This is a genomic window from Streptomyces sp. NPDC090083 (assembly GCF_044747445.1).
Classification (GTDB): Bacteria; Actinomycetota; Actinomycetes; order Streptomycetales; family Streptomycetaceae; genus Streptomyces.
Genome location: NZ_JBIVED010000017.1, coordinates 56829 through 114271 on the forward strand (window position 1 = coordinate 56829; position 57443 = coordinate 114271).

The window sequence follows — 57443 nt, forward strand, 5'->3', positions numbered from 1 at the left end:
AAGGTCCTCACCGAGGCCAAGGAAGCCGCAGCCAAGGCCCTCGCGAGCGCCGAGTCGGCCAACGAGCAGCGCACCCGGACCGCCAAGGAGCAGGTCGCCCGGCTGGTGACGGAGGCCACCAAGGAGGCCGAGTCCACCAAGTCGGACGCCGAGCAGGTCGTCGCCGAGGCCCAGGCCAAGGCCGAGAAGATCGTCGCGGAGGCGGAGGAGAACGCGCGCAGCCTCACCGCCGAGGAGACCGCCTCCCAGCTCGCCAAGGCCGCCCGTACCGCCGAGGAAGTCCTCGACAAGGCGTCCGAGGACGCCAAGAACACCACGAAGGCCGCCACCGAGGAGGCCGAGCGGATCCGCTCCGAGGCGGAGGCCGAGGCCGACCGGCTGCGCGCCCAGGCGCACGACATCGCCGAGGGCCTCAAGGGCGCGGCGAAGGACGACACCAAGGAGTACCGCGCCAAGACCGTCGAGCTGCAGGAGGAGGCGCGCCGGCTGCGCGGCGAGGCCGAGCAGCTGCGCGCCGACGCGGTCGGCGAGGGCGAGCGGATCCGCGCCGAGGCCCGCCGTGAGGCCGTCCAGCAGATCGAGGAGGCGGCCAGGACCGCCGAGGAACTGCTGTCCAAGGCCCGCGCCGACGCCGACGAGCTGCGCCAGACCGCGACCACGGACAGTGAGAAGGTCCGCACTGAGGCCATCGAGCGGGCCACCACCCTGCGCCGGCAGGCCGAGGAGACCCTCGACCGCACCCGCAAGGAGGCCGAGCGGCACCGCGCGGAGGTCGTCGAGCAGTCCGAGGGCATCAAGGCGGACGCCGAGCAGGCCGCGCTGGAGCTGCGCGAGGAGACCGAGCGGGCGATAGAGGCGCGCCGCGAGGAGGCCGCCGAGGGCCTGCGCCGGCTGCACACGGAGACCGAGGAACGGCTCACCGCCGCCGAACAGGCGCTCACCGACGCCCGTGAGGAGGCCGAGCGGATCCGCCGCGAGGCCGCCGAGGAGGCGGAGCGCCTGCGCGGCGAGGCCGCCGAGCGCATCCGCTCCCTCCAGGCACAGGCCGAGGCGGAGGCCGAGCGGCTGCGCAACGAGGCGGCGGGCGACGCGTCCGCCTCCCGCGCCGAGGGCGAGGCCATCGCCGTACGCCTGCGGTCGGAGGCCGCGGCCGAGGCCGAGCGGCTGAAGACCGAGGCGCAGGACACCGCCGACCGGGTCCGCGCGGAGGCCCAGGCCGCCGCCGAGCGCCTGGCCACGGAGGCCTCCGAGACGCTGGCCGCCGCCCAGGAGGAGGCCGTACGGCGTCGTCGGGAGGCCGAGGAACTTCTCGGGTCGGCCCGTGAGGAGGCCGGGCAGGAGCGCGAGCGGGCCCGGGAGCAGAGCGAGGAGCTGCTGGCCTCGGCGCGCAAGCGCGTCGAGGAGGCGCAGTCCGAGGCGCTGCGGCTGGTGGAGGAGGCCGACCGGCGCGCCACCGAGATGGTGTCGGGCGCCGAGCAGCACGCCCAGCAGGTACGGGAGTCGGTCGCCGGGCTGCACGAGCAGGCGCAGGAGGAGATCACCGGGATCCGCTCGGCCGCCGAGCATGTCGCGGACCGTACCCGGCGCGAAGCGCAGGAGGAGGCGGACCGGGTCCGCGCCGACGCGTACAGCGAGCGGGAGCGGGCCACCGAGGACGCGAACCGGGTCCGGCGCCGGGCGGCCGAGGAGACGGAGGCGGCCAAGGCCCTCGCCGAGCGCACCGTCTCGGACGCCATCACGGAGGCGGAGCAGCTGCGGGCGGAGTCCGCCGAGCACGCCCAGCGGGTGCGCACGGAGGCGTCGGACGCGATCGCGCAGGCCGACCAGGACGCGGCGCGGGCCAGGGCGGACGCCCGTGAGGACGCCAACCGGATCCGTTCGGACGCGGCGACGCAGGCCGACACCCTCATCACCGAGGTGACGGCGGAGGCGGAGCGGCTCCAGACGGAGACGATCAACGAGGCCGAGCGGGTGCGGTCCGAGGCCATGGCCAAGGCCGAGAAACTCATCTCGGACGCGACCGGGGACGCGGAGCGGCTGCGGGCCGAGGCCGCCGACACGGTCGGGTCCGCGCAGCAGCACTCGGAGCGGATCCGCGGCGAGGCCGCGCGGCTCAAGGCGGACGCGGAGGCGGAGGCCGAGCGGGTCACCTCGGCGGCGCGCGAGGAGTCCGAGCGGACGCTGGACGAGGCCCGCAAGGAGGCCAACAAACGGCGGTCCGAGGCGGCCGAGCAGGTCGACACCCTCATCACGGAGACCGCGGCCGAGGCGGACAAACTCCTCAACGAGGCCCAGCAGCAGGCGCAGAAGACGACGGCGGAGGCCGAGGCGCAGGCCGACTCGATGGTGGGCGCGGCCCGTACGGAGGCCGAGCGGCTGGTGTCCGAGGGCACGGTCGAGGGCAACACCCGGGTGGAGCAGGCCCGTACGGACGCGGACGAGCTGCTCGTCGGCGCGCGCCGGGACGCGACCGCCATAAGGGAGCGGTCCGAGGAGCTGCGCGACCGCATCACCGCGGAGATCGAGAACCTGCACGAGCGGGCCCGCCGTGAGTCGGCCGAGACGATGAAGTCGGCGGGCGACCGCTGCGACGCGCTCATCAAGGCCGCGGAGGAGCAGCTCGGCAAGGCGCAGGCGAAGGCCAAGGAGCTGGTGTCGGAGGCCAACTCCGAGGCGGGCAAGGTCCGTATCGCCGCGGTGAAGAAGGCCGAGGGTCTCCTGAAGGAGGCCGAGCAGAAGAAGTCCACGCTGATCCGTGAGGCGGAGGAGCTGAAGGCGGAGGCGATCCGCGAGGCCCGCCGCACGGTCGAGGAGGGCAAGCGCGATCTCGAAGTGCTCGTCCGCCGCCGCGAGGACATCAACGCCGAGATCTCCCGTGTCCAGGACGTCCTGGAGGCGTTGGAGTCCTTCGAGGCCCCGGGAGGGGCCAAGGACGGCGGGGTCAAGGCGGCGGCCACGGCGGGCGCAACTCGTTCGGGTGGCAAGTCCGTCGAAGGCTAGGGTCTGTCCGGCGGAGCGGGCCGGGCGGACCGGAGGGACCGGGGACCCGAGGGGACCGGTGGAAAACGACGGTGTCCGGCAGGCACCGCTCCCCGCGTCCGCGACATGATTCGCCGCACAGGTTATGAGAAGACCCTGTGAAGTTCGGGGCGTTCTGGGGCCTTTGACCGGTTCCCTGGCAAGCGGTCCGACGGTTAGCCACTCAAAAGAGGTGTCATTCTCCAGATCAAACACGTATCCGCTCGATGACACACCGCTTCGGCCCCTAGGATTCCACCTATCACCTCACCGGTCTCATTCGACAGGAACCCCATGAGCGACACTTCCCCCTACGGCTTCGAGCTTGTGCGGCGTGGGTACGACCGCGCTCAGGTGGACGAACGCATCTCGAAGCTCGTCTCCGACCGTGACAGCGCTCTGGCCCGTATCACCGCTCTCGAAAAGCGCATCGAGGAGCTCCACCTCGAAACGCAGAACGCCCAGGCCCAGGTCAGCGACGCCGAGCCGTCGTACGCCGGTCTCGGCGCGCGGGTCGAGAAGATCCTCCGCCTCGCCGAGGAGGAGGCCAAGGACCTGCGCGAGGAGGCGCGGCGCGCGGCCGAGCAGCACCGCGAACTCGCGGAGTCCGCCGCTCAGCAGGTCCGTAACGACGCAGAATCGTTCGCTGCGGAGCGCAAGTCCAAGGCGGAGGACGAAGGCGTCCGGATCGTCGAGAAGGCCAAGAGCGACGCCTCCCAGCTGCGTGGCGAGGCCCAGAAGGACGCCCAGTCGAAGCGCGAGGAGGCCGACGCCCTCTTCGAGGAGACCCGCGCCAAGGCCGCGCAGGCCGCCGCCGACTTCGAGACGAACCTCGCCAAGCGCCGCGAGCAGTCCGAGCGCGATCTGGCGTCGCGTCAGCAGAAGGCGGAGAAGCGCCTCGCGGAGATCGAGCACCGCGCGGAGCAGCTCCGGCTGGAGGCCGAGAAGCTGCGTACGGACGCGGAGCGCCGCGCGCGTCAGACGGTGGAGACGGCTCAGCGCCAGGCCGAGGACATCGTGGCCGACGCCAACGCCAAGGCCGACCGCATCCGTTCGGAGTCCGAGCGCGAGCTGGCCGCCCTGACGAACCGTCGCGACAGCATCAACGCCCAGCTGACGAACGTGCGCGAGATGCTCGCCACCCTCACCGGAGCAGCGGTGGCCGCCGCCAGCTCGCCGGTCGAGGACGAGCCCATCTCCCGCGGGGTTCCGGCTCAGCAGTCCCGCTGAGCAAGCGTTTGCCGCACGGCTGAGGCCCGCGTTCCCTTCGGGGGTGCGGGCCTCAGCCGTGGGCGCGCAGCAACGGCAGGTAGACGTCGTCGACGATCCCGACGAGGGCGGAGTCGGCGACCGGGTCGAGGGAGAGGATCATCTCGTAGCGCAGTAGTTCGGCGGGGACGGTGACGACTCGGCGGGGCAGGTCGGCGGTGGGGATCTCGCCCCGCTCGACGGCCCGCCGGAGCACCGTCAGCAGGACGTCGTGCATGATCCCGAAGACCTTCGGGTCCAGTTCGTGCGCCTCGGCGAGCAGCCCGCGGATGACGTCGGGTCCGATCTCCCGCTGCCGCTCGACCATGAGCCGCAGGACCGCCAGCACGTCGGCGCGCAGTTCCCCGGTGTCGGGCAGCTGGTCGGCGAGGAAGCCGGTGCGGTGCGGCATGGCCGCCTTGACGAGGTCGGCGCGGTTGGCCCAGCGCCGGTAGAGGACCTGCTTGCCGGTGCGGGCGCGGGCGGCGACGCCCTCCATGGTGAGCCGGGCGTAGCCGACCTCGGCCAGTTCCTCCCAGACGGCGTCCAGGATGTCGGCCTCCAGCGCGGCCCCGCGCCGCCGCGTCTGTTCTCCGGCCATCGCCAGCACCTCCCACTAGGAGACCTTGCGTCTCTTATCCCGTGCAGTCTATCGTCGACCTTTAGAGACGCAGCGTCTCTAAAGGGGGTATCACCATGTCCGACACCACCGTCCGCCCCGCCGACCGCCTCGACCCGGCCGTCCGCAGACTCGCCGGCATCCTCGTGCTCGGCGCCCTCGCCCCACTGCTCGACAGCACGATCGTCTCCATCGCCCTGCACACCCTCGGCCACGACCTCGGCGCCTCGACGACGAGCCTGCAATGGGTGAGCACCGCCTATCTGCTCGCCCTCGCCACGGTCGTCCCCGTCTCCGGCTGGGCCGTCGAACGCTTCGACTCCCGCCGCGTCTGGCTCGGCGCGCTGTGCCTCTTCCTCGCCGGATCGCTCCTGTGCGGGCTCGCCTGGAACATCGGCTCGCTGATCGCCTTCCGGGTGATCCAGGGCATCGGCGGCGGACTGCTGCTGCCCGTGCTCCAGACCCTGGTCATGCGCGCCGCCGGCGGCCGCAGCCTCGGCCGGCTGATGGCAGTGATCACCCTGCCCGCCATGGTCGTACCGATCCTCGGCCCGGTCGTCGGCGGCCTGATCGTCGGCCACCTCAGCTGGCGCTGGATCTTCTACGTCAACGTGCCCGTCTGCCTGCTGGCCCTCGCCCTGGCCTGGCGCGGCGTCCCGAAGGACACCCCGCGCCCCGGCCACCACCTGGACCTGACCGGCCTCCTGCTCCTCTCCCCCGGCCTCGCCACCCTGGTCTACGGCCTGTCCGAGACCGGCGCCGCCCGCGCCACCGCGATCCCGGTGGGCGCCGTGCTGATCGCCCTGTTCGCCCGGCACGCCCTGCGCGTCCGCGAACCCCTGGTGGATCTGCGGCTGTTCGGGGACCGCGCGTTCGCCGTCTCCTCGATCCTCACGTTCCTGAACGGGCTCGCCCTGTTCGGCGGGATGTTCCTGCTCCCCCTCTACTACCAGCAGGCGCGCGGCGAAGGCGTGATCGCGGCCGGACTGCTGCTGGCACCGCAGGGTCTCGGCAGCCTGCTGGCCCGGGTCACCGGCCCGCTCACCGACCGGCTCGGGCCGCGCCCGGTCACCGTGGCGGGCATGCTGCTGTGCGCGCTCGGCACCCTCCCCTTCCTTCTCCCGCATCCCGGCGCGGGACTGCTCCTGGTGGCCCTGGCCGTGCGCGGGCTCGGGGTGAGCGCGGCGAACATGGCGGTCATGGTCGGCGCGTACCAGGGCCTCGACCGCGCCCGCATCCCGCACGCGAGCACCACCGTGCGGATCGTGCAGCAGCTCGGCGGGTCCGTCGGCACGGCCGTCCTGGCGACGGTCCTCGCGCACGGGCACGGCGGCTCGGCCTTCCCGCACGCGTTCGCCTGGGCCACGGCGTTCACGGTTGTTGCCTGCATCGTCGGACTCTGTTTGCCCGTTCGGGTGGCATCCGCCGAACGGCGGTCTTAGCGTGGCCGCATGATCGAGCTCGAGGGGCTGACCAAGCGGTACGGCGACAAGGTGGCGGTGAACAACCTCACCTTCACCGTCAGACCCGGCATCGTCACGGGCTTCCTCGGCCCGAACGGCGCCGGCAAGTCGACGACCATGCGCATGATGCTCGGTCTCGACCGCCCGACCGCCGGCGACGTACGCATCGACGGCCAGCGCTACGACCGGCTCAAGGACCCGCTGAAGTACATCGGCGCCCTGCTCGACGCCAAGGCCATGCACGGCGGCCGCAGCGCCTTCAACCACCTGCTGTGTCTCGCGCAGAGCAACGGCATCCCGACGGCCCGGGTCCACGAGGTCCTGGACACCGTCGGGCTCACCGCGGTGGCGAAGAAGAAGGCCAAGGGCTTCTCGCTCGGCATGGGCCAGCGGCTCGGCATCGCGGGCGCGCTGCTCGGCGACCCGGAGATCCTGATGTTCGACGAGCCGGTCAACGGGCTCGACCCCGAGGGCATCCACTGGATCCGCAACCTGATGAAGTCCCTTGCCGCGCAGGGCCGTACGGTCTTCGTCTCCTCGCACCTGATGAGCGAGATGGCGCTGACGGCCGATCACCTCGTCGTCATCGGCCAGGGCCGCCTCCTCGCGGACACCTCGATGGCGGACTTCATCCACCAGAACTCGCGCTCCTACGTCCGGATCCGCACCCCGCAGCGCGAGCGGCTGCTCGACGTGCTGCACCAGGCCGGGATCACCGTGGTCGAGTCCGGCAGCGGGGCCCTGGAGGTGGACGGCGGCAAGTCCGAGCAGATCGGTGAGCTGGCCGCGTCGCACCAGTTGGTGCTGCACGAGCTGAGTCCCCAACAGGCCTCCCTGGAAGAGGCGTTCATGCAGTTGACCGCGGAGTCGGTGGAGTACCACGCGCATTCCGACGCACCACCCACCGCGGCCCCGGCCGCGGCACCTGCTCCGCAGCAGGGCTGGGGCGACGGCTGGAAGAAGGGCTGACATGGCGGCGACCCAGGTCATCCGCTCGGAGTGGACCAAGATCCGTTCCGTCGCGTCGACGGTGTGGACGCTCTCGCTGGCCGTGGTGGTGACGATCGGGCTCGGCATGCTGATCTCGGCCCTGTCGAAGAGCCAGTTCGACGACATGAGCGCCAAGGACAAGCTGTCCTTCGACCCGACGTTCATCAGCTTCGCCGGGATGAGTCTCGGGCAGCTCGCGATGATCGTGTTCGGGGTGCTCGTCGTGGCGAACGAGTACAGCACCGGCATGATCCGCACCTCGCTCGCGGCCGTGCCGCAGCGCGGCACCTTCCTGTTCGGCAAGATCGCGGTGGCCACCGGGCTCTGCCTCGTCGTCGGCCTGGTGACCAGCTTCGTCACGTTCTTCCTCGGACAGGCGATGCTCGGCTCGCACAGGGCGGAGATCGGCGACCCGGGCGTGCTGCGCGCGGTGATCGGCGGCGGGCTCTACATGACCCTGATCGCGATGTTCTCCATGGGCATCGCCTCGATGCTCCGCTCGCCGATGCTGTCGCTGGGCATCCTGATGCCGTTCTTCTTCCTGATCTCCAACATCCTCGGCAACGTCTCCGCGACGAAGAAGATCGGCCAGTACCTGCCCGACCAGGCCGGCAGCAAGATCATGCAGGTGGTCACGCCGGTCGACGACTCCGCGCCGTACGGCCCGTGGGGCGGCTTCGCGATCATGGCCCTCTGGGTGCTGGCCTCGCTCGTCGGCGCCTACGTCCTCCTCAAGCGCCGGGACGCGTAGGCCTCCGCCGGCCGAGAGGATTGCTTTACTTTCTCTTGGGCGGAACCGTCAGCGCACCGATATCCTCCTAACCCTTACGGGGGCGTGTGCCCTGCTGTCCTGATCCTTTCGATGGGTGCGGAGCATGATCGAGGCTGTCGGCCTGACCAAGCGCTACGGCGACAAGACCGCCGTGTACAACCTTTCCTTCCAGGTGCGGCCCGGTGCCGTCACCGGCTTCCTCGGGCCCAACGGCTCGGGCAAGTCGACGACGATGCGCATGATCCTCGGCTTGGACAACCCCACGTCAGGACAGGTGACGATCGGCGGCTTCCCGTACCGCAAGCTGCCGAACGCGCCCAGACAGGTGGGCGCCCTCCTCGACGCCAAGGCCGTGCACGGCGGACGCAGCGCCCGCAGCCATCTGCTGAGCCTGGCCCAGCTCTCGGGCATCCCGGCCCGGCGCGTGGACGAGGTGCTCGGGGTCGTGGGCCTCCAGGACGTGGCGAGAAAGCGCTCCAAGGGCTTCTCCCTCGGCATGGGCCAGCGGCTCGGCATCGCCGCCGCGCTGCTGGGCGACCCGCAGGTACTGCTCTTCGACGAGCCGGTCAACGGCCTCGACCCCGAGGGCATCCTCTGGGTGCGCAACCTGATGAAGGCGCTCGCGGCGGAGGGCCGTACGGTCTTCGTCTCCTCGCACCTGATGAGCGAGATGGCGCTGACCGCCGACCAGCTCATCGTGATCGGGCGCGGGCAGCTCCTCTCCGACATGAGCGTGCGGGACTTCATCTCGGCGAACTCCGCCGACTTCGCGCGCGTCCGCACCCCCGACACCGAGCCCCAGCTGCGCGAGAAGCTGACCTCCGCGCTGACCGAGGCCGGCGGGCACGTGCTGCCCGAGCAGGACGGCGGGCTGCGCGTCACGGGGCTGCCGCTGCCGCGGATCAGCGACATCGCGCACGCCACGGACGTACGCCTGTGGGAGCTGTCCCCGCATCAGGCCTCGCTGGAGGAGGCGTACATGCGGATGACGCAGGGGGCCGTCGACTACCGCTCGACGATCGACCAGAAGGCCGGTCTGATGCAGCAGCCGCCGCCGGGCGCGCAGCCGCCGATGCCGGTACCGGGCCAGGGTCAGCCGGGCTGGTACGCGCCGCCGTCACCGCAGCACGGCGGCCAGCCGTTCGCGATGGGCCGGCCCCCGGCGAATCCTTACAGCGCCCCGAACCCGTACGGCGCCCCTGCGGCGCCCGGCACGGCGGCACCGGGACCGTACGGGCCCCCGGCGCCCCTGGCCCCGCAGGCGCCGACACAGCCGCCCCAGGCCCCGGCCCAGGGCGCCCCGGCGGTTCAGGCCCCGGCGCCCGCTCCGGCCGCGGACGCGACCCCGGCCCCGGCCCCTCCCGCCGCCGCCCCCTCCCCCGCCGCCGACCTGACCAAGCCCGAGGACGCCCGATGAGTACGCCCCAGCACCCGATGCCGCAGGCAGCCGCGCCGTACGCCGGGTACACCTCGCCGATCCCGGTGGTGCGCACGCATCTCGGACACGCGCTCGCCTCCGAGTGGACGAAGATCAAGTCGGTGCGCTCGACGCTCTGGACGCTCGGGGTGTTCGTGGTCCTGGTCGTCGGCATCGGCCTGCTCGCCGCCGCCGTCGTCAGCAACTCCTCCTCGGAGCTGCACGGCGAGAACCCGCTCTCCTTCGGCTTCTTCGGCCTGCTGCTGGGCTGCATGTGCATCATCACGCTCGGCGTGCTGACCACGGCCTCGGAGTACGGCACCGGCATGATCCGCACCACGATGACCGCCTGCCCCAGCCGCGGCCGGGTCCTCGCGGCGAAGTCGATCGTGTTCTTCACGATCGCCTTCGTGGTCACGCTGGCGTCCTCGGCGTTCGTCGCCTTCGTGGACGTCGCGCTGCTGGAGGGCAACGGCGCGAAGGACCCGTCCGCGGCCGAGTGGTTCAAGGGGACCGTCGGCGTCTCGCTCTACATCGCGCTGCTCGGGCTGCTCTCGCTGATCATCGGCTCGGTCATCCGGCACTCGGCGGGCGCGATCACCGTCATGATCGGCGCGGTGCTCGCCCCGCTGGTCATCGCGCTGTTCATGTTCTCGCAGTCCCTGGAGGACGTACGCCAGAAGCTGTTCGAGTACTCGATCCCGAACCAGCTGAGCGTCTTCTACTCCAACTCCCTGACGGACTCCGGCCCTTCGGGCTGGGACCCGCTGTGGATCATCATCGGGGTGACCGCCGTGGCGTTCGCGGGCGCCGTCGCCCTGCTGGAGAAGCGGGACGTGTGAGCCGCGGGCCGGGCCGGACCCGGCCTAGAACCTCGGCGCGTTCCTGGACCGCTGCACCCGTGTGGTGCGGCGGTCCTTCGCGTTCCAGCAGGCCTTGTGCCAGTGGCGGCGGTCGTCGACGCCCGAGTGCTCGGGCCAGGCCACGACGTGCGGGACGGCGGACGGGATCTGCTGGTCGCAGCCGGGGCAGCGGTACGTCTTTCCCTCCGCGCTCGCCCCGGCGACATGGCGCACGCTCCACTCCTCGCCCTGCCACTGCTCCGTGGACTGCCAGCCGCCGTAGCGGCCCGAGCGGTCGTCGTCGGCACTCTGGCCGGAGGAACCGGACTCCTTGGGTCGGTTGCGACGCGGGGACACAGAACACCTCACGGGGCTATACAGGAGGCAAGGGCTGTGTCCAGCGTACGTGGCGTGGACAGGGGTACGCGAAGGGCATCAACCCGCACAAGTCCCCCTCAGGGCCGGGCATTCTGCAGACAATCCGCAAATCTCTCCGCCAGGCCGTGTCCTCGGCACGTGTCGGACGGTTATGCCCGGTGGGGGAGCTCCGTGTCGGAGCCAAGGAAGCAGGAAGAGCCATGCGCGTCGGAAGTTTTGTGTTGGCGGCCCAGTTCCCGGGGCAGGGCCAGGGGGAGGCGCTGCACCGCGCGGTGCGCTCCGTCGAGATCGCCGAGGAAGCAGGCCTCGACACGGCCTGGCTGGCCGAGCACCACTTCGTGCCCTACGGCACCTGCCCCTCCGCGGTCACCCTGGCGGCGCTGCTGCTGGGCCGCACCCGGCGCATCCGCGTCGGCACCGCCGTCAGCGTGCTGCCCACCGTCCACCCGGTCGCCCTCGGCGAGCAGGCCGCGCTGCTGCACGTGACGAGCGGCGGGCGCTTCTCGCTGGGCGTGGGCCGCGGCGGGCCGTGGGTCGACCTGGAGGTCTTCGGCACCGGCCTCTCCGCGTACGAACAGGGGTTCCCGGAATCACTCGATCTGCTGATGCGCTGGCTGCGCGAGCCGTCGGTCGCGGGCACCGGTGACCGCTTCACGTTCCGTGAAGTGCCCGTCGTACCAAGGCCGTCGGAGGCGCTGTCGGACGCGCCGGGCCCCGAGGTCGTCGTCGCCTGCACCTCCCCCGCGAGTGTGCGGCTGGCGGCCGAGCGCGGTCTGCCGATGCTCCTCGGCATGCATGTCGGGGACGAGGAGAAGGCCGAGATGGTCGCCCTGTGGCGGCAGCTGGCCCGGGCGGCCGGACGGCCCGGAGACGAGATCCACGGCGTGGCCCATGTGTCGGCCGGCGTCTGCCAGATCGCGGACCGGCGCGCCGACGCCGTCGAGGCGCTGGTGAAGGCGATGCCGGGCTGGCTGCGGCAGGGACTCGGCGCCCATGTGACCGTGGACGACCGCGAGCGCCGGATGCGCGACCCCCTCGCGTACACCGAACTGCTCTGCGGACTGCACCCGGTGGGCACCCCGCGGCTGTGCGTCGACCGGCTCGCGGCGACCTCCGAGCGGACCGGCATCTCCCGCTTCGCCCTGCTCGTCGAGGGCTCCGGGGACCTCGCGGCGACCGAGGAGAACGTACGGCGGCTCGGTGCCGAGGTGCTCCCCCAGCTCGGCTGAGCGGACCGCGGGGAGCTTGCCGCCCCGTACAGAACACCTCCCGCGTACGGAGCGGCAAGCAGTGTGCCGTCCGCAGCGTCAGCAGTCCCTGAACTCCGGGGACTGGTTCAGCAGTTGACTGCGCACAGAGGTGAAGCGGGCCAGCGTCTCGTCCACCGAGCCGTCCAACGGGAACACCGCCACCCGGTGGCAGTTCTGGAAGGCCAGGCGTACACCGAAGTGCCGCTGCAGCGCGCCGCGTATCGCGTCACTCGCGAGCGCACGCAGCAACTGACCGCGTGCCTGCTCGTCCGGCGGCGGCGTCTGGTTGTCGGCGAACGCACCGCCGTCGACCTTCAGCTGAGCCACCAGGGAGCTGATCATCTCCCATGCGTAAGGCAGGGAGGTCCGGACGCAGTCGACGAATTCAGCTTCGTCGACCTCGCCTCGCTCGGCCTTTTCGAGTAGGGCCGGTGAGACGTCGAGCGACATGGGTTCTCCTCTCGCACCCCCAACGCGCGGGGGTTGCCGGACAGATGAGGGAGGCCACGATTACGAACACGCTGCGTACACATCTCGCGACCTCCCGTTTATACGGTAGGCAACGGAGGATGGCGGCACCAGGAGAATGCGCACATAGGGAACTCCCAATGGGCCCACAATCGGCCACTAATGAACAAGGGGCGTCACGGGTCTTCCAGGACAACAGGGGCGGCGCCCGGAGACGGCGGGTGGGCGAATCGCGTGGACCCTCGCCCGTCGAGTAGCGTTGCCGACCATGCGTCTCGTCATTGCCCGCTGCTCCGTGGACTACGCGGGCCGGCTCACCGCCCACCTCCCCTCCGCCCCCCGTCTCATCCTGGTGAAGGCGGACGGCAGCGTCTCCATCCACGCGGACGACCGGGCCTACAAGCCCCTCAACTGGATGTCGCCGCCCTGCACGCTGAAGGAGGGTTCCGGGGGTCCGGACGATCCGGCCGACGTCTGGACCGTCATCAACAAGGCGGGCGAGAAGCTCATCATCACGATGGAGGAGGTCCTCCACGACTCCTCGCACGAACTCGGCGTGGACCCCGGCCTGATCAAGGACGGTGTGGAAGCGCACCTCCAGGAGCTGCTCGCCGACCGCATCGACACCCTCGGCGAGGGCTACACGCTGATCCGCCGCGAGTACATGACGGCCATCGGCCCGGTCGACATCCTGTGCCGGGACGGCGAGGGCCGGACCGTCGCCGTCGAGATCAAGCGGCGCGGCGAGATCGACGGCGTGGAGCAACTCACGCGCTATCTGGAGCTGTTGAACCGCGATCCCCATCTCGCCCCGGTCCGCGGCATCTTCGCCGCGCAGGAGATCAAGCCCCAGGCCCGGGTCCTCGCCACCGACCGCGGCATCGGCTGCGCGGTCCTCGACTACGACGCCCTGCGCGGCATCGAGGACGACAAACTGCGGCTGTTCTGAACAGGCGTCGGCGGACACCGACTTCACGACGGCGAAAAGGGCCGGTTCCGATCATCGGAGCCGGCCCTTTCGTGTCGTACGGAGGGTCAGATGACGTCCGCCGAGGGGGTGCCCGAACCCGGGGTGTGCACCGTGCTGCTCTCGGGCGCGGCCGAACTGGCCGTCTCCACGGGGGCACTTGAGGCGATACCGCTTGCCGAGGTGTCGGTGGACGGGGCCGTAGTACCGCCGCTGGGCGTCGCGGACGAAGAGGCGCCCCCGCTGGGCGTCGCGGACGAGGACGAGCCGCCGCTCGGTGTGCCGGGCGACGAGGAGCCGCTCGACGGGGTGGACGGCGAGGAGGGCGGCTTGGTGGTCGGCGACGTGGACCTGGTCGGCGACGAACTCGTCGGTCTGCCTCCCGACCCGCTCGGCGTGTCCGAGGGCCGGCCGCTGCTGCCCGGCGGTGTCGGGTCGTCCGACGTGCCGTACGTGCCGTCGGGGCCCGGATCGGTGGGCCGGCTGGTGGCCGTGCCCGTGTCGCTGCCGTCGTCGTTCTTCGCCGGGTCGGCGCCGAGGCTGCCGTCGTCGTCGCCCTGGCTGGCCGACGGGTTGACGCCGACCTTGTCGGACGGGTTGTCGGCGTTGTTGTTGGACGTGGCGCCGAGGGTGACGACCGTGCCGAGGACGGCGGCGAGCAGGACGCCCGCGCCGGCCGCGACGAGGTTGCGCCGGGCGTAGCCGCGCAGGCCGCCCCGGGGCTTGTTGTGGGCCGAGGCCGGGGCCACCTGGGGCGAGACGAGGGTGTACGTGTCGGCGGGCAGCTGGAGCGGCGGGAAGGGCGTCGGGGGGCCGCCGGAGGGCGACGCCGACTCCTCGTGGCGGGCGTCCGGCAGTTCCTCGGCGGCCTCGGCGCCGAGGCCGAGCGCGACGCCCGAGCGGTCGGCGACCAGGGCGAGGGCACGGCGGCCCGCGACGGTGCCGCGCTTGTCGGCGACGGCGGCGCGCAGGCCGATGGACGACTCCAGCTCGGCGCGAGCGCCGTCGAGATCGCCCTCGCAGAGCGCGAGAACGCCCAACTCGTGCTGGAAGTAGGCCTGTTCACCTGCATCGGCGGCGAGCTGCGCGGCCTCGGCACCGGACCGCAGCACGCGCTCCCACGCGCTCCAGTGCAGCCCGGCGGCGAACGCGGGGGCCGCCGTGCGGGCGAGGTGGACGGTAGTGCTCTCCTCGCCGTCGCCGGGCGGGGTCGTCGACGGCACGAGTGCGTCGAGGGCGGCGAGCAGGGCGTCCGCCTCGGCGCAGACCCGTGCGGGCGTGACCGAGGGGTGCCCGGCCCACCAGGAGTAGTGCAGCGCCGCGATGAGGGCGCCGGACGCGGCCTCGTCGGCGTATCCGGCGGTCTCCAGCTGGGTCTGGACACCGGCGGCGAGCCGGTAGCGGGAGCCGACCGGGGAGACCAGGCCGCAGCCCGCGAGTTCGCCGAGGGCGGCGTCCGCGTGGGTGTCGCCGACGAGCGCGGGCAGATGCGCCTGGTGCGGCACCTCCCCGTCGAGCGCGACGGCGAAGCGCAGGGTGGCCCGCGCCGAGGCGCTGAGCCGTGCGGCGAGCAGCGGCGCGGGCGCGGCGGCCTCGCCGAGGGACGGCAGGGGTATGGCGTCGGCCTCGTCGAGGTCGGGCGGCGGGGCGTCGAAGGGCACGTCGGCCGGGGGCGCGTCCTGGAAGACGCCGAACTCCTCGACGGCGCTGGTGCCGACGCGCAGTTCGTCGCGCTGCCGGAGCAGGGCACCGGCCTGGACGAAGCGCAGGGGCAGGCCCTCGGACTCGAAGTAGAGGTCGCCCGCCCAGTTCGCCTCCTCCTCGGTCAGGACGCGGCCCACGGCACGCTCCAGGACCTCCACGGCGCCGGGTCTGCCGAGGCCGCCGAGGAAGATCTCCTCGACGGCGGAGCCCGCGGACGGTGCCGGGACCTCCGGGGTCGCGGCGATGAGGAAGGCGCACTCGGGTGTCGCGTCGAGGAGTTCGTCGAGCGCGGCGGCGCCGAACTCGATGTCGTCGAGGACGACGACCGCGCCGATCTCCCGGGTCAGGGCGAGCAGTTCGTCCCGGTCGGGCCGGTGCAGGGGGGCGTCGTAGACGACGTGGAAGAGGTCGTGCAGGAGGTCGCCGGCGGTGCGGTGGAAGCCGCTGAGGCGGATCACGCCGTCGGGGGCGAGGTCCGAGCAGTCCTCGGCGACCAGGTCGAGCAGGCTGGTGCGCCCGGAGCCGGAGGGCCCGGTGAGGCGTACGGAACGGCCGCGGGCGAGCAGTCGTACGAGACGCTCGCGTTCCTCCTGGCGTTCCAGGAGGGGCTGCGCGGGGCGGTTCAGGCCCGGCGGGACGGGTGGTGTGGCGGCGCGGTCCGTCTCGGCGCGGTCGGCGGCGGTGCGCTTCGCGGGCCGGCCGGGGCGGCTGCCGGGCGGGCAGACCTCGATCTCGCTGCCGTCGACGGGGTTGACGGTGAGCAGGTAGTCGCCGGTGACCAGTTGCACGGTGCGGGCGAGCGCGGGCGTGTGCTGGCCGAAGTCGGGTGTCAGGGGTTCCCGGGGCGGGCGCTGACGTGACGAGGTGTCGTCGCCGTCCTGGCCGTACTCCTCGGGTCCCCGGTCGATCGGGTCCATAGGTCCTAGCCCCCAAAAGCGTCGTGTACGGGTCGACAGGACCCAGGGCCCCTCCCGGCCTTGTGCACACCGCGCTGTCGCTTCTGGTCCGGGCCCGCTCGAAGGGTTGTGTGGCAGCGGGCGACCGAACCCTAAACCTTCGCACAGTATCTACGACAGGCCGGGGTACCGGGCCGCCCGAGACGTCACAGTCTCGTGAGGATTGTGCGCGGTGCACCGGTCCGGGGCGGCTGACGAGGGCTCTTCGGGAGAACGTGACGCTTTCGGGGGAAGTGTCACACCCTGGGCAGCGACTCCACGCCGATCCCGCCCTCGATGGCGAGGATGCGGTGCAGCCGGGTGGCCACGAGCAGGCGCTGCATCTGCGGCGGTACGTCGCGCAGCACCAGGCGGCGGCCGCAGCGGCCGGCCCGTCGATGGGCTCCCATGATCACGCCGAGGCCGGTGGCGTCCCAGGAGTCGAGCTCGGACAGGTCCAGCACCAGATCGCCGACTCCGTCGTCGACGGCCGAGTGCAGGACCGTACGGGCGTCCGCCGCGCTGCGGACGTCGAGGCGGCCCCCGACGACCAGCTCGACGTGGTCGCCCCTGATGTACATATGCGCTCCCCGTGAGTGCGGTGGCGTACTCCGTGATGTAGGTGATGCAACCTCTGACTGTGTGAGGTGCCGGGAGGTTGCCGTCTGTGAGCGAACCGATACCGAATTCACCCCTGCGTGTGACAGGTCAGGGGGCTGTACGGATTCAGTGCGTGTAGAAGCCCTGCCCGCTCTTGCGTCCGATGTCACCGGCGTCCACCATTCGGCGCATCAGCTCCGGCGGGGCGAACTTCTCGTCCTGCGACTCGGTGTAGATGTTGCTCGTCGCGTGCAGCAGGATGTCGACGCCGGTGAGGTCCGCGGTGGCCAGCGGGCCCATCGCGTGACCGAAGCCCAGCTTGCAGGCGAGGTCGATGTCCTCGGCGGTGGCGACGCCCGACTCGTAGAGCTTCGCCGCCTCGACGACGAGCGCCGAGATGAGACGGGTCGTCACGAACCCGGCGACGTCACGGTTGACGACGATGCAGGTCTTGCCGACCGACTCGGCGAACTCCCGTGCGGTGGCGAGGGTTTCGTCGCTCGTCTTGTAGCCGCGCACCAGCTCGCACAGCTGCATCATCGGGACGGGCGAGAAGAAGTGGGTGCCCACGACGCGCTCCGGACGCTCCGTCACGGCCGCGATCTTCGTGATCGGGATGGCGGAGGTGTTGGAGGCGAGGACGGCGTCCTCGCGCACGATCTTGTCCAGCGCGCGGAAGATCTCGTGCTTGACTTCCAGCTTCTCGAAGACGGCCTCGACGACGATGTCCGCGTCGCCGACGGCGTCCAGGTCGGTGGTCGCCGTGATCCGCCCGAGGGCCGCGTCGGCGTCGTGCGCCTCCAGCCGGCCCTTGCTCACGAACTTGTCGTACGAGGCCTTGATGCCGTCCGTACCGCGCTTGAGCGCCTCGTCGGTGACATCGCGCAGGACGACGTCCCAGCCCGCCTGCGCGGAGACCTGGGCAATACCGGAACCCATGAGTCCGGCGCCGATGACGGCAAGCTTCCGTGCCACTGTGCGACTCCCCTTTGAAACGCTTACAGCGTGTATCCGTATGCCTCTCGGCGGACCTTAGCGAAGCTGCGGCGCTGTGTGACCGGTTAGTAACGCGCGTCACGTCTCATCTGACGGACATCACACCGGCACGGGCCATTCGACCGCCCGTACGGCCTAGTTGGCCCCCTTCGCCGGGGCCCGGCGGCCTGACTACGCTGGCCGTATGGTCAATCTGACGCGCATCTACACCAGGACCGGCGACCAGGGCACCACCGCCCTCGGCGACATGAGCCGGGTCGCCAAGACCGACGTCCGGATCTCGGCGTACGCCGACACCAACGAGGCGAACGCGGCGATCGGCACGGCCATCGCCCTCGGCGCCCTCCCCGAGGACATCGTCAAGGTCCTCACCCGCGTGCAGAACGACCTCTTCGACGTCGGCGCGGACCTGTGCACCCCGGTGGTGGAGAACCCCGAGTTCCCGCCGCTGCGGGTCGAGCAGTTCTACATCGACAGACTGGAGTCGGACTGCGACGACTTCAACGAGCGGCTGGAGAAGCTCCGCTCCTTCATCCTCCCCGGCGGCACCCCGGGCGCGGCCCTCCTGCACCAGGCCTGCACGGTCGTGCGCCGTGCGGAGCGCTCGACCTGGTCGGCCCTGGAAGTCCACGGCGAGGTGATGAACCCCCTGACGGCGACGTACTTGAACCGTCTGTCGGACCTCCTGTTCATCCTGGCCCGCACCGCCAACCAGGAGACCGGGGACGTGCTGTGGGTGCCGGGCGGGGAGCGCTAGCCGGGCCGCCGGAGCCAACTGGCGGAATTCGCTGGGAAGTCGGGGGTTTAACGCACTCTCGCGGAAGTGGTCCAGACCTATTGACCCGTGGTCCAGACCTTTCTATTCTCGCGGCACCGTGGGTGCGAAGGCTCAGTCGCGCCCCGATCCTCGAGACACCCCCGACACCCCGAGGAGGCGCTCCATGCGCTTCAGACATCGAGCAGTTGCCGGGTTCGCGACCCTGCTGCTTCCGCTCGCCGCGCTCGTCGGACTGGCGGGTCCCGCCCAGGCCGCCTCGACCGCGACCGCCACCTTCACCAAGTCCAGCGACTGGGGCACCGGCTTCGGCGGCCAGTGGACCGTGAAGAACACCGGTACCAGCGCGATCAGTTCATGGACGGTCGAGTGGGACTTCCCCTCCGGCACGTCCGTCACATCGGCCTGGGACGCGGACGTCACCAGCTCCGGCACCCACTGGACCGCGAAGAACAAGTCCTACAACGGCACCATCGCCGCGGGCGCCTCCGTCTCCTTCGGCTTCAACGGCGCCGGCAGCGGATCGCCCTCCAACTGCCGCCTGAACGGCGGAAGCTGCGACGGCGGCACCACGGTCCCCGGTGACGCGGCCCCCTCCGCCCCCGGCACCCCCACCGCCTCCGGCATCACCGACACCTCGGTGAACCTCTCCTGGTCGGCCGCCACCGACGACAAGGGCATCAAGAACTACGACGTCCTGCGCGACGGCACCAAGGTCGCCACCGTGACGACCACGTCGTACACGAACACCGGCCTGACCGCCGGCACCGACTACTCGTACACCGTGCAGGCCCGCGACACCGCCGACCAGACCGGACCGGTCAGCGGCGCCGTCGCCGTGCACACCACGGGCGGCACCACCACTCCCCCGACCAGCGGCAGCAAGATCAAGCTCGGGTACCTCACCGAGTGGGGCACCTACGACCGCAACTACCAGGTCAAGAACCTGGTGACCTCCGGCTCCGCCGCGAAGATCACGCACATCAACTACGCCTTCGGCAACGTGACGAACGGCCAGTGCGCGATCGGTGACGCCTACGCCGACTACCAGAAGACGTTCACCGCCGACCAGTCCGTCAGCGGCGTCGCCGACACCTGGGACCAGCCGATCGCGGGCAACTTCAACCAGCTCCGCGAGCTGAAGGCCAAGTACCCGAACATCAAGATCCTCTGGTCCTTCGGCGGCTGGACCTGGTCCGGCGGCTTCGCCCAGGCCGCGGCCAACCCGACCGCGTTCGCCAACTCCTGCTACAACCTGGTCGAGGACCCGCGCTGGGCCGACATCTTCGACGGCATCGACATCGACTGGGAGTACCCGAACGCCTGCGGCCTGTCCTGCGACAGCAGCGGCGCGGCGGCCTACAAGAACCTGATGCAGGCCCTGCGCGCCAAGTTCGGCAGCAACAACCTCGTCACCGCCGCCACCACGGCCGACGGCACCTCCGGCGGCAAGATCGACGCCGCCGACTACGCGGGCGCGGCCCAGTACGTCAACTGGTACAACGTGATGACGTACGACTTCTTCGGCGCCTTCAACGCGACCGGCCCGACCGCCCCGCACTCCCCGCTCACCACCTACAGCGGCATCCCGACGCCGGGCTTCACCACGGCCGACGCGATCGCCAAGTTCAAGTCCAAGGGCGTCCCCGCGGACAAGCTGCTCATCGGCATCGGCTTCTACGGCCGCGGCTGGACCGGCGTGACCCAGGCCGCACCCGGCGGCACGGCCACCGGCCCCGCGGCGGGCACCTACGAACAGGGCATCGAGGACTACAAGGTGCTCAAGACCAAGTGCCCCGCCACCGGCACGATCGCCGGCACCGCGTACGCCTACTGCGGCAACAACTGGTGGTCGTACGACACCCCGGCGACCATCGGCACGAAGATGGCGTGGGCCAAGACCCAGGGTCTGGGCGGCGCGTTCTTCTGGGACTTCAGCGGCGACACGAGCAACGGTGAGCTGGTGACCGCTATCAACAGCGGGCTGAGCTGATCCCCACACTCCTCGGCCCCCTGACCGCCGCGGGCGGACCTCTCCGGTCCGCCCGCGGCGCGCTGCTCACCTCACACGCCCCCGGCGCGCGCCCGTGAGGGTCTTTCGGCCCCGTACCGGGGGCCGATTGGCGCCGGGGGCGGACTGCTGCCCCGGGGCATCGTTCCCTCACAGCAGCAAGCGAAATGTCGCACCACGGGGGAAACCATGAAGCGCAGGTCCACCACGTCCCACAGCACCAGGAAGTCCGTCCGGGCCTGGGCCGCACCGGCCGGTGCCCTCGCCACCGCGGCCGTCGCCGCGGTCATGTCGGTCTGCCCGGTGGACGTCACCGTGACCGTCGGGGCCCCGCCCCGCACGGCCGTCGTCAGTCAGGCCGAGGTGCCCGACCCGGTGTGCCCGGTCACGCCACGTTGACCCGCTGGCCGGGCGGGGCCGCCTCCAGCCAGGCCAGGAAACCCGTCAACGCGTCGTCGCTCATGGCGAGTTCGAGCCGAGTGCCCCGGTGCAGACAGGTGAGGATCACCGCGTCGGAGAGCAGGGCGAGTTCCTCCTCGCCCTCGGGGAGACGGCGGCCCGCGACCTCGATCGCCGAGCGTTCCAGCGTGCGGCGCGGACGGTAGGCGTAGGAGAAGACGCGGTACCACTCGATGCGGTCGCCGTTGTAGCGGGCGACGCCGTAGCTCCAGCCCTTGCCGTTGGTGTCGGGTTTCTCGGGGACGTCCCAGCGGAGCGAACAGTCGAAGGTGCCGCCGGAACGCTGGATGAGTCTGCGGCGCAGGCCGAAGACGAACAGCCCCACCACAACCAGGGCCACCACGATTCCGCACACAGTCAGAGCGAGGACCATCGACACCGACCTCCTCGTCTCCTAGGTAAAACAGGTAACGGAACGGAAAAAACACCCACATTCGCCTCAGCCGCGGCTGGGGCCGGATTCCTCCGGTCCCAGCCGCGGCTGAGTCACATCATCGCGTCGTCGCTGGGTTCAGCGCGTCTCCACCGCACGCAGTCGGACGTCCGCACGGCGCTCGGCGGAGGCATCGCCCTCCGCCTTCGCACGCTCCAGCTCCCGCTCCACGCGCTGGACGTCGATCTCGTCCGACAGCTCGGCGATCTCGGCGAGCAGCGACAGCTTGTTGTCCGCGAACGAGATGAAACCGCCGTGCACCGCGGCGACGACCGTCCCTCCGTCGCTCGTACGGATGGTCACCGGGCCCGACTCCAGCACACCGAGCAGCGGCTGGTGACCGGGCATGACGCCGATGTCGCCGGACGTGGTGCGCGCGACGACCAGGGTGGCCTCGCCGGACCAGACCTGGCGGTCCGCGGCGACGAGCTCGACATGCAGCTCAGCAGCCAAGGTGGGCTCCTCGGGTCACCACCCGGCGGTCGTGCCGGGTGTTGGGTTCAATTCTAGGGGGCGTGAAAGAGGGGGTGGGACACGCCCCACCCCCTCAGGTGAAGCACGGGGTCAGGAGACGCCGAGCTCCTTCGCGTTCGCCTTCAGGTCCTCGATACCACCGCAGAGGAAGAACGCCTGCTCCGGGAAGTGGTCGTACTCGCCGTCGATGATCGCGTTGAACGCGGTGATCGACTCGTCGAGCGGCACGTCCGACCCGTCGACGCCGGTGAACTGCTTGGCGACGTGGGTGTTCTGGGACAGGAAGCGCTCCACGCGACGGGCACGGTGGACGGTGAGCTTGTCCTCCTCGCCCAGCTCGTCGATACCGAGGATCGCGATGATGTCCTGAAGGTCCTTGTACTTCTGGAGGACCGTCTTGACGCGCATCGCGGTGTTGTAGTGGTCCGCCGCGATGTAGCGCGGGTCCAGGATGCGGGACGTGGAGTCCAGCGGGTCCACGGCCGGGTAGATGCCCTTCTCGGAGATCGGACGGGACAGAACCGTCGTCGCGTCGAGGTGGGCGAAGGTGGTGGCCGGGGCCGGGTCGGTCAGGTCGTCCGCGGGGACGTAGATCGCCTGCATCGAGGTGATCGAGTGACCTCGGGTCGAGGTGATGCGCTCCTGGAGGAGACCCATCTCGTCGGCCAGGTTCGGCTGGTAGCCCACCGCGGAGGGCATACGGCCGAGCAGGGTCGAGACCTCGGAACCGGCCTGCGTGAAGCGGAAGATGTTGTCGATGAAGAACAGCACGTCCTGCTTCTGCACATCGCGGAAGTACTCCGCCATGGTCAGACCCGCGAGGGCCACGCGCAGACGGGTGCCCGGCGGCTCGTCCATCTGGCCGAAGACCAGCGCGGTCTTGTCGATGACGCCCGAGTCGGCCATCTCCTCGATGAGGTCGTTGCCCTCACGGGTGCGCTCGCCGACACCGGCGAACACGGAGACACCGTCGTGGTTGTTGGCGACGCGGTAGATCATCTCCTGGATGAGCACCGTCTTGCCGACGCCGGCACCGCCGAACAGGCCGATCTTGCCGCCCTTGACGTACGGGGTGAGCAGGTCGATGACCTTGACGCCGGTCTCGAACATCTCGGTCTTCGACTCGAGCTCGTCGAAGTTCGGGGCCTTGCGGTGGATGGACCAGCGGTCGCCCGAGTACTGCTCGTCGACGTTCAGCACCTCGCCGAGGGTGTTGAACACCTTGCCCTTGGTGAAGTCGCCGACCGGGACGGTGATGCCGTCGCCGGTGTCGGTCACCGGGGCCTGGCGGACCAGACCGTCGGTGGGCTGCATCGAGATCGTGCGGACCAGGCCGTCACCCAGGTGCTGGGCGACCTCCAGGGTCAGCGTCTTCTTCGCACCGTCCTGGGCCGGGTCGGCCACCTCGACGTGCAGAGCGTTGTAGATCTCCGGCATCGCGTCGACGGGGAACTCCACGTCGACGACCGGGCCGATGACCCGGGCGACGCGGCCCGTGGCAACGGCCGTCTCAACTGTCGTCGTCATTACTTGTCACTCCCCGCGGTCGCGTCGGCCAGGGCTGCGGAGCCACCGACGATCTCGCTGATTTCCTGGGTGATTTCGGCCTGGCGGGCCGCGTTGGCAAGACGGGAGAGCGTGGTGATCAGGTCTCCCGCGTTGTCGGTCGCCGACTTCATCGCGCGGCGCGTGGCGGCGTGCTTGGAGGCGGCCGACTGGAGCAGCGCGTTGTAGATACGGCTCTCGACGTACCGCGGCAGAAGGGCGTCCAGGACGTCCTCCGCCGACGGCTCGAAGTCGTACAGCGGAAGGATCTCGCCCTGGGGCGTGGCTTCCTCCGCGACCTCTTCGAGGCTGAGGGGCAGCAGGCGGCTGTCGACCGCCGTCTGCGTCATCATCGAGACGAACTCGGTGTAGACGATGTGGAGTTCGTCCACGCCGCCCTCGGCCGTGTCCCGCTCGATGGCCTCGATCAGCGGACCCGCGACCTTCTTCGCGTCCGCGTACGTGGGCTCGTCGGTGAAGCCGCTCCACTGCTCCGAGATCTTGCGCTCACGGAAGTTGTAGTGGGCGACACCGCGGCGGCCGACGATGTACGTGTCGACCTCCTTGCCCTCGGCCTCCAGGCGCGCGGTCAGCTGCTCCGCGGCCTTGATGGCGTTGGCGTTGAAGGCGCCGGCCAGTCCGCGGTCGCTCGTGAGGAGCAGGACCGCGGAACGGGTCGGCGTCTCCGCCTCGGTGGTCAGCGGGTGCCGGGTGTTGGAACCCGTACCGACCGCCGTGACCGCGCGCGTCAGTTCCTTCGCGTACGGCGTCGAGGCCTGCACCTTGCGGTGCGCCTTGACGACGCGCGAGGCGGCGATCATCTCCATCGCCTTGGTGATCTTCTTGGTCGCGGTGACGGATCGGATGCGACGCTTGTAGACCCGGAGCTGGGCTCCCATGAGTCAGGTCCCTTCCTACGTCACTTGGCCGCGGCCGGGGCGTCCTCGCCGAGGAGCTTGCCGTCCGAGGTCTCGAACTGCTTCTTGAACTCGGTGATCGCGTCCGCGGCGGCGGTGAGGGTGTCGTCCGACATCTTGCCGCCCTCCTTGATGGAGGTCATGAGGCCCTGCTCCTTGCGGTGCAGGTACTCCAGGAGCTCCTTCTCGAAGCGGCGGATGTCGTCGACCGGTACGTCGTCCATCTTGCCGGTGGTCGCGGACCACACGGAGACGACCTGGTCCTCGGTGGGCATCGGCTGGTACTGCGGCTGCTTGAGCAGCTCGACCAGACGCTGACCCCGCTCCAGCTGGGCCTTCGACGCGGCGTCCAGGTCGGAACCGAAGGCGGCGAACGCCTCCAGTTCGCGGTACTGGGCGAGGTCGAGGCGCAGTCGGCCGGAGACCTGCTTCATCGCCTTGTGCTGCGCGGAACCACCGACTCGGGAGACGGAGATACCGACGTTCAGCGCGGGGCGCTGACCGGCGTTGAAGAGGTCCGACTCCAGGAAGCACTGGCCGTCGGTGATGGAGATGACGTTGGTCGGGATGAACGCCGAGACGTCGTTGGCCTTGGTCTCGACGATCGGCAGACCGGTCATCGAGCCCTTGCCCATCTCGTCGGAGAGCTTCGCGCAGCGCTCCAGCAGACGGGAGTGCAGGTAGAAGACGTCGCCCGGGTAGGCCTCGCGGCCCGGCGGACGGCGCAGCAGCAGGGACACGGCGCGGTAGGCGTCGGCCTGCTTGGAGAGGTCGTCGAAGATGATGAGGACGTGCTTGCCGTCGTACATCCAGTGCTGGCCGATGGCCGAACCGGTGTACGGCGCCAGGTACTTGAAGCCGGCCGGGTCGGACGCCGGGGCGGCGACGATGGTCGTGTACTCCAGCGCGCCGGCCTCTTCGAGCGCACCACGCACGGAGGCGATGGTGGAGCCCTTCTGGCCGATGGCGACGTAGATGCAGCGGACCTGCTTGTTCACGTCGCCCGAGCGCCAGTTGTCGCGCTGGTTGATGATCGTGTCGACGGCCAGGGCGGTCTTGCCCGTCTGGCGGTCGCCGATGATCAGCTGGCGCTGGCCGCGGCCGATCGGGGTCATCGCGTCGACGGCCTTGTAGCCGGTCTCCATCGGCTCGTGCACCGACTTACGGGCCATGACGCCCGGGGCCTGCAGCTCCAGCGCGCGGCGGCCGGTGGTCTCGATCTCGCCGAGGCCGTCGATCGGGTTGCCGAGCGGGTCGACGACGCGGCCGAGGTAGCCCTCGCCGACGGCGACGGACAGGACCTCTCCGGTGCGGGTGACCGGCTGGCCCTCCTCGACACCGCTGAACTCGCCGAGGATGACGGTACCGATCTCACGCTCTTCGAGGTTGAGCGCAAGACCGAGGGTGCCGTCCTCGAACTTCAGCAGTTCGTTGGCCATGGCCGAGGGCAGGCCCTCGACCTTCGCGATGCCGTCGCCGGCAAGGGTGACCGTACCGACCTCCTCGCGCGAGGCCGCGTCCGGCTTGTACGACTGGACGAAGTTCTCCAGCGCGTCCCGGATCTCCTCCGGCCGGATCGTGAGCTCCGCCATCTGGGTTCCCTGCTCTCCTTGTTGGGCCCGAAGTTTCACTTGGGGGGATGGGGGGACTCCCCCCTGAACGAGGTGAATCCTCTGCACGGCCCAACTCGGGCCGCCTTACTACGTCTTTGTTGTGGTGCTGCTAGCTCGCCATGCGGCGGCTGGCGTCATCGAGGCGGTCCGCGATGGAGCCGTTGATGACCTCGTCGCCGACCTGCACCCGGATGCCGCCGAGGACCTCGGGGTCCACGTCGATGTTCAGGTGCATGTGGCGGCCGTAGAGCTTCGCGAGGGCGGCGCCCAGGCGCTGCTTCTGCGGGTCGCTCAGCGGGACCGCCGTGGTGACGACCGCGACCAGGCGGCTGCGGCGCTCGGCGGCGAGCTTGGACAGGGACTCGAGTCCCGCTTCCAGGCTACGTCCCCGGGGCGCGGTCACCAGGCGCGTCACCAGTCGTTCGGTGGCCGGCTTGGCCCGGCCGCCGAGCAGGCCGCGCAGCAGCTCGCCCTTGGCCGTGGCGCTCGCGGCGCGGTCGGTCAGCGCGGCGCGCAGCCCGGTGTTCGAGGAGACGATCCGGCCGAACCGGAACAGCTCGTCCTCGACGTCGTCGAGCTCGCCCGACTGCTGGGCGGCGGTGAGGTCGGCGGTGGCCGCCAGCTCCTCCAGCGCGTCCACCAGGTCGCGGGACTGCGACCAGCGGGAGCGCACCATGCCGGACACCAGGTCGAGGGCGGGGCCGCCGACCTGACCGCCGAGCAGGCGCTCGGCCAGCTGGGCCTTGGCCTCGCCGTCCTGCGCCGGGTCGGTGAGGACCCGGCGCAGGGACACCTCACGGCCGAGCAGCGCGGTGACGGCGGCCAGCTCGTCGGCGAGCCGCGTCGCGGTCACGGACGTGGAGTCCGTCAGCGCGTCGAGACGCTCACGTGCGGCTGCCAGGGCCTCGCGGCTCGCTCCGTTCATCGAGCCGCCTCGGCCTTCTCCTCGAGTTCATCGAGGAAACGGTCGATCACGCGGCTCTGCCGGGCGTGGTCCTCCAGGGACTCGCCGACGAGCTTGCCGGCCAGGTCGGTGGCGAGCTTGCCCACGTCCTGGCGCAGTGCCTGCGAAGCGGCCTTGCGGTCGGCCTCGATCTGCGTGTGACCGGCGGCGACGATCTCCTCGCGCTGCCGCTGGCCTTCCGCGCGCATCTCGGCGATGAGCGTGGCGCCCTGCTCCTGCGCCTCCTGGCGCAGACGCGCGGCCTCGTGCCGGGCCTCGGCGAGCTGAGCCTTGTACTGCTCAAGAACGCTCTGTGCCTCGGTCTGGGCGGCCTCGGCCTTCTCGATACCGCCCTCGATGGCCTCGCGGCGCTCGTCCAGAACCTTGTTGATGTTCGGGAGGAGCTTCTTGGCGAGGAAGCCGAAGACGATGACGAAGGCGATCAGGCCGATGACGAGCTCTGGGATCGGCGGGACGAGAGGATTCTCCGTCTCGGCCGCCACAATGAGCAGCTGGCTCATGTCAGTGCCTTTCGTCTAGTGGGCTGTCGTGGATCCGAAGATCACTTGCCGTAGACAAACGGCATGACCAGACCGATGAGGGCGAGCGCCTCACAGAAGGCGAAGCCGAGGATCTGGTTGGCACGGATCAGGCCGGCAGCTTCGGGCTGACGGGCAAGAGCCTGGGTGCCGTTGCCGAAGATGATGCCGACGCCGACGCCGGGACCGATGGCGGCGAGGCCGTAACCGATGGAGCCGAGCGAACCGGAGACGGCGGCGAGGGTCTCAGTGGCAGCCATGCTGATTCTTCCTTCTCTGTACGGACCGGCGGGGGTTGGCCACCGGACGTTTAGGGGGTTCTGGAAAAAGGGGCAAGTCGGTGCGAGACGATCCGGGCGGTGCTCAGTGGTTCTCGGCGAGCGCGCCCTGGATGTACGTGCAGGTCAGCAGCACGAACACATACGCCTGCAGGGCCTGGATGAAGAGCTCGAAGGCCGTCATCACCAGGGTCATGATGAACGAGACGCCCGCGTACGCGATCCCGATGCCGTTCAGCAGGTACCAGCTGGCGATGGTGAACAGCAGCAGCAGGGTGTGGCCGGCGAACATGTTCGCGAACAGTCGCACCGCGTGCGTGAACGGGCGGACGAGCAGGTTCGAGAAGAACTCGATGACCATGGCCAGCGGGAGAACCGCTCCGAGCGACTTGTCGTAGCCGGTGACGTTCTTGAAGAAGCCCACGAAGCCATGGCGCTTGAAGGTCAGGGAGACCCACAGGACGTAGACGATGAGGGCCAGCACCAGCGGGTACGAGATGATCGCGGTGACCGGGAACTGGGCGAGCGGGACGATCGACCAGAGGTTCATCATCCAGACGAAGAAGAACAGCGAGACGACCAGCGGTACGTACTTCTCGCCTTCCTTCTTGCCGATCGTCTCGTAGACGACGCCGCGGCGGACGAAGTCGTAGCCGGCCTCGGCGACCATCTGCAGCTTCCCCGGGACGACCTTCGGCTTGCGGAAGGCGGCCCAGAAGAACCCGACGATGATGATCGAACCAAGCAGCGCCAGCAGCATCGTCTTGTTGAAGTAGACGTTGCTGTCACCATCCCCGAAAAGGGGCTTGAACAGGAACGAGTGCAGGCCGGGAGCCGGGAAGCCACAGCCGTCGAAGATGTGGCAGTCGGTCTCGAAGGCGAGCACCTGCGTCGGGTCAGCACTCACCGCGGGCTCCTTCAGCGTGGCGCATAGGTACGGCAACCTCGTTGTGTCGGCGCGGCGCACGGCCGCGGTTCGGCACTGGACTGGTGTTACGGATGTGGGGGCGGCAGTGGGGCATCAAGCCTCGCGATTGAGCAGGCGTCAGCTCAGATGCCCGCGCCCGCGATGCCGCAGTTGGCACCGGACGATAGCAGGATCTCTTACGCCCTCTTATACCGGCCCTACCTCTCACGACGAGTGCCCCGACTTCTCGGGCTCGACGTAGAGGATTTTGGCCTTCATGTGGGCACGGGTCTGCGCGGCGGTCCAGATGATGGTGTCGACGAGCAGCGTGAACGCGAAGGCCTTGGGATTGAAGAGCGTGGTGTGCTTGAACGCGGCGAGGAAAATGAACAGCAGCAGAATCTGCGCCGCGAAGAGCATGAGGCCCATCGCCTGGAACAGGTGCGGAAGCGATTTGGCAGTGCGCTGCAGAACGTAGAGCCCGATTCCCATGAAGAGGATCACGATCAGCGTCGCAACGGCTGCCCCGACAGCTCCTTTGCCGCCCGCGACCACGCCACTGACGACGGCGGCAATCGCGCCGACGGCAGCTGTGGGCACAGCGGCCTGAAGGAGAATCCGGGCGTCATTGGACGGCATGGCGGCAACTCCGCTTGCTAAGGGGGGCGTGTCGTCATGGACGAGCGTAGTCCCGGGATGAGAGAGAACCTCACGCCAATGGACCGTCGCACTACGGTCCTTCGGCTCTGTCCCGGGTTCTCGTGAACCGTATCACAAACTATTTGATGCGGTCTTTACCTAGAAGGTGTGCTTGCTGTCACACATGAGAGTGACAGTGCGCGTCTGTGCAAAATAGCGGCCAACTTGTCTGGTATAGGGAGGCTTTGTCCCCCCACGAGATGGCAACGCTTTAGTCAGATTCTTACCTTGGCGTCAGCGCGAGGACTCCGCTTTACGACCGTCGAGAAGGCGCGAACGGGCACCGACCGCAGTCGCTCCGTTGACTCCTGACACACCGGAAGCAACCGGCGGGCGCGGGTCACGGTCTTCCTCCGCCAACACCACGACAGGGTCAACTCCGGCCCTCCGGCGGCGATATCGCGGCGGCACCAGGTGCTCGGCCCAGCGCGGCGCCCGCGGCGTGAAGCGCGGCAGCAGGAGCAGCACGAGCCCGATCGCGCTCATGAACACGATGCCGAGGACGATCCACATCGAGGCCGAGTTGACCGAGTACGACAGAGCACCGAACGCGATCAGCGCCGACCAGAAGTACATGATCAGCACCGCCCGGCTGTGCGAGTGGCCGATCTCCAGGAGCCGGTGGTGCAGATGGCCGCGGTCCGCGGCGAAGGGCGACTGACCCCGCCAGGTGCGCCGCACGATGGCCAGCACCAGGTCGGCGGCCGGCACCGCGATGATCGTCAGCGGCAGCAGCAGCGGGATGTACACGGGCACCGTCTGGTGCACCGCCGCCTTCTCGGAGCCGACGAACAGCTGGAGCGCGTCCGGGTCGACCTGTCCCGTGATGGAGATCGCACCCGCGGCCAGCACCAGGCCGATCAGCATCGACCCGGAGTCGCCCATGAAGATCCGGGCGGGGTGCATGTTGTGCGGCAGGAAGCCGAGGCACATGCCCATCAGGATCGCCGAGAAGAGCGTGGCCGGGGCGGCGGCCTCGATGCCGTACGAGTACCAGATCCGGTAGGCGTACAGGAAGAACGCGGCGGCGGCGATGCAGACCATGCCGGAGGCCAGGCCGTCGAGGCCGTCGACGAAGTTCACCGCGTTGATGGTGATGACGACCAGGGCGACCGTGAGCAGCGTGCCCTGCCACTGGGTCAGCGCCACGTTGCCGACGCCCGGGATGGGCAGCCACAGGATCGTCAGACCCTGCATGACCATCACGCCGGCGGCGATCATCTGGCCACCCAGCTTGATCAGGGCGTCGATCTCGAACTTGTCGTCCAGGACCCCGATCAGCCAGATCAGGGCCGCTCCGGAGAGCAGGGCGCGCGGCTCGTTCGAGTTCTGGAAGACCTCGCTGAGGTTGGTCAGGTGGTCGGCGACCAGCAGGCCGGCGCACAGACCGAAGAACATGGCGATACCGCCGAGCCGCGGAGTCGGTTCCCGGTGCACGTCGCGAGCCCGGATCTCCGGCATCGCTCCGGCCACGATCGCGAACTTACGCACCGGCCCGGTCAGCAGATACGTCACCGCGGCCGTCACGCAGAGCGTCAGCAGGTATTCACGCACAGGCTTCCCCACAGGTCTCGCTGGCCATCACAGCCCCACACCCTAGCGAGGCGCGCATATGGTTGGGGACTTCCGGGTAGCGACGATGGTTGCACGTGTGGCTGTGCACCTCGGTACGGGTACCCCCGTTCAGCCCGGATAGGGCGGGAATCCACCCACAAGATCCCGCACCTCGTCACGGGCCCGCCGGGTGTCGACCCGGCCGCGCAGAACCCCCGCGAACAGGGCCGCGATGGTCGCCATCTCGCCCTCGCCCATGCCCTGCGTGGTGACCGCGGCGGTACCCAGCCGCAGCCCGCGCGCGTCGCCGTGCGGGAGCGGACAGCAGTCCAACACCAGCCCCGCAGCGGCGAGTTGACCCCGTGCGGTGCGTCCGTCGACGCCCAGGGGCAGCGGGTCGGCGGTGATGAGGTGGGTGTCCGTACCGCCGGTGGTGACGGCGAACCCCTCCCCCGCCAGCCCCGCCGCGAGCACCCGGGCGTTGGCGACCACCTGATGGGCGTACGCCGTGAAGGCCGGGGTCGCCGCCTCGCCGAACGCGACGGCCTTGGCGGCGACGGTGTGCATCTGCGCCCCGCCCTGGGTGAACGGGAACACCGCCCGGTCGACCCGCTCCGCCAGCCCGCTCCCGCACAGCAGCAGCCCGCCGCGCGGCCCGCGCAGCACCTTGTGCGTGGTCGCGCAGACGATGTCGGCGTACGGCACCGGGTTCGGCGCCGCGCCCCCGGCGACCAGGCCGATGGGATGCGCGGCGTCGGCGATGAGGCAGGCGCCCACCTCGTCGGCGACCTCGCGGAAGAAGGCGTAGTCGATGTGCCGGGGATAGGCGATGGACCCGCAGACGATCGCCTTGGGACGATGTGTGCGGGCCAGGGAGCGCAGCTGCGCGTAGTCGATGATCCCGGTCTCGGCGTCGACCCCGTAGCCCACGAAGTCGAACCAGCGCCCGGAGAAGTTCGCCGGCGACCCGTGCGTGAGATGCCCGCCGTACGGGAGTCCCAGCGCGAGGACGGTGTCGCCGGGCCGCAGCAGTGCCGCGTAGGCCGCCAGCACGGCCGAGGACCCGGAGTGCGCCTGCACGTTGGCGTGCTCGGCCCCGAACAGCGCCTTCGCCCGTTCCACGGCGACGCGCTCGGCGACGTCGACGATCTCGCAGCCGCCGTGGTGGCGGGCGCCGGGGTATCCCTCGGCGTACTTGTTGGCGAGCGGCGAGCCGAGCGCGGCCAGCACGGCGGGCGAGGTGAAGTTCTCGGCGGCGACCAGCTGAAGCGTCGTCGACTGCCGTGTCAGCTCCCCGAGCAGGATCTCCGCCAGCTCGGGGTCCTGCCGGCGCAGGACATCGGCCTCAGGGGCGGGGACGACCGACATGGTGGACTCCGGGGCGTCGACGATGACGTACGTCCAATGTAGGCCCGGGCCGGGCGCGGCGCGCGGCCGTAGCCGGGTAGCGCGCCGGGCCACCGGCGGGCCTCCGCCGGTCCGGCCGCCGCCGGGGTTCAGGTCTTCGCGGGGACACCCGTCAGCGCTGTCACCACCGGGTCGATGGCCTGGTGTATCTCGTCCCCGATGGAGCGGAAGAACGGCAGGGGCGCCCCGTACGGGTCGAAGACCTCGTCCGCTTCCGCGGTGGGAGCCAGGAGCCAGCCGCGGAGGGCCGCCGCCGCGCGGACCAGGGCGCGGGCGCGGGCCACCATGCCGTCCTCCAGGGGCGGCAAGGTCGTCGGGTCTATCGCCTTCACCAGGCGGGTGAACTCCTTGAGGGTGAAGGTGCGCAGGCCCGCCGAGTGGCCCATCGAGATGACCTGGGCCCGGTGGTCCCGGGTGGCCGTCAGCACCAGGTCGGCGCGGATCACATGGTCGTCGAGCAGCTCGCGGCCGGTGAACCCGGAGGGGTCCGCGCCGAAGTCGGTGAGGACCGTCGCCGCGTTGGTCTCCATGGGTGCGCCCTCATGGCCCCACGTCCCGGCGCTCTCCACGATCAGCCCGCCCCACAGCGGGTCGCCGAGCCGGTCCGCCAGGGCATGGCGGGTCAGCCGCTCGGTGATCGGCGAGCGGCACACGTTGCCGGTGCTGACGTGGAGGATGCGGAAGCTGTCCATGGGGAGCCCGAAGGTTCCCGTCACTTCCCCGTTGCCTATGCCACGCCCCGCGTCAGGGGCTGTCAATTCGCCACCTCGAGGTCGGGTACGACCTTGCGCAGCTCCTCCGCCGAGATCGCGCCCGCGCGCAGCAGCAGCGGTACCTCGCGGGTGACGTCGACGATCGACGACGGCACGTTGCCGGGCGTCGGACCGCCGTCGAGGTACACGGAGACGGAGTCGCCGAGCATCTGCTGGGCCGCGTCGCAGTCCTCGGGCGAGGGGTGGCCCGTGAGGTTGGCGGAGGAGACGGCCATCGGGCCGACCTCGGTGAGCAGTTCGATGGCGACCGGGTGCAGCGGCATCCGGACGGCGACCGTGCCCCGGGTGTCCCCCAGGTCCCACTGCAGCGACGGCTGGTGCTTGGCGACCAGTGTGAGGGCGCCGGGCCAGAACGCGTCGACGAGTTCCCAGGCCAGCTCGGAGAAGTCCGTGACGAGGCCGTGCAGCGTGTTCGGGGAGCCGATGAGGACGGGGGTGGGCATGTTGCGGCCCCGGCCCTTGGCGTCCAGGAGATCGGCGACGGCCTCCGAGGAGAACGCGTCGGCCCCGATGCCGTAGACCGTGTCGGTCGGCAGGACCACGAGTTCGCCCCGGCGGACGGCGGACGCGGCCTCGCGCAGACCCGTCGTGCGGTCGGTCGCGTCATTGGTGTCGTATCGCCGTGCCATGTCTAACAGGCCTCCTCGTACGCGTACTGCTGCGGGTCGATGGTCCGGGCGGCGGTCACGGCGTCGCCCGGCGGGCGGTCGCGAAGCGCGGGCGGTTGTTGAGATCGGGATGGTCGGCCGCGTCGGCCCAGCCACGTTCCTCGGTGAAGATCCACGGCACCTGGCCGCCCTGGGTGTCGGCGTGCTCGATGACGACGACGCCGCCGGGGCGCAGCAGCCGGTGCGCGGTGCGCTCGATGCCGCGGATCAGGTCGAGGCCGTCCTCCCCGGAGAACAGGGCGAGTTCGGGGTCGTAGTCCCGGGCCTCGGGAGCGACGTACTCCCACTCCGTGAGCGGGATGTACGGCGGGTTGGAGATGACCAGGTCGACATGGCCGTCGAGGTCGGGGAAGGCGTCCAGGGCGTTGCCCTGCCGCAGGTCGACGCGGGAGCCCGCCATGTTCTTGCGGGTCCACTGGAGGGCGTCCTCGGACAGCTCCACGGCGTGCACCCGGGACCGCGGGACCTCCTGCGCGAGGGCGAGCGCGATGGCTCCGGACCCGGTGCAGAGGTCGACGATCAGCGGCTCGACGACGTCCATCGCGCGGACCGCGTCTATGGCCCAGCCGACCACCGACTCGGTCTCGGGGCGCGGCACGAACACCCCCGGCCCGACCTGGAGTTCCAGGTACCGGAAGAAGGCGCGGCCGGTGATGTGCTGGAGCGGCTCACGCTGCTCGCGCCTGGCGATGGTCTCCCAGTAGCGGGCGTCGAAGTCCACGTCCTTCACGGAGTGCAGCTCGCCCCGCTTCACACCGTGCACGAACGCGGCGAGCTCCTCCGCGTCGTTGCGCGGCGAGGGCACGCCGGCGTCGGCCAGCCGCTGGGTGGCCTGGGCCACCTCTGCTAGCAGCACCCCCCGGGGGTTTGGGGGTCGCTCCCCAAATGATTGCTGCACGCATGTCCTCCGTGTCGTACCGTGTCGTACTCGTCCGTGCCGAACCGTGCCGTGCCTTACGCCGCCGCGAGCTTGGCGGCCGAGTCCGCGTCCACGCAGGCCTGGATCATCGCGTCGAGGTCGCCGTCGAGGACCTGGTCCAGGTTGTACGCCTTGAACCCGACGCGGTGGTCCGAGATGCGGTTCTCCGGGAAGTTGTACGTGCGGATCTTCTCGGAGCGGTCGACCGTGCGGACCTGGCTGCGGCGGGCGTCGGCGGCGTTGCGCTCCGCCTCCTCCTGCGCCGCGGCGAGCAGCCTGGAGCGCAGGATACGCAGTGCCTGTTCCTTGTTCTGCAGCTGGCTCTTCTCGTTCTGGCAGGAAGCGACGACTCCGGTCGGAATGTGCGTGATGCGCACCGCGGAGTCGGTCGTGTTGACGGACTGCCCGCCGGGGCCCGAGGAGCGGTAGACGTCGATGCGGAGGTCGTTCGGGTTGATCTCGACGTCGACCTCCTCCGCCTCGGGGGTGACGAGGACACCGGCCGCGGAGGTGTGGATACGGCCCTGGGACTCGGTCGCCGGGACGCGCTGCACGCGGTGCACTCCGCCCTCGTACTTCAGGCGGGCCCAGACCCCCTGGCCGGGCTCGGTCGCGCCGTTGCCGCCCTTGGTCTTCACGGCGACCTGGACGTCCTTGTAGCCGCCCAGCTCGGACTCGGTGGCGTCGATGATCTCGGTCTTCCAGCCGACGCGCTCCGCGTACCGCAGGTACATGCGCAGCAGGTCGCCGGCGAAGAGCGCGGACTCGTCGCCGCCGGCGCCCGCCTTGATCTCCAGGATGACGTCCTTGTCGTCGCTGGGGTCGCGCGGGACCAGCAGGAGGCGCAGCTTCTCCGTGATCTCTTCGCGCTGCTTCTCCAGCTCCTTGACCTCGGCCGCGAACTCCGGGTCGTCGGCGCCGAGTTCACGCGCGGTGTCGATGTCGTCGCCGGTCTGCTTCCAGGAGCGGTACGTGGCGACGATCGGGGTGAGCTCGGCGTAGCGCTTGTTCAGCTTGCGCGCGTTGGCCTGGTCGGCGTGGACCGACGGGTCGGCGAGCTTCTTCTCAAGGTCGGCGTGCTCGCCGATGAGGTCCTCGACAGCCTCGAACATCTTGGGCTCCTGGAATGCGGTGGAGAAAGGGAAGGCGGGCGACCAAAAACGCCGGTCACGGCGCGCCTGTGAAGGGCGCGGCCGTGGACCGGCGAAGTTGAGGCTCGCTACTTCTTGGAGCCGGCTGCAGCCTTGCCGAAGCGGGCCTCGAAGCGGGCCACGCGGCCACCGGTGTCGAGGATCTTCTGCTTGCCCGTGTAGAACGGGTGGCACTCGGAGCAGACCTCGGCGCGGATGTTGCCGCTCGTGATCGTGCTGCGGGTGGTGAACGACGCGCCGCAGGTGCAGCTGACCTGGGTCTCGACGTACTCGGGGTGGATCTCGCGCTTCAAGGTATCTCCTAGTTTCGGGAGGGCACCGGGTCGCTCCGCGGGTTGCGGGACGTGAACCGGGGCCGACTGTCCAGTCTGCCAGGACTGGAGCCATCTCCCAAAACGGGGGCCTTGGGTGATCTATTCCCCGCGGACCGTGGGGCGCACCCGCGGGCCGTACTACGACGTCACGACACCCTTGGCGTCGCCGGTCGCCGTGCCCTTCGTCGCCGCCGCCGGGATCGCCTGGTCGTTCTTCAGGGCCGTCCACACCAGCTGGGCCTTGGACTTCTCGATGATCACCCGGTTCGGGTCGGCCGGGTCGTACGCGACCGGCATCGTGACCATGTTCATGTTCGTGGAGCTGATGCCCTTGAGGCCGTCGGCGAAGGACGTGAGGGAGTTGACCGAGCCGAGGTCGGAGTCGGTGGTGACGGCCTGGGTGGCGGTGTCGGCGAGCTGGTACAGCTTGGTGGGGCTGGTCAGGACGCCGATGTGCTTGACCTGGTTGACGAGCGCCTTGATGAACGCCTGCTGGAGCTGGATGCGGCCGAGGTCGGAGCCGTCGCCGACGCCGTGCCGGGTGCGGACCAGGCCGAGGGCCTGCGAGCCGTTGAGGGTGTGCCGGCCGGCCTTGAGGTTCAGGTGGCTCTGCGGGTCCTTGATGTCCTTCGTGGTGGTGATCTGGACGCCGCCGAGTTCGTTGATGAGCTTCTCGAAGCCCGCGAAGTCGACTTCGAGGTAGTGGTCCATGCGCAGTCCGGAGATGGACTCGACGGTCTTCACGGTGCAGGCCGCGCCGCCGGTGGAGTACGCCTCGTTGAACATCACGGCGTGCGCCGCGTCGTGCGTGACGCCCTTGGTGTCGGTGCACTCGGGGCGGTCCACGAGGGTGTCGCGCGGGATGGAGACCACGCTGGCCTTCTTGTGGCCCTTGTAGACGTGGATGATCATCGCGGTGTCGGAGCGGGCGCTGCCGTCGTCGGTGCCGCCGCCCAGCTTCTTGTTGGTGCCGGAGCGGCTGTCGGAGCCGAGGACCAGGATGTTCTCGGAGCCGTTGTCGACCTTGACCGGCCGGTCGGTGCCGAGGGCCTGGTTGATGTCGACGCTCTTGATGTTGCCGTTGAGCTTGAAGTACACGTACCCGGCGCCGGTACCGCCCAGCACCACGACGCCCGCGGCGACCCAGGCCGTGATGAGCAGGGCCCTGTGCCGCGGACTGCGGTCCTTCTTACGGCCTTTCGCGCGGTGGCGCGGGCCGTCGTTGCCGTCCTTGCCCGGTATGGCGGGCTCCGGCGTGCTCTCGGCGGACATGGGCTCCTCGCATCTCGTTCCGGTCGGGTACCCCCTGCTTTCAGGGTTCAGGCCTGGCCGAAGCGACTGATAGCGCTCAATCCTCGCTCTATGGTCGCTCCACCAGGTCAGACAGGGAAACTCGGGAAAGGGTTGCACGACGCAGAGTGCCCATCGCGTACGGCGATGGGCACTCTGTGTAGTCGTTTCGGCGGGTCAGTCGCCCGCCCACCTGCGATTTCAGCCGAAGATGTCGTACTGCTGGAAACCGGTGCCGAGCGACTTCGGTGTGCCGAAGATCTCGCTGGTGGCCTTGCCGGTGCCCGGGTAGAGGTACAGCGTGTTGCTCGCGTTGCGGATCAGGAGGTCCGCCTTGCCGTCGCCGGTGAAGTCGCCGACCGCGTCGAAGGCGTTGTAGCTGCCCCAGGTGCGCACCTTGACGCGGGCCGCGAAGGCACCCGAGCCGGACTTGCCGGCGCCCTTGTACAGGTAGACGGCGCCGGTGCTCTTGTTGCGGGCGAGCAGGTCGGCCTTGCCGTCGCCGGTGAAGTCGCCGTGGCCGACGAGCATGTTGTACTGGCTCCAGCCGCCGCCGACGCGCGAGGGCGAGCTGAAGGTGCCGTTGCCCTTGCCCGGGTAGATCCACAGCACGCCGGAGCTGTCGACCGAGATCAGGTCGGGCAGGTAGTCGCCGGTGACATCGCCGGGGGCGATGATCCGGGTGCGGGTCTTCCAGTTGGCGAAGATCTTCGTGCTGACCCAACTGCCGTCGTCCCGGGCGCTGTTGAGCTGGAAGTGGTCCCAGTAGACCGCACCGTTGCCGATCCGGTAGATCCAGTCCTGGTAGCCGTCGCGGTTCAGGTCGGCGGAGCGGACCAGGTTGACCGCGCTCCAGTCGCCGAGGGACTGGCGCGCGGCCAGCGAGGTGCCCTTGGAGTCCAGCTCGTAGCCCACCTTGCTGGAGGACTTGCGGGCGTAGACGTCGGCCTTGTTGTCCGTGTAGCTGAGGTTGCCGTCGTCGATCTGCGCGTAGGCCGCGCCGACGTACGTGCTGACCTTCGTGAAGACGCTGTAGGCACCCTGTGCCACACAGTCCTCGACGCCCCAGGACACCACGCCCACGATCCGGCCGCCGACGACCAGCGGGCCGCCCGAGTCACCGTTGCAGGTGGTCGTCGTACCGGTGTCGCTGCCGGTGGCGGGGGTGCCCGCGCAGACCATGTGGCCCTTGACGTAGTCGACGCTGCCGTAGGCGGCGGTGCAGGTGGCGTCCGAGTTGATCGGCAGCGTGGCCGTCTTCAGCGTCTCGGAGATGTCCTGCGTGGTGGAGCTGGTGCGGCCCCAGCCGTAGACCTTGGCGGTCTTGGCGGGGGTGCCCGTGTACGACGCCGTGTCGGTGTTCGTCGTCATGCGGATCGGGGTCGCCTTGACGGGGGCCGCCAGGGTGAGGACCGCGATGTCGTTGTTCGGGGCGCCGTCCGTCGAGACGGTGTACGACGGGTTGTTCCACTGGCGCAGGACCGCGGTGGCCTGGCCGCCGTGCAGGTCGCCGTCGGTGGGCAGCTGGGTGGCGCTGGTGATGACGGCGCCGTACTTGGCCCAGTTGTAGCCCTTGACGCAGTGCGCGGCCGTCAGGATCTTCGACGGCGAGACGACCGAGCCACCGCAGAAGAAGCCGATGTCGTCGGACGTGGCGGTGGTGCCCTTGTCGTCGTAGTACCAGAGCTGCGCCATGAACGGCGCGGTGTTGATGGTGGTCGTCGTCCCCCCGATGATCTTCGGGTCGACGGTCCTGCCGGTGGTGCTCGCGCTCAGGGACGACTTCTTGGTCGTCCGTCCCGCGGTGTCGTCACCGGCCTGCGCGCCCGCGATGCGCGCCTTCAGCGTCGCGAGCGACGGCTGGGACACGACGGGCTTGACGGTCGGCGTCGGCGGCGCGGTGGCCGCGTCGGCGGACGTCGTCAGCAGTGCGGCGGTCACGGCGGCGGCGATACCGGCCGCGGCGACAGGCAGTCCGAAACGGATCCGGCGTCTGTGCCGACCGGCCCCAGGCATGGGCGTACCCACTCAAGTCCCCCCTCGGGATCAGAAGTTCGGACGATTGCCGAAAGCAAGTCCGAAGGGCGAGATCGTACAGCGAGCCACTGACAACGCGAAGGGCCGCCCCCTCGTGGAACAAGGGGGCGGCCCTTCAGCACCCCTTCAGGGGCGCGGGACTGCGACAGCCGTCGGCGTGAGGCTCAGCCGGCGGAACGACTAGTCACCGTTGCCGGGAGTAGGCGTCGTCTTCTGGATCTGGAGCAGGAACTCGGCGTTCGACTTCGTCTGCTTCATCTTGTCGAGCAGCAGCTCGATCGCCTGCTGCTGGTCGAGCGCGTGCAGCACCCGGCGCAGCTTCCACGTGATGGCCAACTCGTCGCTGCCGAGCAGGATTTCTTCCTTACGGGTACCGGACGCGTCGACGTCCACCGCGGGGAAGATGCGCTTGTCGGCGAGCTTCCGGTCGAGCTTGAGCTCGGCGTTGCCGGTGCCCTTGAACTCCTCGAAGATGACCTCGTCCATGCGCGAGCCGGTGTCGACGAGCGCGGTGGCGAGGATGGTCAGCGAGCCGCCGTCCTCGATGTTGCGCGCGGCACCGAAGAAGCGCTTGGGCGGGTACAGCGCCGTGGAGTCGACACCACCGGAGAGGATGCGGCCGGAGGCGGGGGCGGCGAGGTTGTAGGCACGGCCCAGACGCGTGATGGAGTCGAGCAGCACGACGACGTCGTGACCCAGCTCCACCAGCCGCTTAGCACGCTCGATGGCGAGCTCGGCGACCGTGGTGTGGTCCTCGGCGGGGCGGTCGAAGGTCGAGGAGATGACCTCGCCCTTCACCGACCGCTGCATGTCGGTGACCTCTTCCGGACGCTCGTCGACCAGGACGACCATCAGGTGGCACTCGGGATTGTTGTGCGTGATCGCGTTGGCGATGGCCTGCATGATCATGGTCTTGCCGGTCTTCGGCGGGGCCACGATCAGACCGCGCTGGCCCTTTCCGATGGGCGCGACGAGGTCGATGATGCGGGTCGTCAGCACCCCGGGGTCGGTCTCCAGACGGAGCCGGTCCTGCGGGTACAGCGGCGTCAGCTTGTTGAACTCCGGTCGGCCGCGGCCGTGTTCGGGCGCCATGCCGTTGACGGAGTCGAGGCGCACGAGCGCGTTGAACTTCTCGCGGCGCTCGCCCTCCTTCGGCTGCCGGACCGCGCCGGTGACGTGGTCGCCCTTGCGCAGGCCGTTCTTGCGGACCTGGGCGAGGGAGACGTACACGTCGTTCGGGCCCGGCAGGTAGCCGGAGGTCCGGATGAACGCGTAGTTGTCGAGGATGTCGAGGATGCCCGCGACGGGGATCAGCACATCGTCGTCGGCGACCTGCGGCTCACCCGCGGCGCCGCCGAACTCGTCGCGTCCACGACGGCCCCGGCGGTCGCGGTACCGGCCGCGCCGGCCGCGACGACCACCCTCGAAGTCGTCGTCGTCCTGGGGGCCGTTGTCGCGCTGCTGCCGGTCCTGGCGGCCACCGCTCTGCTGCTGGCCCTGCTGCTGACGGTCCTGCCGGTCCTGGCGTCCGCCGCCCTGCTGCTGGCCGCCGCCCTGCTGCTCGTCGCCCTTGCGGCGGTCGCCGCGGTCACGGTCCTGACGGCCACCGCGGTCGCGGTCGCGACGGTCCCGGCGGCCCTGACGGCCGTCGTCACCCGCGTCGCCCCTGGCCTCGCCCTGCGCGGCGGCGGGCGTCTCGGCCTTCGGCTCGCTCTTCGCCTCGGCGGCGACCGTCTCCGGGCTGCCGGCCTCGGCGGTCGCACGGCGACGACGGCGCTCCACCGGGGCGTCGTCTCCCCCGCGCTCGGTCTCGCTCGCGCGGGAGGGGCCCCCAGCGGGCTGGCCGGGGATGTCGATCTGCTGCTGGGCCACGGCCTTCTCGGTGGCGACCTTCTCGGCCTTCTGCTCGGCCGGGGCGACCGCCTCGTCGCCCGTACGGGTCTTGGAGGTGGCGCGGCGCTTCGGCTTGGTCTCGGTGGCGGTCTCGGCCTTGGCCGGAGCACCCCCGCCCGCCTGCGCGTCCTTGATGACCTCGATCAGCTGGCTCTTGCGCATCCGCGCGGTGCCCCTGATGCCGAGGCCGGTTGCGACCTGCTGCAGCTCGGCCAGCACCATGCCGTCGAGGCCGGTACCGCGGCGCCGCCGGGAGCCGGCACCGGTGGCAGGCGCGGAGGCGTCCGTGGCGGGCGCGGCAGCGGTCTCCTCGACACGTGCGCCCATCAGATCGGTGGTGTCGCTCACGAAGGGTCCTTCCCTGGAGCGGACGTCGGCCTGTCTGGCTCGGCGACCGGTTGTGCTGTCCGGCTTCGGTTCTTGCTGTGTGAACCGTGCCGGGGCGGTGGTCCGCCAAAGCGGCGGAAGAAATATGTGGTGACGGCGCTTCCGAAAACCGTGGCACCGAGTGTCTGTGTCACGTGGCTTGGTCGCACCGATTCCGGAACGTGCCCGGCCTCCGGAGCGTGCCCGGCGAACCGCTCAGTGCCCGTACGGAACACGGTGCGGCGTGGGAGGCTCCCGGAAGAATGTCTGTCCCGGACGGGGACAACAAGCACCTCGCCATGGTGGGGTCGGGTGCAGACTTGAGATTAACACTACCGGATCCAACAAACATTCCCCCTCTCGAAATCCGGCGACGGTATGTAGTCAATGCGCGCTGGGGGCCGCGAGCGGAAGTACGCAGGCGCCCTGTGCGTCGAGATCCAACCGGTTGGCGGCCCAGCCCTCGCCGGCCAGGTGGGACACCTTGTCGGCGTTGTCGGCGTCGACGAGTGCCAGCACCGTGGGCCCCGCGCCGGAGATGACGGCCGGAACTCCGTCCGCCCTCAAGCGGTCCACGAGCGCGGCGCTCTCGGGCATCGCCGGGGCGCGGTACTCCTGGTGCAGGCGGTCCTCGGTGGCGGGCAGCAGCAGCTCGGGACGCCGGGTGAGGGCCTCGACGAGCAGTGCGGCACGGCCCGCGTTCGCGGCGGCGTCGACATGCGGGACGCTGCGCGGGAGCAGGCCGCGCGCGGTCTCGGTGAGCACCGGTTTTCCGGGCACGAAAACCACCGGAACGATGGAATCCGCGGGGTCCATCCTGATCGCCCGCGCGGCTCCGCCGTCCATCCAGGAGAGCGTGAATCCGCCCAGCAGACAGGCCGCGACATTGTCGGGGTGGCCCTCGATCTCGGTGGCGAGCTCCAGCAGGGCCGTGTCGTCGAGCCGGGAGTCCCCGCCTATGGTCACGGCACGCGCGGCGACGATGCCCGCGCAGATGGCGGCGGAGGAGGAGCCCAGGCCGCGGCCGTGCGGAATGCGGTTGGCGCAGACGATCTCTAGGCCGCGCGGCTGTCCGCCGAGCAGGTCGAAGGCGGTGCGGAGGGCTCGTACGAGGAGGTGGTTCTCGTCGCGCGGGAGGGTCTCGCTGCCCTCGCCCGCGATGTCGATGAGCAGCCCGGAGTCGGCGACACGGACGACGACGTCGTCGTAGAGCCCCAGCGAGAGGCCGAAGGCGTCGAAGCCCGGGCCGAGGTTGGCGCTGGTGGCGGGGACGCGCACCCGGACGGCGGCGGCGCGGAAGGCTGGACCGGCCATCGCTCGATGACTCTCCTTGAGCTGCGTGGTTGTCGAAGACATTCGATGAAGTTCGATGACATCCGATAGGTACGTGGAGACCCTCGGGCCGTGGAGACGGCGCGGTGCCGAGCCATGCGCGCAGGCATATGCGGCGGGCGGGTTCGGTACAGCCTATCGAAGGAAGGTTCCGTGGCGACATAGGGCGCACAGGAGGCGCACGATGCGTGTCGTAAGCCCCCTGTGCACCCCCGGAAGGGATCTCCCTGCCGTGCGGGGTCCGCGCAGGGTCCTGCGGGGTTACGCCAGGCCGAGGCGCACGGCGGCGGTGGCCGCGTCGACCGGGACGGTGACGGGCTGCGGGGCGCCGGCGACGGCCCAGTCGGGGTCCTTGAGGCCGTTTCCGGTGACCGTGCAGACGATCCGCTGGCCCGGGTCGACCTTGCCCTGCTCGGCCGCCTTCAGCAGACCGGCGACGGAGGCGGCGGAGGCGGGCTCGACGAACACGCCCTCCTGAGCGGCCAACAGCCGGTAGGCGCGCAGGATCTCACGGTCCGTCACCTCGTCGATGAACCCGCCGGACTCGTCCCGCGCGTCCAGCGCGAACTGCCAGGAGGCCGGATTGCCGATACGGATCGCGGTGGCGATCGTCGACGGGTCCTTGACGACCTCGCCGCGCACGATGGGCGCGGAGCCGGAGGCCTGGAAGCCCCACATGCGCGGGGTCCTCGCGGCGACGCCGTCACCGGCGTACTCCTTGTAGCCCTTCCAGTACGCGGTGATGTTGCCCGCGTTGCCCACCGGCAGGACGTGGATGTCGGGCGCGTCGCCGAGCATGTCGACGATCTCGAAGGCGGCCGTCTTCTGGCCCTCGATGCGCACCGGGTTGACCGAATTCACCAGCGCCACAGGGTAGTTGTCGCTCAGCTGGCGGGCGAGGGTGAGGCAGTCGTCGAAGTTCCCGTCGACCTGGAGGATCTTCGCGCCGTGCACGAGGGCCTGGCCCATCTTGCCGAGCGCGATCTTGCCCTGCGGCACGAGGACGGCACAGACCATCCCGGCGCGCACGGCGTAGGCGGCGGCGGAGGCCGACGTGTTGCCGGTGGAGGCGCAGATGACGGCCTGCGCGCCCTCCTCCTTGGCCCGGGTGATGGCCATGGTCATACCGCGGTCCTTGAAGGACCCGGTGGGGTTGGCGCCCTCCACCTTGAGGTGGACCTCGCAGCCGGTGCGCTCGGAGAGCACCTGCGCGGGCACGAGGGGCGTGCCGCCCTCGCGGAGGGAGACGACCGGCGTGCTGTCGGACACCGGGAGCCGGTCCCGGTACTCCTCGATGATTCCGCGCCACTGGTGGGTCATTGCTGGTTACTCTCCTTCAACCCGCATGATGCTGGCGACACCCCGCACGGTGTCGAGCTTGCGCAACGCCTCGACGGTCCCGGTGAGGGCGGCGTCGGACGCGCGGTGCGTGACGACGACGAGAGAGGCCTCGCCGTCCTTCCCCTGCTGCCGAACCGTATCGATCGAGACACCGTGCTCGGCGAACACGGTGGCGACCTGTGCGAGAACACCCGGTTTGTCGGCGACGTCGAGGCTGATGTGGTACCGCGTGACGACCGCGCCCATGCCCGACACGGGAAGCGCGGCGTACGCCGACTCGCCGGGCCCGGTGGTCGAGTTGAGCCGGTTGCGGCACACGGCGACGAGGTCGCCAAGCACGGCGGAGGCGGTGGGGGCGCCGCCCGCTCCGGGGCCGTAGAACATGAGCTGTCCGGAGGCGTCGGACTCGACGAACACGGCGTTGTACGCGCCGCGCACGGAGGCCAGCGGATGGCTCAGCGGAATCATGGCGGGGTGCACGCGCGCGGTGACGGACCCGCCGTCCTCGGCCCGCTCGCAGATGGCCAGCAGCTTGATGGTGCAGCCCATGTTCCTCGCGGAGGCGAAGTCGGCGGCGGTGACCTCGGTCATGCCCTCGCGGTAGACGTCGTCGAGGCGCACCCGCGTGTGGAAGGCGATTCCGGCGAGGATGGCGGCCTTGGCGGCGGCGTCGAAGCCCTCGACGTCGGCGGTCGGGTCGGCCTCGGCGTACCCGAGGGCGGTGGCCTCGTCGAGGGCTTCCTGATACCCGGCGCCCGTGCTGTCCATCTTGTCGAGGATGAAGTTGGTCGTCCCGTTGACGATCCCGAGCACCCGGTTGACCTTGTCACCGGCGAGGGACTCGCGCAGCGGCCGGATCAGCGGGATCGCACCGGCGACGGCGGCCTCGTAGTAGAGGTCCTTGCCGTGCTGCTCGGCGGCGGCGTGCAGCGCGGCCCCGTCCTGGGCGAGCAGCGCCTTGTTGGCGGAGACGACGGAGGCGCCGTGCTCGAAGGCGGAGGTGATGAGGGAGCGGGCGGGCTCGATGCCGCCGATGACCTCCACCACGACGTCGATGTCCCCGCGCTCGACGAGGGCGGTCGCGTCGGTGGTGACGAGGGCGGGGTCGATGCCTTCGCGGACCTTGGAGGGCCGCCGTACCGCCACGCCGGCGAGCTCGACGGGAGCCCCGATCCGGGCGGCGAGGTCGTCGGCGTGCGTCGTCATGATGCGCGCCACCTCTGAGCCGACCACTCCACAGCCCAGCAGCGCCACCTTCAGCGGACGCGTACGCATCATCCGACCTCGTTTCCTCATACCGTCATCGGTTGGACCAGTCTCACTCACCGGACGGGAGTTTCTGTCCATGGTCCGGATCGTGAGACATCGATTTCATTTCCAGAGAAGTGGAAGACCGAAGATCTTCCACACCCCTTGTCTTTCCTCCGGCCAGCTCAGCCGACGTCGAGACGGAGCAGGTCCTCCTCCGTCTCCCGGCGGACGACGACCCGCGACTCCCCATCCTTCACGGCGACCACCGGCGGCCGGAGCACATGGTTGTAATTGCTCGCCATGGAACGGCAGTACGCACCCGTCGCCGGTACGGCGATGAGGTCACCCGGCGCCAGGTCCCCCGGCAGGAACGCGTCCTTGACCACGATGTCCCCGCTCTCGCAGTGCTTGCCGACGACCCGCGCGAGCATGGGCTCGGCGTCGGAGCGGCGGGACACCAGCGCGACGCTGTACTCGGCGTCGTAGAGCGCGGTCCTGATGTTGTCGGACATCCCTCCGTCGACCGACACATAGGTGCGGAGCCCGTCGAGGGGCTTGATGGTGCCGACCTCGTAGAGCGTGAACGCCGTCGGCCCGACGATGGCGCGCCCCGGCTCCACGGAGATCCGCGGGGTCCGCAGCTTCGCGGAGTCGCACTCGCGGGTGACGATCTCGGTGAGCGCCTTGGCGATCTCGTGCGGCTCGCGGGGATCGTCGTCGCTGGTGTAGGCGATGCCGAGGCCGCCGCCGAGGTCGATCTCCGGCAGCTCGACGCCGTGCTCGTCGCGGACGGCCTTCAGCAGCCCGACCACCCGGTGGGCCGCGACCTCGAACCCGGACATGTCGAAGATCTGCGACCCGATGTGCGAGTGAATGCCGATCAGCTCCAGCCCGTCGAGCTGCAGCGCACGCCGGACGGCTTCGGCGGCCTGTCCCCCGGCCAGCGGAATCCCGAACTTCTGGTCCTCATGGGCCGTGGCGATGAATTCGTGCGTGTGCGCCTCCACGCCCACGGTGATCCGGATCTGCACCGGCTGCCGCTTCCCGAGGGACTGCGCGATATGGGCGACGCGCACGATCTCCTGGAAGGAGTCGAGCACGATCCGCCCTACGCCGGCCTCGACGGCCCGCGTGATCTCGCTCACGGACTTGTTGTTGCCGTGAAAGGCGATGCGGTCTGCGGGCATGCCCGCAGACAGCGCGGTGGCGAGTTCACCACCGGAACACACGTCGAGATTCAGCCCCTCCTCGTGCAGCCACCGCACGACGGCCCGCGAGAGGAAGGCCTTGCCGGCGTAGAAGACGTCGGCGTCCTGCCCGAAGGCGGTGCGCCAGGCACGGGCCCGCTCCCGGAAGTCCGTCTCGTCGAGCACGTAGGCCGGAGTGCCGTGCCGCTCCGCGAGCGTCTTCACGTCGACACCGCCGACGGTGACGACACCGTCGGCGTCCCGCCCGACGGTCTGCGCCCACACCTTGGGGTCGAGTTCGTTGAGGTCGGCGGCCGGGCCGGAGTAGTGCCCCTCGGGCAGGACATCGGCGTGACGGGGACCGGCGGGGTGTGCGGAACGGCTCATGGCGTGTCTCTTCTGTCTCTTCCTGGCGCGCAGATCGTGGATGACTTCGTGGCGCTCAGAGGTGTTCGGGTGCGTCGATGCCGAGCAGGGAGAGGCCACCGGCAAGCACCGCCCCGGCGGCTTCGGCGAGCGCGAGCCGGGCACGGTGGGCGGCCAAGGGTTTCTCGTCCCCGAGCGGAAGCACGGCCGAAAGAACCGGAAGCACCGCGTCGGCCACGACGACCAGATGCCGGGCGAGCAGATCGGGCGCACGGTGGGCCGCCGCGCGGGCGAGGAGGCGGGGGTGGTCGGCGAGGTGGGCGAGGAGGGGTGGGGTGTGCGCGGGGGGTGGGGCGGTTGGGGCGCCGTCCCTTTGTGTGCCTTCTCGTACGTCTTCTTGTACGTCGCCGGGTCGGGCGGCGAAGCCGAGGTCGGCGGCGTTACGGCTGACGGCCCGGGTGCGGGCGTAGGCGTAACGGACCCGGAAGAGGGGGTTGCCCTCACCCTGTACGAGGAGGTCGGCAGTCGGCCGGGGCCGGTCGTGGGCGGCGGCGTGCAGCAGGGCCCAGCGGGCGGCGTCGGGGCCGAGGGAGAGGAGTCCGGCGAGGTCGGGAGCAGGCACGGGTCGCACGTTGACGTCGAGAGGAACCGGTGCCGCCGGGGTGCCGTACGCGTCGACCTCGACGCGGAGGGCCGCGGTCCACTCGGGATCGGGCCGGGTCTCGCAGCTGGTGCGGACGGAGATGCCCTGGGAGCGGAGGAGACGGGCGGTGACGTCCATGAGGACGAGGGCGCGAGGGTCGTGGGGGGCGTGCAGGTGGCGGGGTTGGCCGACGGGGTGGGGGGTGCGGGCGGCTTGATCGGCGAACCCGTAACGGGGTCCGCGCCGCAGGATCTCCTCGACGAGGGCGGTGGACGCCGTACTCCCGAGACTGATGTTGAGGAACCCGGGCCCGGTGATCTCGACACCGCTGACGCCATGGGCGCCGGCGAGATGCGGCCGCAGCACCTCGGCGACACGGCGGGGGGTCTCCCCGGCGGGCCGGGCGAGCTGGAGGGCGACGTTGGTGGCGTAGTCCCCCCACCCACCGGCCCCCGGCGTGGTCACCGAGACCTTCTCCGGCACGGCCACGCGCAGCTCCCCGTCCTCAACAGCACGACGCACCGCGCACAGCACGGTACGGGAGAGCTCGACGGGGGTCACGGGACAAGCGTATGGGAGGAGGGGGGTGGGTAGGCCAGCCGGTTTGTCCGAAGGTCCGGGATGTGGACGCGGGAGATGTGACGGAGGTAAAGGGAAGAGGTAAAGGGAGGAGAGGCAGCCGACTCAGCCGCCGCTGCACCCACCCCGCCCGCTACGCCCGGCCCGCTCCCCTTCACTGACGCCCGCGCCGGCGCCGAGGGCACCGCCGATGGAGAGCCCGTCGAGGTGGCCGCCGGAGTGACCGCCGGCCGGATCACGCGGGCCCTGCGACTCCTGCGGCTCCCGCCGCCCCCGCTCGATCAACTGCCGTACAAGACTGATGAGTTCGGCAGGTTCGAAGGGCTTGGCGAGAAACGCGTCGACGCCGACGTCGAGCCCGCTGTCCACCTCGTACTGGGTACAGGCGCTGACGATGGCGAGGGGCAGATCGCGCGTACGGGGGTCGCTGCGCAGCCGAGCGGCGGTCCGCAACCCGTCCAGCCGAGGCATGACGACATCCAGGGTGACGACATCGGGCCGCACTTGATGGATGACGTCCAGACACTCGGCACCATCGGCCGCGGTCACGACCTCGAGGCCCTCCAGCTCGAGATTGACCCTGATCAACTGCCGGATGACCTTGTTGTCGTCCACAACAAGCACCCGACCCGACGCGCCTGGCACAACTCGAGAGTAGGTCGGGACCGGCCACCGCGTCCGGGTTTTCCCCACTTCCACCCCCTGCGAGCGCCCCACCACGCCTCCCTGACCACCTTCCTCACCACCGAGAAACCTGTTCATGGACACCCACAAGTAGCTGGTAGGGTTCTACCCGTCGCCGCGATCACCGCGACGGACACGCCCCCGTAGCTCAGGGGATAGAGCAACGGCCTCCGGAGCCGTGTGCGCAGGTTCGAATCCTGCCGGGGGCACACTGTGCAAGTGTGCCTAAGACCCCGCCATCAGCGAGTTAGCTGAAGACGGGGTCTTCGCGTATGTGCAGCCAGGCGCCGCCGAAAGCAGCCGTTTGCCAGTGATCACGTAATAACGACGTAATGATCTTGACGGCCTTTCCAGCAGGCCATCGGCCGTTTGCCGCCTTCTTGTCCAGTCTCTACGCAGGCGGCCGAGTCTCTCCGTCTGACAGCAGTCAAGTGAAGATCCCGGGCATGTGGCCACGCGGCCCGTCACCAGCCTTCACGCTGGCTACATGTGAGGTTCCGCAGTACGAGATCCCGGATGCAGACGAGCAGCCAACGCAACCCACCGCTGTCCGCATGCCTCTAGGGCTCGGCCGCTCAGGATTCCGCCAAGGCCCTGCTGTCCCACACGGCCAGCACGTTGGATCAAGGAGGAGAGATGCTGGCGAAACCTACTGCCTGGCCTTCGTGACGTCCGGGCACCACTGTCGGCGGGGTGCATCTGGCTCTTGACGCTCTGGCTGATCGTGGAAGATCGAGTGCCGACCCGGGAGCAAGCACATGGGGTGTGGGCGTCGTTGTACCGCCTCGGCGGCTTGATGGGCCCCGCCACATTGCTGGCGTCCGCAGCCTTCGCCGCATACCTCATCGGCGCCATGTTGATGGTCCGAGTCGCCACGGTGAACGTGCAGGAAGCACGGAAGACGGCGCGACTGAGGAACATTCAGATGGCTCTCACGCCTCGCGTGTCGAAGCTCGCGTTCGATGACCTGGTCAACTTCCTGCAAGCGCAAGGGCGAGTACCTGTACCGAATCCGAATGAGATCAGAGATCCTCGGCGTGAGCAGGGCGAGCGTGGTTTGGTCAACCTTGTCGCACGTGATGTGCTCGGCGAGACCAGGCAGCTTCGTATCAAACTCCTTATCGCCAACTACGACTTGTTCAACGAGTACGACCGAGCCGTGGGCGAGGCAGAGTTCCGGAAGAACGTCGCGTACGCCCTCATAGGTCTGGCAGCCACACTCGGCTGGCTCTACTCCCCTTGGTGGGCACTCCTGTTGGTCGTGTCTTTCCGGCTCTACATCGCCGGAGTAGGCAGCGAGCGGATAGCCAACGACGTCATCATCCAGGCCGTAGTGGCGGGACTTCTGGAGCCTGCCACCTTGACCGGAGCTGCCGGTTTGCCGGCAGTTCCTGAGGAGCGGGGCCCGTAGCAGCGCCTCCGACACGACGAAGCCCCGGATCTCTCCGGGGCTCGTGTGAGGGGCGTGTGGACTGTGTCAGTCAGTCGGTGTCGTCCCCCTCTCCCAGGCCCTTCAAGATCCGATCGTTCATTTCCTGCTCCTGGCCGTCGATGCACTTGGCGTAGATCTTCAGCAGGACGTCGACCGAGTGACCGGCACGAGCCGCCACTTCCGGAGCGGGTACGCCGGAGTTGAGCCACTGAGAGACGCCCGCGTGGCGGAGGTCGTACGGACGGAAGGCGAGCACCGAAGACACCTGGTGCGGGACGAGCGCCAGCTCCCGAGCCTGCTTCCACACCCGGGAGTACGACGAGGCCGCGATTACGTTGCCCCGCTCGCTGGAGAACAGCCGACCGTCCTTCGCCGTACCGAACTCCTTCAAGTGCTCTCGGAGCAGCTTCACCAACGGAGGCGGTATCGGCACGATGCGCACCTCACCGTGGGCCCGTTGCTTCAGGCCGCGCCGATCGTGTGCCTCCCCCGAGTCCGTCCACGCCTTTCCAGCCGTGGGACGGGTCTCCGCCAGATCGATACGCCCCCATCCGGACGCCGGAAGCGTGCAGTCGGAGCGGCGAAGTCCCAGCGCCTCGCCCGGCCGCATGGCCGCGTAGTACAGGCACCCGAAGAACGCCTTCAGCCGCCGGCCGCTCGCTCGGTCGTACCCGCCCACGTACGTGAGCGCAGTCAGCAGTTCCCGAGCCTGCCGAGGATTAACCACCACCCGACGGTCAACCTCCTGCACCGCACGCTTGCCCCGCTTACGCCGCACCCGCGGGTTGGACTGCAAATGTTCCAACTCTACTGCGTATTCAAGGCGGCTCGCTCCGCTCCCCGCGTGCGGCCCGGCCCCCGGCCGGGCCTGCGCTCCTGTCTCCGCCCCGCTCCAGCCCGGCCGGGGGCCGGGCCGCACGGGTGCTGGCGATACATCACAGGTTCCTTGGGCCGTCCTTCACAGCCGAACGGTGCGAGCACTGGCCTCGGACAGCTTCTAGGTCAGCGCCCAACAATTGCCCTATCTTGGGATCATGACGGACGACAACGTGAACCCATCCAGCTCAGAGGTGGAAGATGAAAGGTTGACGCCCGAGGAGGTCGAAGACCTCTCCAGTGCTGAACCCGAAGCCGAGCCTGTGACCTACACAGGTACAGACTTCGACGTCGAGGGATTGGTACGCCGGCTGGAACGGGGCGACATCACCATCCCAACCTTTGGGCACGGCGACCCCTCTCTGGAAGTAGCTGGATTTCAGAGGGGATTCGTCTGGCGCCGCCCGCAGATGGACCGGTTTATTGAATCCCTCCTCATGGGGTACCCAATTCCAGGGATCATGCTCGTCCAGCAGGTTGACCGGCGTTACCTGGTCCTAGACGGACAACAGCGACTCCGAACACTCGGCGCGTTTTACCAGGGCGTACATGCCGGAAAAGAGTTCACGCTAGAGAACGTGGCGGACGAGTTCAAGGGGTTGAGCTACCGAACGCTTAGCCCCGAGCAAAGGCGCCAACTGGATAACACGTTCATTCAAGCCACGATCGTAAAGACCGACGGCACCAATGAATCCCTTGAGTCCATTTATCAAGTCTTCGAGCGCCTGAATTCAGGCGGGACACAACTGACGCCACACGAGATTAGAATCGCCCTTTACCCAGGCCAATTCGTTGACTTCCTGGAGGAGCTGAACAGGTCATCTGTATGGCGAAGTCTCTATGGTACAAAGTCCTTGCGCCTCCGTGACCAAGAGTTGATCCTGCGAATCATCGCCCTCTATTACTCCGCATCCGAGTACTTCCGGCCCCAGAAGAAGTTCTTGAACGAGTTCCTCGGCACTCACCGAAATCTAGAGGGCCTCGATAAGGATAAGGTTTCCGCACTTTTTGCCAAATGCTCCGATCTTCTGTGGCGGGGGCCTGGCAAGTCTGCACTTCGCTTCCAGAGCTCACAGGTTAATGCTGCCCTCACTGAAGCACTCTACGTCGGCCTAATGCGGCGAATTGACTCAGAGTCTCTGCCTTCAGAAGTTTCCGTGACAGAGGCCGTACGAGCTTTCACGGTCAATAAGGAAGCTATCGCCACCATCGCAGGATCAACAGCCACTGAAGAGTACGTCCGGAAGCGCATTGAAATGGCAACACGACAATTCTCGCAGATATAAGGAGTGGGAGTTGTCGTCTTCGTGGCCACCCAGAACGGTGAAGGCTCTCAGTCAATCCATTGATGCCGTGGCAGATTGGGTGAGAAACCCACCCAGCACAAGTACGGACGATGAGAGAATCTGGATCGTCAGATTCTTCGTAGTTCGGACCTGTGGATATCTAGAACAGGTCGTGTACGAATCAGTTCGTTCATATGTGGACGCTAAATCAGGTGGTCCTCTTCGGGCATACGCGCAAACCTGGATATCCAGGACCAGGAACCCGTCTCCGGAAAACATGCTCGATTTGGCTGGCCGTTTCGGCGGAGCGTTCGAAGATGAACTGCGCAGTTTGCTGGATCAGGATGACCAGCGGCTATATCGCGAGATTTCACTGCTAGTGAACCGACGCCACAAGATCGCACATGGCCTCAATGAAGGGCTGACGGGAACGAAGGCGCTGGCTCTGTACGAGTGCACTCTAGAAGTGGCCGCATGGTTCCTCGATGCGTTTAACCCTGCAAACGGCCCGAATCGTACTAAGAAGGACCGGTAGCGTGGCCAAGGCGAGCGAGCTGGCTGTCGACTGATCAGGTTCGTGCCAGCTTCCAGAACTGAGGGACTCGCGCGCCTCGTCACAAACCGACCGTCGCCGATTGCTCTAACCGACGACACAAGCTATTAGCGTGGCTGGGGCCAGTGGGGGTACAGCGAGGCATACGCGTGCGTGCTTGGCCAGTGCACCCGCCGTCGTGGCTGACTTTCGTCGGCTGAGGTTCGTGCCAATGTCAGGAGCAGCAGCGGTCAATGAGGGTTTCCTGTGGTCCCAGTTGCGGGCGTCCACAAACAGAAGTTCTCGGCTCCGCCGTCGTCAATGGCGCCCGCGTAGCGGTGATGGATTCCCTCGCGAGTTGCAGCCGCGACGGACCACCGCAACTACTGGGAGACCAGCGCGCAGCCAGGTCGTGTGGCGCAGCAAAGGCGGTATGGCTCCGCGCCAAGCCAGTCCAGCTCGGATGAAGCGGTTTGGTCGGCACTCGGGTAGGCGGCCGGCCGTGAGAAGAGGCCACCGGCCGAGATTGTCAGGGATTCCATGGCACCAGGCCGGCGGCGAGGAGACGACGGGCTGCAGCGGAGTGGAGACGGTTGTAGAAGGCCTGGTGACTACCGAAGGCTTCGTTCCGCCGGGCCGGGTTGTCGAGGTCGAAGCCGAATCCATAAAGCACCAGGACTCGGCGGAGTCTGTCCGCGGCGGCGATCCACTCCTGTGGTGGTTTGATGCGGGCGCTGGCACGTATGGCGCCAGCCGAGTCCTTCAGGGTGAGCTGGCCTCGGTGATACCGCAGTTGCCAGTCGGCCGGGGTAGGGACAGAGAAGGCTTCGAGGACCACCAATCGGAGCCCGGAGTTGCAGACTCGATGGACTTGCAGCTCCAGACCGAGTCCGTCGGGGGTGCCAACGGCCAACATATGTGTGGGCTCCATGATGGCCAGGGCAACCGCTCTGTCTTGGCCGACTGCGCCGGGCGCTGGAAGAGCATTGAAGCCGAGGGTGTCAAAGGGCGGCTCGGAGCTCAGAGCCAGCCGGACGTCTACGTCAGCCCGTTTCAGGATGCGGGCCACATCGGGATCCTGATGCCAACCTGGGGGCAGAGCCTTCAACAGTTGCTCGCCGAGCTCCTGGTGATTCTTATGGAAGGTCGTGCTCGCGACGTAACGCACCCGATGGATGAAGCGGTGGAGAAGGTCCTCCCAAGGGGCTTCCTCGTCCGTCTCCTTGTCGAGCGGGTGCGCACCGAGCTCCTGCATCAATGTCTCGAAGGCTGACGTGTCGTTGCGGGTGGCCGCTGCCACGGCCTTGAGTAGCGTATAGCGGGTGTGCTCGATGAGCGGCACTTGCTTGGCGAGAGCATCCACGTCGATCTCGCTGACGATTCGGTTCAACAGTACCGCCGCTGCCTCGTCTTCCGCTACAACCCAGGCAAGCGCGCAGGCCAGGCCCACGTTGTGCACGAGCATCTGTTCCGAGAAGCGGTGCAAGGAACGAGGTCCAGTATGGGCGAGGAAGCTCTCGAACTCCGCCTCGGCCTCTTGCCAGCGTCTTTGAGCAGCCAGGGCTTCAATCAGGAACCGCTGTACTTCAGCAGAGTTGCCTGTCCAGATTCCGCCGTAGGATGCCAGCGCCTCCCGCGCTGCGCGTTCTGCTGCCTCGGCGTTGCCCTCTTCGAAGAGGCGTCCAACATTCCGTGCCTGCGCCATCTCGGTGACCTTGGAGGGCATGGGGAGCCTGCCACTCAGAGCGGTAAAGGCGCGGTACAGGCGCACGAGATTCTCATCATGTGCATGTCGACGCAGTAACTCTTCCAGGATTGCTGCAGCCTCTGCCGTGAGCACTGCGGCGGCATTCCGTGCAGATTCGTCCCGGCAAATGCGCTCGATATAATTGAGCACAGGGGTGAGCAGCTGAACTGCCTGATTGGATTCTCCGGGCAGCTCCGCGATCTGATGGGCGTGGGCCAATTGAATCCGTGTCTGAGTCTGCAGGAGCTCATTCGCTGCTTCGATCTCGTCCAGCCAGGCCAGCTCAAGTCTCAGCAGCTCTATGGCTTCGCGGACCTCTCCCTCGAGTTTTTTGAATCCCGCAAGGTTCCCGAGCAGAACGGCTGTGTGGTTGTCCTTAACGTCCCTGCGGCGGGCGTGCGCTGCAAGGGCGGCCGCGTGCTGGGCCAATTCCCAGCTCCGGTCGGCATGCCCGACCTCCATGGAGACGTACAGCCAGCGGTCGGTGTGGAATGCAGAGCGGGAGAGCGTTTCTTTGCTGCCTGGCGCGTGTTCGTAGTACTGGCGGAGGATCTGCTGGAGAACGGCATTCATCGAGACGGTGTCGTCGATGCCGACCAGGGAATTGCTGGACAGCGGTGGCAGGGGCTCCGCATAGCGGACGAACGATACCTTCACCAGGGCGCGGAAAATCTCCCGAATTGGCAAGTCCTCCTCATCGACGGCCGTGGGCAACGGGGTCGACGGGACGTCTTCCGGGGCGAAGAAGGCGCTGACTACGGCCAGATGGATGGGAATGCGTTGCGGGGCGAAGTTCGTCAGGTAGCCAAGGACTTCTCGCACTTGCCAGGACAATAGTTGGTGTCCCGCTAGAAGGTGGACCAGCCGGGTCATGCTTACGTCTACCGCAGCGACTAGGGTGCGCGGGTAGCCGTGCGGTACGGAGAAGCGATCTTCCAACGCTCGTGTCAGCAGCGTCTGGCGATATTGGTCGATCCGGTCGATGGGGATGCCGCAGCTCCGGAGATAGCCGCAGGCCAGTTCCATCGCAAGAGGCCACCCTTCGAGGGCTTCTGCCAGAGAGACCAGAGCTCCCCTGTGGCGTTCGGCGTCACTGCCTGTTATAGCGAGCCGACGTGTCATCAGCTCGCATGCCAGGTCAGTGCTCATTCTGTCCATTGCTACTCGATGCCCTGCCCACGTCCATCCGGCATCGTCGATGGATGTGATCAGTACATCCCCACAGCCGAGGCGGGGAATCCAAGCCGCAACCATGTCGGCGAAGGCGTCATCGAACACAATCAGCCAACGCCCGGGCAGCGCGCTGAGCAGTTCGTGCACCTGTTCCCGAAGGTAGTCCACGTTGCGCGCAGAATGCCAATCATCGGGCAGCACTCGCAGGTGCCCACATAGGCACCGGAAGGACGCTGAAAGGGATTCGGCCGTGGAGGCGTCTACCCAAAAGATGAGGTCGTACCTGTCCGCGTGCTCCGCGATGTAGGCCGCTGCTGTGCTCGACTTTCCGATGCCAGACAGTCCGGTGATCACACAGACCTGCACTCCGCTCGGAGAATTGCTCGCCGTCGTCAGAGCGGCGGTGATCTTCGCAAGGAGCGCTGGGCGGACAATGTCCGGTATGGGTGCGACAGTTCCGTAGATCACACCCCAATCCTTGCGACCCAGCGCGCGGATCAGGACGTCGTCTTCCACCAAGACCGCCTGCGCGAAATCCGCGATGCTCCAGAAGGCCTCTTGCGGGGTCGCAGCCCGTCGCAGGACCTCAGCCGTCAGATATCCCAAGACCAATCCAGCAGACCGCTCGCCGAGGCCAGCCAGGTGCCGGGTACGCCGTTGACGTAGCTGGTCGTGCAGGTCGCTGCGTAAGACGGTCTCTTCTCGTACGTCGAAGACGATCCGGCACCGGCTCAGACGCTGAACCTCTTCCGCAGACAGTGCCTGCAATCGCGCACGAGCCTTCGGAGCCATGGCCAGTAACTCAGTTAGGTGGTTGCGGAGTTCGTCCGGATCCTGGTTGCGGGCCATCAGGATCGCGGCAAGCGAACGGCATTTGGCGTCCGGCACCGCAGCTGTGATCAACTCGTACGCCGCAGCGTCACACTTGATGACCATCTCGACCAGCACGGCGAATGCCTCCGGCGCGCTGACTCCTCGGCCAGGAGCAGCACTCTTCACCTGGGCAGCCAGCAGACATTCGCCCGCCCGGTCGACCAGATCAAAGTCGACGACATCGACAGCATCAGCCGTAGTGCCCGGGACAGGGCCCTCGATTCTGCACCCCTCGACGTCGGCGCGGTCCAAGGCCGCCAGTAGAGCTTCCAAGGTACGAAGGTACTGATACTGGAAACCGCGCGCGGCCACCCGACCGCCGTCCATGCTGTTCACCAGTCACGCCCCCCGTGTGCGGTCGACAGTGCCTTGAGCGTATGAGCCTAGCCAGCATCAGCAAGGTTGGGCCGTCCGAAGCCACTTGACAGCGTCCAACGACGGCTAAGGCTCCGCCATCCTCTGGGCAGCTTGAGTGTGTCGTTGCGTGGTTCTGCAGTGATGTTGTCCGC

48 protein-coding genes, 1 tRNA gene and 1 pseudogene (1 of these 50 only partly in view) are annotated in these 57443 nt (G+C 68.9%); 16 read left to right on the plus strand and 34 right to left on the minus strand.

From position 1 onward, the window contains the following. Together scy and ACIPTO_RS39790 are read left to right on the plus strand one after the other, a co-directional pair. Nucleotides 1-3000, plus strand: partial view of a polarized growth protein Scy gene (gene scy, locus ACIPTO_RS39785; RefSeq protein ID WP_401200137.1) — the 3' portion only. It extends 849 nt beyond the left edge of the window; only the last 3000 of its 3849 coding nucleotides appear in the window; the start codon falls outside the window, past its left edge; the stop codon is at nt 2998-3000. A gap of 312 nt (nt 3001-3312) precedes the next feature. Next, nucleotides 3313-4248 carry a cellulose-binding protein gene (locus ACIPTO_RS39790; RefSeq protein WP_366325296.1) on the plus strand — a complete coding sequence of 312 codons (936 nt, stop codon included), beginning with the start codon at nt 3313-3315 and terminating at the stop codon, nt 4246-4248. Nucleotides 4249-4300: 52 nt separating this feature from the next. On the opposite strand, the gene ACIPTO_RS39795 is transcribed toward ACIPTO_RS39790, so the two are convergent. Further along, on the minus strand, nt 4301-4867 hold the full coding sequence (locus ACIPTO_RS39795; protein ID WP_366325298.1) for a TetR/AcrR family transcriptional regulator: 567 nt from the start codon (nt 4865-4867) through the stop codon (nt 4301-4303). A 95-nt stretch (nt 4868-4962) separates the two neighbouring features. Here ACIPTO_RS39795 and ACIPTO_RS39800 point away from each other — a divergent pair, with 95 nt between their 5' ends. The 5 genes from ACIPTO_RS39800 (at nt 4963) to ACIPTO_RS39820 (ending at nt 10369) form a co-directional block, all read left to right on the plus strand. Then, complete coding sequence (locus tag ACIPTO_RS39800; protein ID WP_366325299.1) at nt 4963-6327, plus strand: MDR family MFS transporter; 1365 nt, start codon at nt 4963-4965, stop codon at nt 6325-6327. A gap of 9 nt (nt 6328-6336) precedes the next feature. After that, nucleotides 6337-7317 carry an ABC transporter ATP-binding protein gene (locus tag ACIPTO_RS39805; RefSeq protein ID WP_401200142.1) on the plus strand — a complete coding sequence of 327 codons (981 nt, stop codon included), beginning with the start codon at nt 6337-6339 and terminating at the stop codon, nt 7315-7317. A gap of 1 nt (nt 7318) precedes the next feature. After that, complete coding sequence (locus ACIPTO_RS39810; protein WP_366325303.1) at nt 7319-8089, plus strand: ABC transporter permease; 771 nt, start codon at nt 7319-7321, stop codon at nt 8087-8089. A 124-nt stretch (nt 8090-8213) separates the two neighbouring features. Then, on the plus strand, nt 8214-9527 hold the full coding sequence (locus ACIPTO_RS39815; RefSeq protein WP_401200146.1) for an ABC transporter ATP-binding protein: 1314 nt from the start codon (nt 8214-8216) through the stop codon (nt 9525-9527). Then, nucleotides 9524-10369, plus strand: coding sequence for an ABC transporter permease subunit (locus tag ACIPTO_RS39820; RefSeq protein WP_366325307.1), 846 nt, complete (start codon nt 9524-9526; stop codon nt 10367-10369). Before ACIPTO_RS39815 ends, ACIPTO_RS39820 begins: the two co-directional genes overlap by 4 nt. Before the next feature lie 24 nt (nt 10370-10393). Here the strand turns inward: ACIPTO_RS39820 and ACIPTO_RS39825 are convergent, their stop codons facing one another. After that, complete coding sequence (locus tag ACIPTO_RS39825) at nt 10394-10726, minus strand: ATP/GTP-binding protein (RefSeq protein WP_266772624.1); 333 nt, start codon at nt 10724-10726, stop codon at nt 10394-10396. A 221-nt stretch (nt 10727-10947) separates the two neighbouring features. Between ACIPTO_RS39825 and ACIPTO_RS39830 the strand changes: the two genes are divergently transcribed. Further along, the gene (locus ACIPTO_RS39830) at nt 10948-11976 is read left to right on the plus strand and encodes an LLM class flavin-dependent oxidoreductase (protein ID WP_366325309.1); all 1029 of its coding nucleotides are present in this window, start codon (nt 10948-10950) and stop codon (nt 11974-11976) included. Nucleotides 11977-12054: 78 nt separating this feature from the next. Here the strand turns inward: ACIPTO_RS39830 and ACIPTO_RS39835 are convergent, their stop codons facing one another. Further along, nucleotides 12055-12447: an SCO5389 family protein gene (locus ACIPTO_RS39835; RefSeq protein ID WP_019060740.1), complete on the minus strand. Its 393-nt coding sequence runs from the start codon at nt 12445-12447 to the stop codon at nt 12055-12057. A gap of 286 nt (nt 12448-12733) precedes the next feature. On the opposite strand from ACIPTO_RS39835, the gene nucS reads away from it, so the two are divergent. Continuing rightward, a complete protein-coding gene (nucS, locus tag ACIPTO_RS39840) occupies nt 12734-13414 on the plus strand; it encodes an endonuclease NucS (protein WP_401200151.1) in 681 nt (226 codons plus the stop codon). 86 nt (nt 13415-13500) lie between these two features. Here nucS and ACIPTO_RS39845 read toward each other — a convergent pair whose 3' ends face one another. The 3 genes from ACIPTO_RS39845 to ACIPTO_RS39855 form a co-directional block, all read right to left on the minus strand. Then, nucleotides 13501-16053: an ATP-binding protein gene (locus tag ACIPTO_RS39845; protein ID WP_401200154.1), complete on the minus strand. Its 2553-nt coding sequence runs from the start codon at nt 16051-16053 to the stop codon at nt 13501-13503. 275 nt (nt 16054-16328) lie between these two features. Further along, on the minus strand, nt 16329-16652 hold the full coding sequence (locus ACIPTO_RS39850) for an STAS domain-containing protein (RefSeq protein ID WP_043683078.1): 324 nt from the start codon (nt 16650-16652) through the stop codon (nt 16329-16331). A gap of 145 nt (nt 16653-16797) precedes the next feature. After that, nucleotides 16798-17646 (minus strand): 3-hydroxyacyl-CoA dehydrogenase family protein, encoded by an 849-nt coding sequence (locus ACIPTO_RS39855; protein WP_366325315.1) that lies wholly within the window; start codon nt 17644-17646, stop codon nt 16798-16800. Between the two features lie 205 nt (nt 17647-17851). Here ACIPTO_RS39855 and ACIPTO_RS39860 point away from each other — a divergent pair, with 205 nt between their 5' ends. From ACIPTO_RS39860 to ACIPTO_RS39870, 3 genes are all read left to right on the plus strand, one after another. Next, entirely contained in the window at nt 17852-18424 is a 573-nt protein-coding gene (locus ACIPTO_RS39860; RefSeq protein ID WP_401200157.1) for a cob(I)yrinic acid a,c-diamide adenosyltransferase, read from the plus strand. A gap of 184 nt (nt 18425-18608) precedes the next feature. Continuing rightward, the gene (locus tag ACIPTO_RS39865; protein WP_401200160.1) at nt 18609-20435 is read left to right on the plus strand and encodes a glycosyl hydrolase family 18 protein; all 1827 of its coding nucleotides are present in this window, start codon (nt 18609-18611) and stop codon (nt 20433-20435) included. A 207-nt stretch (nt 20436-20642) separates the two neighbouring features. Next, the gene (locus ACIPTO_RS39870) at nt 20643-20852 is read left to right on the plus strand and encodes a hypothetical protein (protein ID WP_401200163.1); all 210 of its coding nucleotides are present in this window, start codon (nt 20643-20645) and stop codon (nt 20850-20852) included. Here ACIPTO_RS39870 and ACIPTO_RS39875 read toward each other — a convergent pair. The 26 genes from ACIPTO_RS39875 to ACIPTO_RS40000 form a co-directional block, all read right to left on the minus strand. After that, entirely contained in the window at nt 20839-21285 is a 447-nt protein-coding gene (locus tag ACIPTO_RS39875; RefSeq protein ID WP_352180582.1) for a DUF2550 domain-containing protein, read from the minus strand. The two genes, ACIPTO_RS39870 and ACIPTO_RS39875, sit on opposite strands and share 14 nt — an antisense overlap. 138 nt (nt 21286-21423) lie before the next feature. Continuing rightward, nucleotides 21424-21798: a F0F1 ATP synthase subunit epsilon gene (locus tag ACIPTO_RS39880; RefSeq protein ID WP_366325322.1), complete on the minus strand. Its 375-nt coding sequence runs from the start codon at nt 21796-21798 to the stop codon at nt 21424-21426. Nucleotides 21799-21909: 111 nt separating this feature from the next. Continuing rightward, nucleotides 21910-23346 carry a F0F1 ATP synthase subunit beta gene (atpD, locus tag ACIPTO_RS39885; RefSeq protein WP_366325324.1) on the minus strand — a complete coding sequence of 479 codons (1437 nt, stop codon included), beginning with the start codon at nt 23344-23346 and terminating at the stop codon, nt 21910-21912. After that, the gene (locus ACIPTO_RS39890) at nt 23346-24263 is read right to left on the minus strand and encodes a F0F1 ATP synthase subunit gamma (protein ID WP_366325326.1); all 918 of its coding nucleotides are present in this window, start codon (nt 24261-24263) and stop codon (nt 23346-23348) included. Before ACIPTO_RS39890 ends, atpD begins: the two co-directional genes overlap by 1 nt. Before the next feature lie 20 nt (nt 24264-24283). Beyond that, nucleotides 24284-25873, minus strand: a complete 1590-nt coding sequence (gene atpA / locus ACIPTO_RS39895) for a F0F1 ATP synthase subunit alpha (protein ID WP_328828806.1) — start codon at nt 25871-25873, stop codon at nt 24284-24286. 130 nt (nt 25874-26003) lie between these two features. Continuing rightward, a complete protein-coding gene (locus ACIPTO_RS39900; RefSeq protein WP_401200168.1) occupies nt 26004-26819 on the minus strand; it encodes a F0F1 ATP synthase subunit delta in 816 nt (271 codons plus the stop codon). Further along, nucleotides 26816-27358 (minus strand): F0F1 ATP synthase subunit B, encoded by a 543-nt coding sequence (locus tag ACIPTO_RS39905; protein ID WP_366325330.1) that lies wholly within the window; start codon nt 27356-27358, stop codon nt 26816-26818. Before ACIPTO_RS39905 ends, ACIPTO_RS39900 begins: the two co-directional genes overlap by 4 nt. A 41-nt stretch (nt 27359-27399) precedes the next feature. Further along, complete coding sequence (locus ACIPTO_RS39910; protein ID WP_019060721.1) at nt 27400-27636, minus strand: ATP synthase subunit C; 237 nt, start codon at nt 27634-27636, stop codon at nt 27400-27402. A 103-nt stretch (nt 27637-27739) separates the two neighbouring features. Next, nucleotides 27740-28561, minus strand: a complete 822-nt coding sequence (gene atpB / locus ACIPTO_RS39915) for a F0F1 ATP synthase subunit A (RefSeq protein ID WP_366325332.1) — start codon at nt 28559-28561, stop codon at nt 27740-27742. Nucleotides 28562-28786: 225 nt separating this feature from the next. Continuing rightward, nucleotides 28787-29200, minus strand: coding sequence for a hypothetical protein (locus ACIPTO_RS39920; protein WP_366325334.1), 414 nt, complete (start codon nt 29198-29200; stop codon nt 28787-28789). Nucleotides 29201-29494: 294 nt separating this feature from the next. Next, nucleotides 29495-30814, minus strand: coding sequence for an MraY family glycosyltransferase (locus tag ACIPTO_RS39925; protein WP_366325336.1), 1320 nt, complete (start codon nt 30812-30814; stop codon nt 29495-29497). Nucleotides 30815-30943: 129 nt separating this feature from the next. After that, a complete protein-coding gene (glyA, locus tag ACIPTO_RS39930; protein ID WP_401200326.1) occupies nt 30944-32182 on the minus strand; it encodes a serine hydroxymethyltransferase in 1239 nt (412 codons plus the stop codon). A 128-nt stretch (nt 32183-32310) separates the two neighbouring features. Then, nucleotides 32311-32979 (minus strand): protein-tyrosine-phosphatase, encoded by a 669-nt coding sequence (locus ACIPTO_RS39935; RefSeq protein WP_366325340.1) that lies wholly within the window; start codon nt 32977-32979, stop codon nt 32311-32313. Further along, the gene (locus tag ACIPTO_RS39940) at nt 32976-33623 is read right to left on the minus strand and encodes an L-threonylcarbamoyladenylate synthase (protein ID WP_266772590.1); all 648 of its coding nucleotides are present in this window, start codon (nt 33621-33623) and stop codon (nt 32976-32978) included. Before ACIPTO_RS39940 ends, ACIPTO_RS39935 begins: the two co-directional genes overlap by 4 nt. Nucleotides 33624-33678: 55 nt before the next feature. Next, nucleotides 33679-34518, minus strand: coding sequence for a peptide chain release factor N(5)-glutamine methyltransferase (prmC, locus tag ACIPTO_RS39945; protein ID WP_366325342.1), 840 nt, complete (start codon nt 34516-34518; stop codon nt 33679-33681). Nucleotides 34519-34616: 98 nt separating this feature from the next. Then, nucleotides 34617-35693: a peptide chain release factor 1 gene (gene prfA, locus ACIPTO_RS39950; RefSeq protein WP_366325344.1), complete on the minus strand. Its 1077-nt coding sequence runs from the start codon at nt 35691-35693 to the stop codon at nt 34617-34619. Between the two features lie 107 nt (nt 35694-35800). After that, nucleotides 35801-36025, minus strand: coding sequence for a 50S ribosomal protein L31 (gene rpmE / locus ACIPTO_RS39955; protein WP_266772584.1), 225 nt, complete (start codon nt 36023-36025; stop codon nt 35801-35803). A gap of 159 nt (nt 36026-36184) precedes the next feature. Further along, nucleotides 36185-37318: an LCP family protein gene (locus tag ACIPTO_RS39960; RefSeq protein WP_366325346.1), complete on the minus strand. Its 1134-nt coding sequence runs from the start codon at nt 37316-37318 to the stop codon at nt 36185-36187. A gap of 219 nt (nt 37319-37537) precedes the next feature. Further along, on the minus strand, nt 37538-39352 hold the full coding sequence (locus ACIPTO_RS39965) for a trypsin-like serine protease (RefSeq protein ID WP_401200178.1): 1815 nt from the start codon (nt 39350-39352) through the stop codon (nt 37538-37540). A gap of 201 nt (nt 39353-39553) precedes the next feature. After that, the gene (rho, locus tag ACIPTO_RS39970; RefSeq protein ID WP_401200181.1) at nt 39554-41614 is read right to left on the minus strand and encodes a transcription termination factor Rho; all 2061 of its coding nucleotides are present in this window, start codon (nt 41612-41614) and stop codon (nt 39554-39556) included. 402 nt (nt 41615-42016) lie between these two features. Further along, nucleotides 42017-42946: a homoserine kinase gene (thrB, locus tag ACIPTO_RS39975; RefSeq protein WP_266772578.1), complete on the minus strand. Its 930-nt coding sequence runs from the start codon at nt 42944-42946 to the stop codon at nt 42017-42019. 279 nt (nt 42947-43225) lie between these two features. Continuing rightward, nucleotides 43226-44284 (minus strand): threonine synthase, encoded by a 1059-nt coding sequence (gene thrC / locus ACIPTO_RS39980; protein ID WP_366325352.1) that lies wholly within the window; start codon nt 44282-44284, stop codon nt 43226-43228. Nucleotides 44285-44290: 6 nt separating this feature from the next. After that, nucleotides 44291-45583 carry a homoserine dehydrogenase gene (locus ACIPTO_RS39985; RefSeq protein ID WP_366325354.1) on the minus strand — a complete coding sequence of 431 codons (1293 nt, stop codon included), beginning with the start codon at nt 45581-45583 and terminating at the stop codon, nt 44291-44293. Between the two features lie 155 nt (nt 45584-45738). Next, nucleotides 45739-47130 (minus strand): diaminopimelate decarboxylase, encoded by a 1392-nt coding sequence (gene lysA / locus ACIPTO_RS39990; protein ID WP_401200186.1) that lies wholly within the window; start codon nt 47128-47130, stop codon nt 45739-45741. A 55-nt stretch (nt 47131-47185) separates the two neighbouring features. After that, nucleotides 47186-48313: an ArgS-related anticodon-binding protein NrtL gene (gene nrtL, locus ACIPTO_RS39995; protein ID WP_401200189.1), complete on the minus strand. Its 1128-nt coding sequence runs from the start codon at nt 48311-48313 to the stop codon at nt 47186-47188. Nucleotides 48314-48436: 123 nt separating this feature from the next. Further along, nucleotides 48437-48976, minus strand: coding sequence for a response regulator (locus tag ACIPTO_RS40000; RefSeq protein ID WP_401200192.1), 540 nt, complete (start codon nt 48974-48976; stop codon nt 48437-48439). 176 nt (nt 48977-49152) lie between these two features. Here ACIPTO_RS40000 and ACIPTO_RS40005 point away from each other — a divergent pair. Together ACIPTO_RS40005 and ACIPTO_RS40010 are read left to right on the plus strand one after the other, a co-directional pair. Then, nucleotides 49153-49224: transfer RNA gene (locus ACIPTO_RS40005), tRNA-Arg, on the plus strand. 497 nt (nt 49225-49721) lie between these two features. Next, the gene (locus ACIPTO_RS40010) at nt 49722-50426 is read left to right on the plus strand and encodes a hypothetical protein (RefSeq protein WP_401200195.1); all 705 of its coding nucleotides are present in this window, start codon (nt 49722-49724) and stop codon (nt 50424-50426) included. Nucleotides 50427-50496: 70 nt separating this feature from the next. Here ACIPTO_RS40010 and ACIPTO_RS40015 read toward each other — a convergent pair. Beyond that, nucleotides 50497-51270, minus strand: a pseudogene (locus ACIPTO_RS40015) (tyrosine-type recombinase/integrase); the annotation flags it as partial. A gap of 211 nt (nt 51271-51481) precedes the next feature. Between ACIPTO_RS40015 and ACIPTO_RS40020 the strand changes: the two are divergent. Together ACIPTO_RS40020 and ACIPTO_RS40025 are read left to right on the plus strand one after the other, a co-directional pair. Continuing rightward, nucleotides 51482-52609, plus strand: a complete 1128-nt coding sequence (locus tag ACIPTO_RS40020; protein WP_401200198.1) for a DUF262 domain-containing protein — start codon at nt 51482-51484, stop codon at nt 52607-52609. Nucleotides 52610-52688: 79 nt separating this feature from the next. Further along, entirely contained in the window at nt 52689-53144 is a 456-nt protein-coding gene (locus ACIPTO_RS40025; RefSeq protein WP_401200329.1) for a HEPN domain-containing protein, read from the plus strand. Nucleotides 53145-53670: 526 nt separating this feature from the next. Here ACIPTO_RS40025 and ACIPTO_RS40030 read toward each other — a convergent pair. Then, complete coding sequence (locus ACIPTO_RS40030; protein ID WP_401200331.1) at nt 53671-57261, minus strand: NB-ARC domain-containing protein; 3591 nt, start codon at nt 57259-57261, stop codon at nt 53671-53673. Nucleotides 57262-57443 lie beyond the last annotated feature (182 nt).

What these genes read in the sequence shown, in the direction of transcription:
- ACIPTO_RS39810 (WP_366325303.1), top strand. Translation starts at nt 7,319, where the DNA reads ATGGCGGCGACCCAGGTCATCCGCTCGGAGTGGACCAAGATCCGTTCC.
- ACIPTO_RS39905 (WP_366325330.1), bottom strand. Translation starts at nt 27,358, where the DNA reads ATGAGCCAGCTGCTCATTGTGGCGGCCGAGACGGAGAATCCTCTCGTC.
- ACIPTO_RS39960 (WP_366325346.1), bottom strand. Translation starts at nt 37,318, where the DNA reads ATGTCCGCCGAGAGCACGCCGGAGCCCGCCATACCGGGCAAGGACGGC.
- lysA (WP_401200186.1), bottom strand. Translation starts at nt 47,130, where the DNA reads ATGAGCCGTTCCGCACACCCCGCCGGTCCCCGTCACGCCGATGTCCTG.
- atpD (WP_366325324.1), bottom strand. Translation starts at nt 23,346, where the DNA reads ATGACGACGACAGTTGAGACGGCCGTTGCCACGGGCCGCGTCGCCCGG.
- thrC (WP_366325352.1), bottom strand. Translation starts at nt 44,284, where the DNA reads ATGACCCACCAGTGGCGCGGAATCATCGAGGAGTACCGGGACCGGCTC.
- ACIPTO_RS39985 (WP_366325354.1), bottom strand. Translation starts at nt 45,583, where the DNA reads ATGATGCGTACGCGTCCGCTGAAGGTGGCGCTGCTGGGCTGTGGAGTG.
- ACIPTO_RS39820 (WP_366325307.1), top strand. Translation starts at nt 9,524, where the DNA reads ATGAGTACGCCCCAGCACCCGATGCCGCAGGCAGCCGCGCCGTACGCC.
- ACIPTO_RS39835 (WP_019060740.1), bottom strand. Translation starts at nt 12,447, where the DNA reads ATGTCGCTCGACGTCTCACCGGCCCTACTCGAAAAGGCCGAGCGAGGC.
- ACIPTO_RS39790 (WP_366325296.1), top strand. Translation starts at nt 3,313, where the DNA reads ATGAGCGACACTTCCCCCTACGGCTTCGAGCTTGTGCGGCGTGGGTAC.
- ACIPTO_RS39890 (WP_366325326.1), bottom strand. Translation starts at nt 24,263, where the DNA reads ATGGGAGCCCAGCTCCGGGTCTACAAGCGTCGCATCCGATCCGTCACC.
- ACIPTO_RS39875 (WP_352180582.1), bottom strand. Translation starts at nt 21,285, where the DNA reads ATGGTCCTCGCTCTGACTGTGTGCGGAATCGTGGTGGCCCTGGTTGTG.
- atpA (WP_328828806.1), bottom strand. Translation starts at nt 25,873, where the DNA reads ATGGCGGAGCTCACGATCCGGCCGGAGGAGATCCGGGACGCGCTGGAG.
- ACIPTO_RS39795 (WP_366325298.1), bottom strand. Translation starts at nt 4,867, where the DNA reads ATGGCCGGAGAACAGACGCGGCGGCGCGGGGCCGCGCTGGAGGCCGAC.
- ACIPTO_RS39860 (WP_401200157.1), top strand. Translation starts at nt 17,852, where the DNA reads ATGGTCAATCTGACGCGCATCTACACCAGGACCGGCGACCAGGGCACC.
- thrB (WP_266772578.1), bottom strand. Translation starts at nt 42,946, where the DNA reads ATGGCCGGTCCAGCCTTCCGCGCCGCCGCCGTCCGGGTGCGCGTCCCC.
- ACIPTO_RS39920 (WP_366325334.1), bottom strand. Translation starts at nt 29,200, where the DNA reads ATGCCGTCCAATGACGCCCGGATTCTCCTTCAGGCCGCTGTGCCCACA.
- ACIPTO_RS40030 (WP_401200331.1), bottom strand. Translation starts at nt 57,261, where the DNA reads ATGGACGGCGGTCGGGTGGCCGCGCGCGGTTTCCAGTATCAGTACCTT.
- nucS (WP_401200151.1), top strand. Translation starts at nt 12,734, where the DNA reads ATGCGTCTCGTCATTGCCCGCTGCTCCGTGGACTACGCGGGCCGGCTC.
- ACIPTO_RS39870 (WP_401200163.1), top strand. Translation starts at nt 20,643, where the DNA reads ATGAAGCGCAGGTCCACCACGTCCCACAGCACCAGGAAGTCCGTCCGG.
- glyA (WP_401200326.1), bottom strand. Translation starts at nt 32,182, where the DNA reads ATGTCGGTCGTCCCCGCCCCTGAGGCCGATGTCCTGCGCCGGCAGGAC.
- ACIPTO_RS39965 (WP_401200178.1), bottom strand. Translation starts at nt 39,352, where the DNA reads ATGCCTGGGGCCGGTCGGCACAGACGCCGGATCCGTTTCGGACTGCCT.
- ACIPTO_RS39850 (WP_043683078.1), bottom strand. Translation starts at nt 16,652, where the DNA reads ATGTACATCAGGGGCGACCACGTCGAGCTGGTCGTCGGGGGCCGCCTC.
- ACIPTO_RS39800 (WP_366325299.1), top strand. Translation starts at nt 4,963, where the DNA reads ATGTCCGACACCACCGTCCGCCCCGCCGACCGCCTCGACCCGGCCGTC.
- ACIPTO_RS39910 (WP_019060721.1), bottom strand. Translation starts at nt 27,636, where the DNA reads ATGGCTGCCACTGAGACCCTCGCCGCCGTCTCCGGTTCGCTCGGCTCC.
- ACIPTO_RS39900 (WP_401200168.1), bottom strand. Translation starts at nt 26,819, where the DNA reads ATGAACGGAGCGAGCCGCGAGGCCCTGGCAGCCGCACGTGAGCGTCTC.
- ACIPTO_RS39815 (WP_401200146.1), top strand. Translation starts at nt 8,214, where the DNA reads ATGATCGAGGCTGTCGGCCTGACCAAGCGCTACGGCGACAAGACCGCC.
- ACIPTO_RS39805 (WP_401200142.1), top strand. Translation starts at nt 6,337, where the DNA reads ATGATCGAGCTCGAGGGGCTGACCAAGCGGTACGGCGACAAGGTGGCG.
- ACIPTO_RS39940 (WP_266772590.1), bottom strand. Translation starts at nt 33,623, where the DNA reads ATGGCACGGCGATACGACACCAATGACGCGACCGACCGCACGACGGGT.
- ACIPTO_RS39865 (WP_401200160.1), top strand. Translation starts at nt 18,609, where the DNA reads ATGCGCTTCAGACATCGAGCAGTTGCCGGGTTCGCGACCCTGCTGCTT.
- ACIPTO_RS40020 (WP_401200198.1), top strand. Translation starts at nt 51,482, where the DNA reads ATGACGGACGACAACGTGAACCCATCCAGCTCAGAGGTGGAAGATGAA.
- ACIPTO_RS39845 (WP_401200154.1), bottom strand. Translation starts at nt 16,053, where the DNA reads ATGGACCCGATCGACCGGGGACCCGAGGAGTACGGCCAGGACGGCGAC.
- prfA (WP_366325344.1), bottom strand. Translation starts at nt 35,693, where the DNA reads ATGTTCGAGGCTGTCGAGGACCTCATCGGCGAGCACGCCGACCTTGAG.
- ACIPTO_RS39830 (WP_366325309.1), top strand. Translation starts at nt 10,948, where the DNA reads ATGCGCGTCGGAAGTTTTGTGTTGGCGGCCCAGTTCCCGGGGCAGGGC.